At 66.6% G+C, this 57671-nt stretch carries 51 protein-coding genes and 1 tRNA gene; 17 read left to right on the forward strand and 35 right to left on the reverse strand.

From position 1 onward, the window contains the following. Positions 1 to 398: NUDIX hydrolase (locus tag VK92_RS07830; RefSeq protein ID WP_048028887.1), on the forward strand; the 398-nt coding region annotated here is incomplete at its 5' end. 76 nt (positions 399 to 474) lie between these two features. On the opposite strand, the gene VK92_RS07835 is transcribed toward VK92_RS07830, so the two are convergent. Beyond that, positions 475 to 687, reverse strand: a complete 213-nt coding sequence (locus VK92_RS07835; protein ID WP_021162876.1) for a hypothetical protein — start codon at positions 685 to 687, stop codon at positions 475 to 477. 387 nt (positions 688 to 1074) lie between these two features. On the opposite strand from VK92_RS07835, the gene VK92_RS07840 reads away from it, so the two are divergent. The 6 genes from VK92_RS07840 (at position 1075) to VK92_RS07865 (ending at position 6589) form a co-directional block, all read left to right on the forward strand. Then, positions 1075 to 2055 (forward strand): AraC family transcriptional regulator, encoded by a 981-nt coding sequence (locus tag VK92_RS07840; RefSeq protein WP_231600514.1) that lies wholly within the window; start codon positions 1075 to 1077, stop codon positions 2053 to 2055. Positions 2056 to 2146: 91 nt separating this feature from the next. Then, the gene (locus VK92_RS07845) at positions 2147 to 2713 is read left to right on the forward strand and encodes a carboxymuconolactone decarboxylase family protein (RefSeq protein ID WP_048022174.1); all 567 of its coding nucleotides are present in this window, start codon (positions 2147 to 2149) and stop codon (positions 2711 to 2713) included. After that, positions 2710 to 3789, forward strand: a complete 1080-nt coding sequence (locus VK92_RS07850; protein WP_048022030.1) for an acyl-CoA dehydrogenase family protein — start codon at positions 2710 to 2712, stop codon at positions 3787 to 3789. Before VK92_RS07845 ends, VK92_RS07850 begins: the two co-directional genes overlap by 4 nt. Beyond that, the gene (locus tag VK92_RS07855) at positions 3786 to 4550 is read left to right on the forward strand and encodes an ABC transporter ATP-binding protein (RefSeq protein ID WP_048022032.1); all 765 of its coding nucleotides are present in this window, start codon (positions 3786 to 3788) and stop codon (positions 4548 to 4550) included. Before VK92_RS07850 ends, VK92_RS07855 begins: the two co-directional genes overlap by 4 nt. Before the next feature lie 28 nt (positions 4551 to 4578). After that, positions 4579 to 5769, forward strand: coding sequence for an ABC transporter substrate-binding protein (locus tag VK92_RS07860; protein ID WP_048022035.1), 1191 nt, complete (start codon positions 4579 to 4581; stop codon positions 5767 to 5769). Further along, complete coding sequence (locus tag VK92_RS07865) at positions 5741 to 6589, forward strand: ABC transporter permease (protein ID WP_081082726.1); 849 nt, start codon at positions 5741 to 5743, stop codon at positions 6587 to 6589. Before VK92_RS07860 ends, VK92_RS07865 begins: the two co-directional genes overlap by 29 nt. A 27-nt stretch (positions 6590 to 6616) precedes the next feature. On the opposite strand, the gene VK92_RS07870 is transcribed toward VK92_RS07865, so the two are convergent. From VK92_RS07870 to fdnG, 7 genes are all read right to left on the reverse strand, one after another. Next, a tRNA-Sec gene (locus VK92_RS07870) sits at positions 6617 to 6712 on the reverse strand. A 30-nt stretch (positions 6713 to 6742) separates the two neighbouring features. After that, on the reverse strand, positions 6743 to 8668 hold the full coding sequence (selB, locus tag VK92_RS07875) for a selenocysteine-specific translation elongation factor (RefSeq protein WP_048022037.1): 1926 nt from the start codon (positions 8666 to 8668) through the stop codon (positions 6743 to 6745). Beyond that, positions 8665 to 10104 (reverse strand): L-seryl-tRNA(Sec) selenium transferase, encoded by a 1440-nt coding sequence (gene selA / locus VK92_RS07880; RefSeq protein WP_048022039.1) that lies wholly within the window; start codon positions 10102 to 10104, stop codon positions 8665 to 8667. The genes selB and selA overlap by 4 nt, the downstream gene beginning before the upstream one ends. 73 nt (positions 10105 to 10177) lie before the next feature. Next, complete coding sequence (gene fdhE / locus VK92_RS07885; protein WP_175851567.1) at positions 10178 to 11113, reverse strand: formate dehydrogenase accessory protein FdhE; 936 nt, start codon at positions 11111 to 11113, stop codon at positions 10178 to 10180. Between the two features lie 392 nt (positions 11114 to 11505). Next, positions 11506 to 12132 (reverse strand): formate dehydrogenase subunit gamma, encoded by a 627-nt coding sequence (locus tag VK92_RS07890; protein WP_021162866.1) that lies wholly within the window; start codon positions 12130 to 12132, stop codon positions 11506 to 11508. After that, positions 12129 to 13043 (reverse strand): formate dehydrogenase subunit beta, encoded by a 915-nt coding sequence (gene fdxH, locus VK92_RS07895; RefSeq protein WP_021162865.1) that lies wholly within the window; start codon positions 13041 to 13043, stop codon positions 12129 to 12131. Before fdxH ends, VK92_RS07890 begins: the two co-directional genes overlap by 4 nt. 10 nt (positions 13044 to 13053) lie before the next feature. Continuing rightward, positions 13054 to 16125 (reverse strand): formate dehydrogenase-N subunit alpha, encoded by a 3072-nt coding sequence (gene fdnG, locus VK92_RS07900; RefSeq protein ID WP_081056026.1) that lies wholly within the window; start codon positions 16123 to 16125, stop codon positions 13054 to 13056. A 142-nt stretch (positions 16126 to 16267) separates the two neighbouring features. On the opposite strand from fdnG, the gene VK92_RS07910 reads away from it, so the two are divergent. From VK92_RS07910 to VK92_RS07920, 3 genes are all read left to right on the forward strand, one after another. Next, positions 16268 to 17200, forward strand: a complete 933-nt coding sequence (locus VK92_RS07910) for a YihY/virulence factor BrkB family protein (protein ID WP_048022044.1) — start codon at positions 16268 to 16270, stop codon at positions 17198 to 17200. A gap of 403 nt (positions 17201 to 17603) precedes the next feature. Then, positions 17604 to 18764 (forward strand): porin, encoded by a 1161-nt coding sequence (locus VK92_RS07915; RefSeq protein WP_048022047.1) that lies wholly within the window; start codon positions 17604 to 17606, stop codon positions 18762 to 18764. Between the two features lie 386 nt (positions 18765 to 19150). Then, the gene (locus VK92_RS07920) at positions 19151 to 19624 is read left to right on the forward strand and encodes a VOC family protein (RefSeq protein ID WP_042977429.1); all 474 of its coding nucleotides are present in this window, start codon (positions 19151 to 19153) and stop codon (positions 19622 to 19624) included. Positions 19625 to 19752: 128 nt separating this feature from the next. Here the strand turns inward: VK92_RS07920 and VK92_RS07925 are convergent, their stop codons facing one another. Beyond that, complete coding sequence (locus tag VK92_RS07925) at positions 19753 to 20565, reverse strand: AadA family aminoglycoside 3''-O-nucleotidyltransferase (RefSeq protein ID WP_048022049.1); 813 nt, start codon at positions 20563 to 20565, stop codon at positions 19753 to 19755. A gap of 281 nt (positions 20566 to 20846) precedes the next feature. Continuing rightward, the gene (locus tag VK92_RS07930; RefSeq protein WP_011355701.1) at positions 20847 to 21296 is read right to left on the reverse strand and encodes an HU family DNA-binding protein; all 450 of its coding nucleotides are present in this window, start codon (positions 21294 to 21296) and stop codon (positions 20847 to 20849) included. A 257-nt stretch (positions 21297 to 21553) separates the two neighbouring features. On the opposite strand from VK92_RS07930, the gene VK92_RS07935 reads away from it, so the two are divergent. After that, a complete protein-coding gene (locus tag VK92_RS07935) occupies positions 21554 to 22672 on the forward strand; it encodes an acyltransferase family protein (RefSeq protein ID WP_048022052.1) in 1119 nt (372 codons plus the stop codon). Positions 22673 to 23071: 399 nt separating this feature from the next. Here VK92_RS07935 and galU read toward each other — a convergent pair whose 3' ends face one another. Both galU and VK92_RS42400 read right to left on the reverse strand, forming a co-directional pair. Next, positions 23072 to 23959, reverse strand: coding sequence for a UTP--glucose-1-phosphate uridylyltransferase GalU (gene galU, locus VK92_RS07940; RefSeq protein ID WP_021162860.1), 888 nt, complete (start codon positions 23957 to 23959; stop codon positions 23072 to 23074). 230 nt (positions 23960 to 24189) lie between these two features. After that, complete coding sequence (locus tag VK92_RS42400; protein ID WP_006479318.1) at positions 24190 to 24333, reverse strand: hypothetical protein; 144 nt, start codon at positions 24331 to 24333, stop codon at positions 24190 to 24192. 217 nt (positions 24334 to 24550) lie between these two features. Here VK92_RS42400 and VK92_RS07945 point away from each other — a divergent pair, with 217 nt between their 5' ends. After that, entirely contained in the window at positions 24551 to 25726 is a 1176-nt protein-coding gene (locus tag VK92_RS07945) for an acyltransferase family protein (protein ID WP_048022054.1), read from the forward strand. 432 nt (positions 25727 to 26158) lie between these two features. On the opposite strand, the gene VK92_RS07950 is transcribed toward VK92_RS07945, so the two are convergent. Further along, positions 26159 to 28624, reverse strand: a complete 2466-nt coding sequence (locus VK92_RS07950) for a glycosyltransferase family 4 protein (protein ID WP_048022056.1) — start codon at positions 28622 to 28624, stop codon at positions 26159 to 26161. Positions 28625 to 28710: 86 nt separating this feature from the next. Here VK92_RS07950 and VK92_RS07955 point away from each other — a divergent pair, with 86 nt between their 5' ends. Continuing rightward, complete coding sequence (locus VK92_RS07955; RefSeq protein WP_048022058.1) at positions 28711 to 29799, forward strand: RNA-guided endonuclease InsQ/TnpB family protein; 1089 nt, start codon at positions 28711 to 28713, stop codon at positions 29797 to 29799. On the opposite strand, the gene VK92_RS07960 is transcribed toward VK92_RS07955, so the two are convergent. Together VK92_RS07960 and VK92_RS07965 are read right to left on the reverse strand one after the other, a co-directional pair. Next, positions 29777 to 31243, reverse strand: coding sequence for a flippase (locus tag VK92_RS07960; RefSeq protein ID WP_048022060.1), 1467 nt, complete (start codon positions 31241 to 31243; stop codon positions 29777 to 29779). The two genes, VK92_RS07955 and VK92_RS07960, sit on opposite strands and share 23 nt — an antisense overlap. 26 nt (positions 31244 to 31269) lie before the next feature. Continuing rightward, positions 31270 to 33462 carry a hypothetical protein gene (locus VK92_RS07965; protein ID WP_048022062.1) on the reverse strand — a complete coding sequence of 731 codons (2193 nt, stop codon included), beginning with the start codon at positions 33460 to 33462 and terminating at the stop codon, positions 31270 to 31272. A gap of 488 nt (positions 33463 to 33950) precedes the next feature. Between VK92_RS07965 and VK92_RS07970 the strand changes: the two genes are divergently transcribed. The 3 genes from VK92_RS07970 to VK92_RS07980 are packed head-to-tail and all read left to right on the forward strand — an operon-like array spanning position 33951 to position 37054. After that, entirely contained in the window at positions 33951 to 35015 is a 1065-nt protein-coding gene (locus VK92_RS07970; RefSeq protein WP_048022064.1) for an acyltransferase family protein, read from the forward strand. A gap of 34 nt (positions 35016 to 35049) precedes the next feature. Beyond that, positions 35050 to 36096 carry a GDP-mannose 4,6-dehydratase gene (gene gmd, locus VK92_RS07975; RefSeq protein WP_021158735.1) on the forward strand — a complete coding sequence of 349 codons (1047 nt, stop codon included), beginning with the start codon at positions 35050 to 35052 and terminating at the stop codon, positions 36094 to 36096. Then, positions 36083 to 37054, forward strand: a complete 972-nt coding sequence (locus VK92_RS07980) for an NAD-dependent epimerase/dehydratase family protein (RefSeq protein WP_048022066.1) — start codon at positions 36083 to 36085, stop codon at positions 37052 to 37054. Before gmd ends, VK92_RS07980 begins: the two co-directional genes overlap by 14 nt. Positions 37055 to 37162: 108 nt before the next feature. On the opposite strand, the gene VK92_RS07985 is transcribed toward VK92_RS07980, so the two are convergent. From VK92_RS07985 to VK92_RS41560, 14 genes are all read right to left on the reverse strand, one after another. Continuing rightward, the gene (locus VK92_RS07985) at positions 37163 to 38353 is read right to left on the reverse strand and encodes an O-succinylhomoserine sulfhydrylase (RefSeq protein WP_048022068.1); all 1191 of its coding nucleotides are present in this window, start codon (positions 38351 to 38353) and stop codon (positions 37163 to 37165) included. A 247-nt stretch (positions 38354 to 38600) separates the two neighbouring features. Beyond that, positions 38601 to 40133 (reverse strand): amidophosphoribosyltransferase, encoded by a 1533-nt coding sequence (gene purF / locus VK92_RS07990; RefSeq protein ID WP_021158732.1) that lies wholly within the window; start codon positions 40131 to 40133, stop codon positions 38601 to 38603. 51 nt (positions 40134 to 40184) lie between these two features. Beyond that, positions 40185 to 40679, reverse strand: a complete 495-nt coding sequence (locus VK92_RS07995; RefSeq protein WP_006491262.1) for a CvpA family protein — start codon at positions 40677 to 40679, stop codon at positions 40185 to 40187. A gap of 6 nt (positions 40680 to 40685) precedes the next feature. Then, complete coding sequence (locus VK92_RS08000) at positions 40686 to 41525, reverse strand: SPOR domain-containing protein (protein WP_048022070.1); 840 nt, start codon at positions 41523 to 41525, stop codon at positions 40686 to 40688. 29 nt (positions 41526 to 41554) lie between these two features. Further along, positions 41555 to 42865 (reverse strand): bifunctional tetrahydrofolate synthase/dihydrofolate synthase, encoded by a 1311-nt coding sequence (gene folC, locus VK92_RS08005; protein ID WP_021158730.1) that lies wholly within the window; start codon positions 42863 to 42865, stop codon positions 41555 to 41557. Between the two features lie 100 nt (positions 42866 to 42965). Next, a complete protein-coding gene (gene accD, locus VK92_RS08010; protein WP_021158729.1) occupies positions 42966 to 43838 on the reverse strand; it encodes an acetyl-CoA carboxylase, carboxyltransferase subunit beta in 873 nt (290 codons plus the stop codon). A 64-nt stretch (positions 43839 to 43902) separates the two neighbouring features. Next, positions 43903 to 44718 (reverse strand): tryptophan synthase subunit alpha, encoded by an 816-nt coding sequence (trpA, locus tag VK92_RS08015; RefSeq protein ID WP_027791147.1) that lies wholly within the window; start codon positions 44716 to 44718, stop codon positions 43903 to 43905. A gap of 41 nt (positions 44719 to 44759) precedes the next feature. Further along, positions 44760 to 45614, reverse strand: a complete 855-nt coding sequence (locus tag VK92_RS08020) for a DNA-methyltransferase (RefSeq protein ID WP_021158728.1) — start codon at positions 45612 to 45614, stop codon at positions 44760 to 44762. A gap of 9 nt (positions 45615 to 45623) precedes the next feature. Then, on the reverse strand, positions 45624 to 46817 hold the full coding sequence (gene trpB / locus VK92_RS08025) for a tryptophan synthase subunit beta (protein ID WP_027791145.1): 1194 nt from the start codon (positions 46815 to 46817) through the stop codon (positions 45624 to 45626). A gap of 55 nt (positions 46818 to 46872) precedes the next feature. Further along, the gene (locus tag VK92_RS08030; RefSeq protein WP_042974244.1) at positions 46873 to 47574 is read right to left on the reverse strand and encodes a phosphoribosylanthranilate isomerase; all 702 of its coding nucleotides are present in this window, start codon (positions 47572 to 47574) and stop codon (positions 46873 to 46875) included. Then, complete coding sequence (truA, locus tag VK92_RS08035; RefSeq protein WP_048022073.1) at positions 47571 to 48383, reverse strand: tRNA pseudouridine(38-40) synthase TruA; 813 nt, start codon at positions 48381 to 48383, stop codon at positions 47571 to 47573. The genes VK92_RS08030 and truA overlap by 4 nt, the downstream gene beginning before the upstream one ends. Next, the gene (locus tag VK92_RS08040; protein ID WP_048022075.1) at positions 48383 to 50518 is read right to left on the reverse strand and encodes a FimV/HubP family polar landmark protein; all 2136 of its coding nucleotides are present in this window, start codon (positions 50516 to 50518) and stop codon (positions 48383 to 48385) included. The genes truA and VK92_RS08040 overlap by 1 nt, the downstream gene beginning before the upstream one ends. A 411-nt stretch (positions 50519 to 50929) precedes the next feature. After that, positions 50930 to 51130, reverse strand: coding sequence for a hypothetical protein (locus VK92_RS41555; RefSeq protein ID WP_131723337.1), 201 nt, complete (start codon positions 51128 to 51130; stop codon positions 50930 to 50932). A gap of 10 nt (positions 51131 to 51140) precedes the next feature. Continuing rightward, the gene (locus VK92_RS41560; protein WP_131723336.1) at positions 51141 to 51326 is read right to left on the reverse strand and encodes a hypothetical protein; all 186 of its coding nucleotides are present in this window, start codon (positions 51324 to 51326) and stop codon (positions 51141 to 51143) included. A gap of 38 nt (positions 51327 to 51364) precedes the next feature. Between VK92_RS41560 and flgE the strand changes: the two genes are divergently transcribed. Continuing rightward, entirely contained in the window at positions 51365 to 52609 is a 1245-nt protein-coding gene (gene flgE, locus VK92_RS08045) for a flagellar hook protein FlgE (protein ID WP_048022078.1), read from the forward strand. 105 nt (positions 52610 to 52714) lie between these two features. Here flgE and asd read toward each other — a convergent pair whose 3' ends face one another. From asd to leuC, 6 genes are all read right to left on the reverse strand, one after another. Beyond that, complete coding sequence (gene asd, locus VK92_RS08050; RefSeq protein ID WP_027791140.1) at positions 52715 to 53836, reverse strand: aspartate-semialdehyde dehydrogenase; 1122 nt, start codon at positions 53834 to 53836, stop codon at positions 52715 to 52717. Positions 53837 to 53917: 81 nt separating this feature from the next. Continuing rightward, positions 53918 to 54037 carry a hypothetical protein gene (locus VK92_RS08055; protein ID WP_021158720.1) on the reverse strand — a complete coding sequence of 40 codons (120 nt, stop codon included), beginning with the start codon at positions 54035 to 54037 and terminating at the stop codon, positions 53918 to 53920. 98 nt (positions 54038 to 54135) lie between these two features. Beyond that, positions 54136 to 55203 (reverse strand): 3-isopropylmalate dehydrogenase, encoded by a 1068-nt coding sequence (gene leuB / locus VK92_RS08060; protein WP_048022081.1) that lies wholly within the window; start codon positions 55201 to 55203, stop codon positions 54136 to 54138. A 76-nt stretch (positions 55204 to 55279) separates the two neighbouring features. Then, entirely contained in the window at positions 55280 to 55930 is a 651-nt protein-coding gene (gene leuD, locus VK92_RS08065; RefSeq protein WP_021158718.1) for a 3-isopropylmalate dehydratase small subunit, read from the reverse strand. A 68-nt stretch (positions 55931 to 55998) separates the two neighbouring features. Then, positions 55999 to 56145: an entericidin A/B family lipoprotein gene (locus VK92_RS08070; RefSeq protein ID WP_021158717.1), complete on the reverse strand. Its 147-nt coding sequence runs from the start codon at positions 56143 to 56145 to the stop codon at positions 55999 to 56001. A 3-nt stretch (positions 56146 to 56148) separates the two neighbouring features. Next, complete coding sequence (leuC, locus tag VK92_RS08075) at positions 56149 to 57558, reverse strand: 3-isopropylmalate dehydratase large subunit (RefSeq protein ID WP_021158716.1); 1410 nt, start codon at positions 57556 to 57558, stop codon at positions 56149 to 56151. Positions 57559 to 57671: the final 113 nt, after the last annotated feature.

Consider the following 57671-nt stretch of genomic DNA (forward strand, 5'->3'; position numbering starts at 1 on the left):
CCCCCGAGACGCCCGCCGTCCCCGTCAAGGAACGCGCGACTGTCGTCTGCTACCGCGGTGAACAAGTCCTGCTCGTCGCCCGCGCGGCGTCGCGCTGGGCCCTTCCCGGCGGCACGATCAAGCGCGGGGAATCGCCGCTCGAAGCCGCGCATCGCGAGTTGTCCGAAGAAACCGGCATCACCGGCCAGACGCTCGTCTATTCGATGCAGTTCACCGGGCTCGCAAAGATCCATCACGTGTTCTTCGCGGAAGTCAGCCCGGACCAGACGCCGCAAGCGAACAACGAGATCGAGAAATGCAAGTGGTTTCCGATCGACGGCGTCGACGGATTGCGCGCAAGCATTCCGACGAAGCGAATCGTCGAACTCGTCCATCAACACGAAATCCGCAAGACGTAGCGCGCGCCGGACGAGCGCATGCGCCGGCCGGCGGCCGGCTCGAGTCGCTGGTCGTGAACCCGCGACGCACGACCGCTCAGTGCATGCGTTTTCTGCGCAATTCGCGCGTGGAATAGACGACGAGGAAGATGCCCAGCATCGCGGCACCGGACGCCATGAAGTCGTTTGCGCTACCCGAACCGTGCAGGGACGCCGGGAATATGCCGAGACTCAATCCTGCGGCCGCGAGAAGCAATCCTGCAGCCACGCCCCAGATCGGTCCGGTGGTCTTGTCGATTTTATTTTGCATGCAGCACCCGTCTACAGTCATTACCTGAACGGTATCGGCCAAGCACGCCGCGTCTACCTTCAGTGATCCCACTATAGCCCGGACAAAATCATTGAAGCTTCAGTGCTTCTACCGATCAAGTTTTATCGATCGCGGCCGCCCGGGCGAGCTGTTGTCAAAGATGCCGCTCCGGATTGCAGTCTCGGTGTCCAGCAAACGTGCGCGGTATCGCCGACGTCGGTACACACGCATCCGCGAGTGTCCGGAACGGATCGGCAATCCGGCTCGGCCGAGCCGGCGCCGGCCACCGAAGAACGCATATGCCGCACGCCCATATGCATTCCACGATCGCTTGTTTTACCGCACAACGTCGCGGCGCTAAGCTCGGAACCCGCCGTCGACTTCCCAATGGCTTCCCCGCCTTCGCCCACCATGCCGAACTCCGCCGAACAGGCCGCCGACTGGCTGCTCTCCGGACTCGAACTGCGCAGCACGCTGTTCCACGTGGGCCGGTATTGCGGCGTCTATCGCGCATCGACGGCCGGCCATCAGCGCGCGAGCTTCCACCTCGTGCTCGAAGGCGCATGCTGGTTGCACCTGCCCGCCCGGAACGGCCGTGCCGCGCACAGCACGCGCCTCGTCGCCGGCGACGCGGTGTTCCTGATGCACGACATGACGCATTGCCTGACGCCCGACGCGATTGCGCCGTCCGACGACGAATACACGGTACGGATCGGCGCGATGACACCGCTTGCCGAGCCGGCGTCGTCATCGGGCGACGTCGCGCTGGCATGCGGTTTCTTCGAGTTTCGTTCCGATCTTGGCGACGCGATCGCCGGCCTGCTGCCCGACCACCTCCTGGCGCGCCACGACGACGCGAAGCTGGCGGGCGCGCGCACGCTGTTCGACCTGATCCGCATCGAAGCGGCGCGTGCCCAGGATGCACCGTCGCCGCTCGTCAATCGTCTGACGGATGCGCTGTTCTTCTATGCACTCCGTGCCGTCGCGAGCAGCGACGACTTTGCGCCGGGCCTGTGGTCGGTCATGCGGCGCGCCGAATTTACGCCGCTCGTCGGCGCGATCATCGAGAAACCCGGCGACGACTGGACCACGCACACGATGGCCGCGTTTTGCCACATGTCCCGCGCGCGCTTCTGCAAGCAGTTCGCGCAGGCATGCGGACAGCCGCCCGCGCAGTTCCTTGCGCTGCTGCGCATGAAGGTCGCGGCCGAGATGCTGCGGCAGGGGGCATCCACGCTCAGCACGGCCGAGCATGTCGGCTATCAGTCGGAATCCGCCTTTGCGCAGGCATTCAAGCGCGTCACCGGCCTGCCGCCCGGCACCTGCCGCCGCGCCCCGGAGCGCACCGGCGCGACACCCGTGCATTGACGCGAGACAAACGCGCATGAAACAGAGACGGCCGCGCATTGCCGGCTCGACCGGCGCCGCCAACAATGACGGCTTTCCGATCGAGGATGCCATGAGCCGCCTGCCCCTCCAAACCGTCGAAAGCGCGCCCGAAGCCAGCCGCCCGTTTCTCCAGAAGTCGCAAGCCGCCAACGGCTTCCTGCCGAATCTCGTAGCCGCACTCGCCAATGCACCGGTTGCGCTCGAAACCTACCTGACCGTCGGTGAAATCAATTCACGCAGCAGCCTCACGCTGGCCGAGCGCGAAATCGTGCAGATCACCGCCGCCGCCGTTCATGGCTGCGGTTTCTGCGTGGCCGGCCATACGGCCGTCGCGCTGAAGAAGGCGCAATTGCCCGCCGCGCTCGTCGACGAGGTCCGCGCGCAGCGCCCGCTGTCCGACGCGCGCCTCGATGCGGTCGCCACGTTCACGCGCGACGTGATCGCGACGCGCGGCGCCGTGTCCGACGAAGCGCTCGCCGCGTTCAAGGCGGCCGGCTACAGCGATGCCGGCGCGCTTGAAGTGGTACTCGGCGTGAGCCTCGCGACGCTTTGCAACTTCGCGAATAACCTGGCGCGCAACGAACTGAATCCGCAGCTCGAAGCGTATCGCTGGGAGCCGACGGCGCGCGCAGCATGACCGCGCCGCCGAGCTCCGATGCGTTCGACGCATGGCTCGAAGCAAATGCCGACGCGCTCGACGTCGACCCGTCGCGTGCGGCGGACATCCTGCCGCAGCTGGTGCGCTCGCGCACCGTCGCCGTTGGTGTGCCGGAGGCCATGGGCGGCACGGGCGGCACGATCGCGGACGCGATCGACACGGTGGCCGCCGTCGCGCAACGCTCATTGACGGCCGCATTCGTGCTGTGGGGACATCGCACCTTCATCGAATACGTACTGCAGAGCGACAACCACGCGCTGCGTGCGCGCTGGCTGACGCCGCTGCTCGACGGCGAAGTGGCGGGCGCCACCGGTCTTTCGAACGCGATGAAGTACCTGTCCGACATCGAGCCGTTGCAGATGCACGCGGCCCGCAGCGGCGACGCGTTCGTGCTGAACGGCAGCCTGCCGTGGATCACGAACCTGCGGCGCGAAGGCTTCATCGCCGCCGCCGCGTTCGATCATGACGACGGCACGCCGCCGTCCGTCTTCGCGATTCCGCATGACGCGCGGGGCGTCGAGCGCAGCGACGATCTCGACCTGATCGGCCTGCGCGCGAGCAATACGGCCGCGCTGCGCGTGAGCGATACCGTCCTCGACGAATCGTACCGCCTCGCGGCCGACGCACCGGCCTGGCTCGCGCGCGTGCGCCCGGCGTTTCTCGGCTTGCAATGCGGGATGTCGATCGGGCTGGCGCGGCGCGCGTTGCTGGCCACGCTGGATGCCAGCGCGCCGTCGCGCGCGTCGCTCGGCGCGGAAATTCGCGAACTCGAAACGACGCTCGCCGATCAGGCCGCGCAGTTGAAGCGCGGCGTGCTCGACGGCACCTTCTTCCGCTCGCCCGCGACGATGTTCGAACTGCGCATCGCGCTCGTCGAGACCGTCTCGCAGGCGGTCTCGCTCGAAGTGCAAGCGACCGGAGGCCGCGGCTATCTGCGCGGCCAGAGCGGCAGCGCGCGGCGCGTGCGCGAAGCGTCGTTCATCCCGATCGTGACGCCGAGCCTCGTGCAGTTGAAATCGCAGCTCGCGCGGCATCGACGGGCGGCGGCAGCATGACGCAAGGCGCGCATATCGTCGCGAACGGCGTCACGTTGCGGTACGGATCGCGCAGCGTGCTGAACGGCGTCGACCTGTCGGTTGCGCCCGGCGAACTCGTTGCGCTGCTCGGGCCGAGCGGGTGCGGGAAGTCGTCGCTGCTGCGGGCCATCGCCGGCCTGACGCGAACCGCATCCGGCACGATTCGCGTCGATGGCGAGCCCGTCGACGGCCCGCGCCCGGAGGTCGCCCTCGCGTTTCAGGACCCGTGCCTGCTGCCGTGGCTCACGGTCGAGCGGAACGTGGGGTTCGGGCTGACCTTCGCGCGTCAACCGCACCTGACACGTGCAGACCGCAAGGAACGCGTGACGAACGCATTGGCCGCCGTCGGGCTCGACCATGCACGGCACGCGCTGCCTTCGCAGTTGTCGGGCGGCATGGCCCAGCGCGCGGCGCTGGCGCGCTGCCTGGCGCGGGCGCCGCGTGCGCTGCTGCTCGACGAACCGTTCGGCGCGCTCGACGAAGTGACCCGCGCCGACATGCAGCAGCTCCTGATTGCCGCGGTGCGCAACACCGGCGCGTCCGCGCTTCTCGTCACGCACGATATCGACGAAGCGCTGCTCGTCGCCGATCGGATCGTGCTGCTCGGCAAGCGCGGCACGCTGGTCGGACGCTGGGCCGTCGAACTGCCGCAGCCGCGGCACACGCAAGTGCGCTCGCTCGGCGAGCTGCGCATCTCCATTCTCCAGGCGCTGCAGAACTCGATTTCAGCAGCCGCCTGAATCCGGCCGATACCAGCGGGGAATCCTCATGTGCAACGTACCGATGTCACGACGCGAATGGCTGAAGCTCGCGTCGCTCTTTACCGTCGCGGGCGCGGCGCCGCTGCTGAAGGCATCCGACGCGCGCGCGGCAGCCGATCCGAATGCGCCCGTTCGCATCGGCTACCTGCCGATCACCGATGCGGCGCCGCTGCTCGTCGCACACAACAACGGCTACTTCGACGCGACCGGCATCCAGGCGGAGAAGCCGACGCTGCTGCGAAGCTGGGCGCAGCTGGTCGAGGCGTTTCTGTCGGGACAGGTCAACGTCGTGCATCTGCTGTCGCCGATGACCGTGTGGGCGCGCTATGGCAGCAAGGCGCCCGCGAAGGTCGTCGCATGGAATCACGTGAACGGCTCTGCGCTGACGGTTGCGCCCGACGTGAACACCGTGGCGGACCTCGGTGGCAAGACGGTTGCGGTGCCGTTCTGGTATTCGGTGCATAACGTCGTGCTGCAGGACCTGCTGCGCGCGCAGGGTCTCGCGCCCGTGCTCAAGCAGTCGGGGCAGCCGGGGCCGAAGGAAGTCAACCTGGTCGTGATGGCGCCGTCCGACATGCCGCCCGCGCTGGCGTCGAAAAAGATCGCCGGATATATCGTCGCCGAGCCGTTCAACGCGGCCGCCGAGCAGCTGAACATCGGCAAGATTCTCCGCTTCACGGGCGACGTGTGGCGCAACCACGCGTGCTGCGTGATCTTCATGCACGAGCAGGACCTGACGCAACGCGCGGCGTGGTCGCAGAAGGTCGTCGATGCGATCGTCAACGCCCAGCTGTGGACGCGCGCCCATCCGCAAGAGGCGGCCAGGCTGCTGTCGAAGGAAGGCCCGAACCGCTACACGCCGCATCCTTCGCAACTGCTCGCACGCGTGCTCGCGCCGCAAGCAGCCGATCAGGGGCGCTATCTCGGCGATCGCGCGATCCAGCACGCGAACTGGGGCGTGAAGCGCATCGACTTCCAGCCGTATCCGTATCCGAGCTATACGGAAGAACTCGTGCGCCGGTTGAAAACGACCCAGGTGGAAGGCGCGAGCCAGTTCCTCGCGTCGCTCGATCCGAAACGGGTCGCCGGCGATCTGGTCGACGACCGGTTCGTGAAGAAGAGCATCGAAGCGCTGGGTGGCTTGTCCGCGTTCGGCCAGGAGGGCGGTTATGCACGCAAGGAGACGATCGTTGTCTAGCGTGCTCGTTCGGGAAACGTCGGCGGCGGCGCGGCGTCCGGTGCCCGGGTCCACGCATTGGCGCGGCATCGTGCTGGGCGGTGCGGGACTGGCAGCCGCCCTGGCGCTGTGGTGGCTCGCCGTCACGCTGCTCGCGGGCCACAATGCGATGGCCGCGCAGTTCGCGCCGCAGCGTGCGTTCGAAGCGCTGCCGTCGCTCGTCGCCGAGGACCAGCTGCTCGTGCATGTGGCGACCAGCCTCAGGCGCATCGCTGTCGGGCTGGCGTGGGCGCTCGTGGTCGGCGTGCCGTTGGGATTCGCGATCGGCCGTCTGCGCTGGCTCGAACGGACGCTGTCGCCGACGCTGCAGTTTCTTCGCATGATCTCGCCGCTTTCGTGGATGCCGCTTGCGGTGATGTCGCTCGGCGTCGGCGATCGCGCGGTGTATTTTCTGCTCGCTTTCGCGGCGGTGTGGCCGCTGGTGATGAGCACCGCATCGGGTGTCGCGCATCTCGACCGGCGCTGGGTTCAGCTTGGCGAAAGCCTTGCCGCGACGCGCGCGGAAATGCTCTGGCACATCTACGTGCCAGGTATCGCCGCGCATGTGCTCACCGGCGTGCGCCTCGCGATCGGCATCTTGTGGATCGTGCTGGTCCCGGCGGAAATGCTCGGCGTGAGCGCGGGGCTCGGCTACCTGATTCTCGACACGCGCGACCGGCTCGCGTATTCGGAGCTGACGGCCGTGATCCTCGTGATCGGCGTGCTCGGTTTCCTGCTCGATCTGGCCGCGCGCGCGGTCGCGGCCCGGCTGTCGAGCGATATGTCCGGGGGTGATCGGTAGATTCCGGAGAGTCGGGGATGCGTTGAGTGGCGGAAGGCAGCAGGAGTCGAACCTACCCGGGAGTGTCTGACACCCCCAACTGGATTTGAAGTCCAGCCGTACCACCGGATACGAATGCCTTCCGTCGTGGGAAAAAAAAAGAACAACGAGCGCCTACGCCTGAATACCCGCCCAACCGCTGTCAGGCCGCAGGAAGTGAAGATCGCGGTGGAAGCGAGTATACCCAACCCGGTCGAAGAACTCGAGAATCTGGATCGCACGCTTGCGGCCGAGCCCCGTCGCGTCGCGGAACGTCGCGGCATCGAGCCCGCCGTCGCGCGACGGCGCGAGATGCGCAACCAGTTCCGCGAGTTCGCGCACGACGTCCGCGTGATAGAACAGGTCGCGCACGACCTGGTGCACGTCGCCGCGCCGTGCGAGCTTGCGCAGCACGGTACGCACCGCGTCTTCGGCCGCCCCGGTGTCGCGGGCCAGGTCGCGCACCCACGGCGGATCGAAGCGCCCCGCATGAATCAGCGGCAGCAGTTGCTGCGCCAGCGCTTCCTCGCGCGGCTCGAGGCTCACCGAATGCGACGGCAGGTGCAGCCACGGCCCGCTTCGCGCCACTTCGCCGCCGGTCACCAGCACATCGACGAGCGCGCGCCACAGCGCATCGCCGGCGAGCGGCGCCGCCATCCGCCGCAGCCGCGCGGCGTCGAGCCCCTGCTCGTCGGGCATGCGCTCGTGATACACGCGCAGCGTATCGATCGCCCGCGTCTGCAGCGCACGCCAGTGCGCATGCGCAATCACCGTTCCGTCATTCGACGCGGCGTCGCGCTGCCCGATCGCCAGCGCGTCATCCGGCAAAACCAGTGCGTTCGGCGCAAAACCCGTCAGATGCGTGAGCATCGCGCGCGGGACGCCGAGCGGCGCCTGCGCGAGCAGCGCATCCAGACGCCCGGCGTCGAGCCATTCGGCCAGCGCGTCGAGCCACGCGCGGCGCTGCGGCGTGCGACGCTTGCGCGCCGGCCCGAACGGGTCGAGCACGCGGCCGCCGCCGACCGTGCGCGTCGCCTGCGGATTGCGGACGATGAACCGGTCGCCCGGCAACGCAAACACCGGCTCGTCGAATACCAGTTGCACGCGCATCCGCTGGCCGGCCGCAAGCGTATCGCCGTCGAGCAGCGCGACATGCGCGACGCGATGCAGCGTGCCGAGATGCACGTGCAACGGTGCCCAGTGCGTGAGCGTCAGCCCCGCATCCGCGAGCAGCGTCAGTTCGACGTCGAAACGCGGCGACGTCGCGACGAGCCGCGCATCGGCCACGGTATCGCCGCGCTCGACATCGGCCTTGTCGACCCCGGCCAGGTTCAGTGCGCAACGCTCGCCCGCGCGGCCGGCCTCGACCGGCCGGTTCTGCGCATGGATGCTGCGCACGCGCGCCGCGCCGCCTGTGCGCACGATCGCGAGCGTATCGCCGGTCGCGACGCGGCCCGCGAACGCGGTGCCCGTCACGACGGTGCCCTGCCCCGAGAGCGTAAACACACGATCGACCGCGAGCCGGAACAGCCCGTCGTCGCGGCGTGCGCGCCACGCGATCGCCGCGTCCGCCAGGTGACGCTTCAGCGCGGCGACACCCGGATCGTCCACGGCCGTCGCCCGCGTTTCGAAGATCGGCACGCCGGCCAGCGTCGAATCGTTCAGCCACGCGGCGATCTCGTCGCGCACCTCGACCACGCGCGCGGCGTCGACGCGATCGCACTTCGTCAGCGCGACGGCGCCATGCGCGACGCCGAGCAGTTGCAGGATCGCGAGATGCTCGCGCGTCTGCGGCATCACGCCGTCGTCGGCGGCGATCACGAGCAGCGCGAAGTCGATCCCGCATGCGCCGGCCGCCATCGTGTGAATCAGCTTCTCGTGGCCCGGCACGTCGATCAGGCCGAGCACGTCGCCGTTGTCGAGCGGCGTGTACGCATAACCGAGTTCGATCGAGATGCCGCGCGCCTTCTCTTCCTTCAGGCGGTCGGTATCGACGCCCGTCAGCGCGCGCACCAGCGTCGTCTTGCCGTGGTCGATGTGTCCGGCGGTACCGACGATCATGCAGCGGGCCCCGCGAGCGGCACGCATTGCGCGACGAACGCCGCCTCGTCGGCCGCTTCGAGGCAGCGCAGGTCGAGCCGCAGCGCGTTGTCGGCCACGCGGCCGATCACCGGGCGCGGCCATTCGCGCAGCCGCTTCTCGAGCTGCGCGAGCGCGCGGCCGCCGCGCTTGCCGTCCGCCGTGCGCACGACGAGCCCGGCGCTCGGCAGCTGGTCGACCGGCAGCGCACCGCTGCCGATCTGGCTGAACATCGGCTCGACCGCTACGTCGAAACCGCCGCCGAGCGCGGCCTGCAGCGCCGGACGCACGCGTTCGGCGGCCTCGGCGATCTCGCCGTGCGGGCGCGTCAGCAGGCGCAGTGTCGTGAGCCGGTCGCGCAGGAATTCAGGTGACTGGTAGAGGCGCAGCACGGGCTCGAGCGCCGCGAGCGTCAGCTTGCCGACGCGCAGCGCGCGCTTGAGCGGATGTTTCTTGATCTTCGCGATCAGCGCGCGATCGCCAACGATCAGGCCGGCCTGCGGCCCGCCGAGCAGCTTGTCGCCGCTGAACGTGACAACGTTTGCCCCGGCGGCGACGGTTTCCTGCACGGTCGTCTCGTGCGGCAGGCCCCATTGCGACAGGTCGGCGAGCGTGCCGCTGCCGAGATCGACGGCGACCGGCAGCCCGTGCTCGCGCGCGAGCGGCGCGAGTTCGGCGAGCGACGTCTCCTTCGTGAAGCCGCTGATCGCGTAGTTGCTGCAGTGCACCTTCATCAGCAGCGCGGTGCGCGGGCCGATTGCCTCCGCGTAGTCGCGCAGATGGGTGCGGTTGGTCGTGCCGACTTCGCGCAGCTTCGCACCAGCCCGGCTCATGATGTCGGGAATGCGGAATGCGCCGCCGATCTCGACCAGCTCGCCGCGCGACACGACGACTTCCCGCTTCGTCGCCAGCGCCGACAGCGCCAGCAGCACCGCCGCTGCATTGTTGTTGACGACGGTCGCGGCTTCCGCGCCCGTCAGTTCGCACAGCAGATCGTCGATCAGGTCGTCGCGATCGCCGCGGCGGCCGGTTGCGAGGTCGAATTCGAGGTTGACGGGGCGCGTGAGCGCGTCGACCACCGCGCGCACCGCGTCGTCGGGCAACAGCGCGCGCCCGAGGTTCGTGTGCAGCACGGTGCCCGTCAGGTTGAACACGGTGCGCACCGCGCCCGCGCTCTGCGCGGCCAGCGCGCGCGCGACGGCCGCGGCGATGCGCGGTTCGTCGAGCGGTTCGGCCCCCGCCGGATCGTGCTGCGCGGCGGTACGCCAGCGTTCGAGCTCCGCGCGCACGGCGTTCAGCACGCGCGTGCGGCCGTAGTCGGCGAGCAGCGGTTGCAGCGGTGCCGACGTCAGCACGCGCTCGACCGACGGCACACGCGCCAGCACGGCATTCAGTTCATTCAAACCGGGTTCGGTCACGTCGTGGTGGCTCCAGTCTCATGCTTCGCAGTCGGCCGGCGCCGGCGCTCGCGCGCCGCCCCGGCCGACGTCGTCAATCCGCTTCCTGCGCGACGTCCGGCCACAGCAGCGGGTTCGGCGAACTGCGCTGGTAACCGGCCTCGTTCATCAGCAGGTCGAGCGTGAGGCTTGCGAGATCGTCCGCCAGCGGCTCGAACTCGTAGTCCTTGTCCTGATAACCGATCTTGCGATAGGTCTTGCACTCGTCGCACGATTCGGCCTTGACGGCTTCGCTGCCGCCTTCGATCCCGTGATACGCGATGCCCTTCGTCGAATCGCAGTGCGAGCACTTCGTGCGCACCATGTGCCACTCGGTCGTGCACAGCCCGCATTGCAGGAACCGGTAGCCCTGGTACTGCCCGCCGACCCGCACGACGCTCGCGACCGGGTGCGTGCCGCACACGGGGCACAGCCCCGGCTGGTCGAGATACGGGACGTCGGCCGGCGCAACGCAGCTTGCGAGATCCGTCCAGACGACCTGCAGCGCGGCCATCAGGAACGGCGCGGTGGCCGGATCGACTTCGGCGAAGCGCAGCGCGAGGATCGCATCGGCCTGCGCGTCGAGTTCGGCGGGCGCCATCAGGCGCAGCCGGTCGAGCAGCTTCGCGAGCTGCGGGTTGACGAGCCCGGCGCCTTCGACGCGGTCGAGCAGTTCGTACAGCACGGCACGCCATTGCGGGTTGCGCTCGCCGTCGAGCGCCGGTATGAGCGGCATCGAATGCTGCTGTGCAAGCGCGATCGCTTCCTTCGACGGCAGCGGCAGTTCCAGCGCCTGCAGTGTCGCGTGCTGCGCATCGGCGACGGTGGCCATCAGCCGCAGGTAGCCGCTGATCGGGTTCAGGTCGGCCAGCTTGCGCAGCCGCGCGGCGCGCGCCGAGAACGCGGTGGCGCGCTCCGGCAGGCGAAAGCGCGGGATGGCCGAATGATCGAGTGTCGAGATCTCGGTCGGTTCGAGGATGCGTTGTGTCACAAAAATGTCTTCCAAGGGGTCTGTTTGCGCATGGAACGCGCATGCGTTGCCACGAGAACGGCCGCTCGCGAGGCGCGCGACGCCGCGAATACTGACGTATTCGCAAGGAGCGCAACGCGGCGAGCGGCCGTTCTCGTGGCAACCCCAAATTTAAAAAATACATGCCACGGGAATGCCCGAAATCGCCCGTATGGCGGCGTCGCTCGTCGCTTGTTTGGCTCGGCCAAACGGCGCTCCTCACTTCTTGCCCTACGAGCGATTTCGGGCATTCGCATGCGCGTTCCATGCGCAAACAGACCCCAAACAAGCGCCGACGCATCGGCGCTTTCGGGCAGTTCCGGCGGTTGGCGGAACGCCCCGCCGCAACTGGCGAGCCGCCCCGCTCCGGTGCGTTATTTCACGCTTTCACGGAACCACTTCGGGTGATGCTTGCGAGCCCAGCCCAGCGTGACGGTGCCGCGCACCATCGCGCCGATCGAGCCCTTCACCCACAATGCCGCGTAAATGTGCACGATGATGCTCGCGATCAGCACGAAGGCCGCCACGGCATGCACGACAGCGGCCGCGCGGATCACCCCGATCGGGAAGTAGAACGAGAAGTAACGCCGCCAGATCACGACTCCCGACAGCAGGAGCAGCAACAGGCACGCCACCAGCGTGAAGAATAGCAGCTTCTGCCCGGCGTTATAGCGCCCGACGGGCGGCAGCTTGTCTTCCTGGTTGGTCAGCACGTCGCCGATCTGCTTCAGCCATTGGCGATCGTCCGCATCGAGCGCATTGTGGTGCCAGAAGCGCACGACCAGGATCGCGAACGACACGAACATCACGAGGCCGACGAACGGATGCAGGATCCGCGTCCACTGGCCGCCGCCGAACAGCGCGGTCAGCCAGAACATCGACGGATGGAACAGCGCGAGCCCGGACAACGCGAGCAGCACGAACGTGATCGCGGTGATCCAGTGGTTCGTGCGCTCGTTCGGCGTGTAGCGGACGATCAGGTTGGGGTCGTCGTGGTTCATTTCGCGTCCTCCTTGATGCGTCGCGCCTCGTCGCGGGCGGCGGCTTCCTCGTCGTCGGTGACCTCGTTCGGACCGACCCGCGTGTAGTGGAAGAACCCGGCCAGCGCGGTCAGCGCGAGGCCCGCGACCGCGAGCGGTTTCGCAATGCCCTTCCACAGCTTCACCATCGGGCTGATCGACGGGTTGTCGGGCAGCCCGTGGTACAGCGACGGTTTATCGGCATGGTGCAGCACGTACATCACGTGCGTGCCGCCGACGCCCTGCGGGTCGTACAGCCCCGCATGCTCGAAGCCGCGCTCCTTCAGGTCCTCGATCCGTTCGGCCGCGTGCTGCTTCATGTCCTCCTTGGTGCCGAACACGATCGCGCCCGTCGGGCAGGTCTTCACGCAGGCCGGTTCCTGGCCGACCGCGACGCGGTCGGAACAGAGCGTGCACTTGTACGCGCGATGATCCTTCTTCGAGATCCGCGGAACGTTGAACGGGCAGCCGGTCACGCAATAGCCGCAACCGATGCAGTTCTCCTCGTGGAAATCGACGATCCCGTTGTTGTACTGCACGATCGCGCCCGGCGACGGGCACGCCTTCAGGCAGCCCGGATCCTCGCAGTGCATGCAGCCGTCCTTGCGGATCAGCCACTCGAGGTCGCCCGCCGGGTTCTCGTATTCGGCGAACCGCATCACCGTCCACGAGTGCTCGGAGAGGTCGGCCGGGTTGTCGTACACGCCGACGTTGGTGCCGACTTCGTCGCGCAGGTCGTTCCACTCCATGCATGCCGTCTGGCATGCCTTGCAGCCGATGCACTTCGATACGTCGATCAGCTTCGCGACGCTCCCGGTCACCGGTTCGCGCACCGTGGGCGGTGGCGTCGTGGTGGCCGAGACGCGCTTGATATCCAGCGATTGCAATGCCATCTCTTTCCCCTTACGCCTTTTCGACCTTCACCAGGAACGACTTGAATTCCGGTGTATAGGAGTTGCCGTCACCCACGGACGGAGTCAGGGTATTCGCGAGATAGCCGGGCTTCGTCACACCCTTGAAGCCCCAGTGCAACGGGACACCGACCGTCTGGACCTTCTTGCCGTCGACCATCAGCGGCTTGATCCGCTTCGTGACGAGGGCGACCGCGATGATGTAGCCGCGCTTGGACGACACCTTCACGCGATCGCCATGCACGACGCCGACTTCCTTCGCGAGGTCTTCGCCGATCTCGACGAATTGCTCGGGCTGGATGATCGCGTTCAGCCGCGCATGCTTGGTCCAGTAGTGGAAATGCTCGGTCAGCCGGTACGTGGTCGCCGCGTGCGGGAACTCCGGTGCCTGGCCGAACGACGCCCGGTCGTCCGGGAACACGCGGGCGGCCGGGTTGTTCAGCGCCAGCGGGTTGTTCGGGTGCAGCGGGTTCGTGCCGATCGGCGTTTCGAACGGCTCGTAGTGCTCGGGGAACGGGCCTTCGTTCATCCCCGCACGCGCGAAGAAGCGCGCGACACCTTCCGGATTCATGATGAACGGCCCCATCCCGTTTTCGGGTGGTTCGTCCGCCTTGAAATCGGGGATGTCGGCGCCCTTCCACGCGCTGCCGTTCCAGCCGATCAGCTTGCGGGTCGGGTCGAACGGCTTGCCGCTAACGTCGCACGATGCGCGGTTGTACAGGATCCGCCGGTTCGCCGGCCAGGCCCACGCCCAGTTCAGCGTCTGGCCGATGCCGGTCGGATCGGAGTTGTCGCGCCGCCCCATCTGGTTGCCGGCCTGCGTCCAGGCTCCGCAGAAGATCCAGCAGCCGCTCGCGGTCGTGCCGTCGTCCTTCAGCTGCGCGAACGCGGCCAGCTGCTCGCCTTTCTTCACGAGCGTCTTGGCCGGATCCTTCGGATCGGGCTGGTCGGCGAGCGCCTTCCCGTTGAATTCCATCGCGAGCTCTTCGGGCGTCGGGCTTTCCGGGTTCGCGTACGGCCAGGTCAGGTTGACGATCGGGTCCGGATACTTGCCGCCGTCCGTCTGGTACATCTTGCGCATGCGCAGGAACAGCCCCGACATGATCTCGAGGTCGCTGCGCGCTTCGCCCGGCGGCTCCGCGCCCTTCCAGTGCCATTGCAGCACGCGGCTCGAACTCACGAGCGAACCGTTTTCCTCCGCAAAACACGTGGTGGGCAGACGGAACACTTCGGTCTGGATCTTCGACGCGTCGACGTCGTTGTAGTCGCCGTGATGCTTCCAGAACTCGGACGTCTCGGTCGCGAGCGGATCCATGATCACGAGCCACTTGAGCTTCGCGAGCCCTGCCGCCGTCTTCACCTTCGACGGCGCCGCCGCGAGCGGGTTGAAGCCCTGGCAGATGTAGCCGTTCATCTTGCCGGCATTCATCAGCTCGATCGCCTGCAGCAGGTCGTACTGCTTGTCCAGCTTCGGCAGGTAGTCGTAGGCCCAGTTGTTCTCGGCGGTCGCCGCGTCGCCCCACCAGGACTTCATGAAGCTGACGTGGAAGGCCTTGTAGTTCTTCCAGTAGCTCAACTGGTTCGGCCGCAGCGGCTGCTGCACGCGCTTCTTGATGTAGCCGTCGAAATCCTGCTCGGCCTGCATCGGCAGCGTCATGTAGCCCGGCAGCAGGTTCGACATCAGCCCGAGGTCGGTCAACCCCTGGATGTTCGAGTGGCCGCGCAGCGCGTTCATCCCGCCGCCGGCGATGCCGATGTTGCCGAGCAGCAGCTGCACCATCGCGCCGGTGCGGATGATCTGCGCGCCGATCGAGTGGTGCGTCCAGCCGAGCGCGTACAGCACCGTGCCGGCGCGGCCGGGAACGGCGGTGGTCGCGAGCATCTCGCACACCTTCAGGAACTTCTCCTTCGGCGTGCCGCAGACCTGCTGGACCATGTCCTGCGTATAGCGCGCGTAATGCTGCTTCAGCAGGTTGTACACGCAACGCGGGTGCTGCAGCGTCGGGTCGACCTTCACGAAGCCGTCGTCGCCGCGCTCGTAGTCCCAGCTCGATTTGTCGGGGTACGCGTGTTTCTCCGCGTCGTAGCCGGAATAGATGCCGTCGTTGAACGCGAAATCCTCGCGCACGATGAACGAGAAGTCCGTGTAGTTCTTCACGTACTCATGCTGGATCTTGTCGTTCGTCAGCAGATAGTTGATCACACCGCCCAGGAAGACGATGTCGGTGCCGGTGCGGATCGGCGCGTAGTAGTCGGCCACCGAGGCCGTACGCGTAAAGCGCGGGTCGACGACGATCAGCCGCGCCTTGCGGTGCGCCTTCGCCTCCGTTACCCACTTGAAACCGCACGGATGGGCCTCGGCTGCATTGCCGCCCATCACGAGAATCACGTCCGCGTTCTTGATGTCGACCCAATGGTTCGTCATCGCTCCACGGCCAAACGTCGGGGCAAGACCTGCCACCGTCGGGCCATGTCAGACACGCGCCTGATTGTCGAATGCGAGCATCCCGAGACTGCGGACCGTCTTGTGCGTCAGGTAGCCGACCTCGTTGCTGCCCGCCGACGCGGCCAGCATGCCGGTCGTCAGCCAGCGGTTGACCTTCGCACCGTCCTCTGCCGTCTCGACGAAGTTCGCGTCGCGGTCGGCCTTCATCAGCTTCGCGATCCGGTCGAGCGCGTCGTTCCACGAGATCGGTTCCCACTTGTCCGAGCCGGGCGCGCGATACTCGGGGTGCGTCAGGCGGTTCGGGCTGTGGATGAAGTCGATCAGGCTCGCGCCCTTCGGGCACAGCGTGCCGCGATTGACGGGATGGTCGGGATCGCCTTCGATGTGGATGATGCTCGGCTGCGCGTTCTTCGCGCCGTCTCCGAGGCTGTACATCAGGATGCCGCAACCCACTGAACAGTATGGACAGGTGTTGCGCGTTTCGACGGTGCGCGCCAGCTTGTACTGTCGGACTTCGGCGAGCGCTTCGGACGGAGAGAAGCCCATCAGGGCTAGACTCGATCCGGCAAGCGACGTAGCCGTCACCTTCAGGAACTGGCGCCGGGACATTTGGAGCATGGCTGGTCTCGGCGTTATTGTGGGGGTGAGGAAACTGAAAGGAATTATAGACAGTTCGCGCAACTATGTTCGAATCTTCGGATCAATACTGAATTGTCTGATTACCAACGATGATCCGCGTTCCGCGCGCCCCCGAACCGTCATGAAACGACAGATCACCTCCGAAGCCACCCGTCTCGCGCAACAACAGGCCAACTGGGCCCTCACGGCGTTCAAGCGCTTCTCGGCCGACCGTTGCTCCGCGATGGCCGCGGGTATTGCATTCTTCTCCGCGTTCTCGCTCGCGCCGATGCTCGTGATGGTGATTGCCGTGGCCGGCTGGTTCTACGGCGACGATGCCGCGCGCGGCCAGGTGTTCGAACAGGCGCACCAGCTGATCGGCGACGACGCGGCGGCCAGCATCCAGACGATCGTGCAGAACGCGCACCGCGCGGGAGAGCGCGGCGGCCTCGCGACCCTGATCTCGTTCGCCGCGCTGGCCATCGGCGCGTCGGCCACCTTCGCGTCGCTCAGCGCCGCGCTCAGCGTGATCTGGCCGGCCACCGAGAACCGCTGGTCGAGCATGCTCGGGCTCGTGCGCGTGCGGCTGATCTCGTTCGGGCTCGTGCTCGGCGTCGCGTTCCTGCTGATCGTGTCGCTGGTGCTCGACACCGCGATCACGTTCGTCGGCACCTGGCTGCTGGGCAATTCGCCGTACGTGGTCGTCACGAACCTCGTGCAGTTCTTCGTCGGCATCGCCGTGCTCGCGGGCGCGTTCGCATCGCTGATGAAGTTCCTGCCCGATGCGCGCGTTGCGTGGCGCGACGCCGCGATCGGCGGCATCGTGTCCGCGATCCTGTTCTCGGGCGGCAAGAAACTGTTCGCGCTGTACCTCGCGCACGCGGGCACCGCCAGTGCATTCGGCGCGGCCGGATCGTTCGCGGTCCTGCTGATGTGGCTGTACTTCTCCGCGATCGTGCTGCTGCTCGGCGCGGAATTCGCGGCGGCCCGCGGCAACGCGCATCGTCTCGCCGGTACCGCACCGGCCGCGTCCGCTCAAGCCGACCGGCCCGTCGATCGCATGCGCGACGACTGATTCACGCGGTTAGCAACGTCGCGGCGCGACTCCGCACGCCCGTCTGCCTTCCTGCAATCACGCAGTCCGCCACGCGTTCGCGCGACGTTGATACGTTCTTTGCACGCCTCGGCTTCGTTGTCGCAACCGCAAACGTTTGCATGCCTCCATTTCTGCCCGCCAACGGGCCGAAACAGGCTGTCTGCCGCAATGCGCATCAACTTTTGAAACAATCGCGCCGCAGCAATTGTCAACTATTTCAAAAATGGGAACAGTCGTTGATGTGCTTGATATATATGGACTTTTTCGCGCTGTTACCTTTTCGAGACACTTTATTTTTTAGGCTTTCTTGCGTCTATGGCACTGAGCTATTCTCCAATCCGCAACAAATAACGATGAATCACTTGCGTGGAGAAACTCAACGATGAAGAAACTTGCTCTCTCGACCCTCTCGCTCGCCCTGCTGGGCGCCGCCGGCGCTGCTCAGGCACAGTCGAGCGTGACGCTGTACGGCGTGATCGACACGTCGATCACCTATGTTCACGGTAACGCAGGTCAAGGCAACAATTCGTGGTCGATGGGTAGCGGCAACCTGCAAGGCAGCCGTTTCGGCCTGAAGGGTTCCGAGGACCTCGGTGGCGGCCTGAAGGCGATCTTCCAGTTGGAAAACGGCTTCAACTCGGCATCGGGCGCACTGGGCCAGGGTGGCCGCATGTTCGGCCGCCAGGCATTCGTCGGCCTGCAGAGCGACCAGTACGGTACGCTGACGCTGGGTCGCCAGTACGACCCGCTCGTCGACCTGGTTCAGGCAGTCACGGCTGACAACTACTTCGGCAGCGTGTTCGCCACGCCGGGCGACGTCGACAACAACGACAACAGCCTGCGCGTCAGCAACGCGATCAAGTACACGTCGCCGGTGTTCGCTGGCCTGCAGTTCGAAGGCATGTACGCGCTCGGCGGCGTCGCCGGCTCGACCGGCAAGGGTCAGACGTGGGCGGCAGCTGCAGCCTACAACAACGGCCCGCTCGGCGTGGCGGCAGGTTACTTCCACGCGAACAACGCGGCTGCGCTCACGGCCGGCAAGCGCGGTACCTGGACCGGTACGTCCGACGCAATCTTCGACGGCGACTCGGGCACGACCTTCATCAACAACGCGTTCGTGTCGTCGACGTCGATCGGCATCGCGCAAGTGGCAGCCCAGTACGCATTCGGCCCGGTGACGGTCGGTGCCGGCTACAGCAACGCGCAGTACAAGGCTGACGGCGCGTCGACGTTCGGCACGAACCAGAAGTACAACACGGGTCGCGGCTTCGTCACGTACCAGGCATCGGCACCGCTGCTGCTGGGCCTCGGCTACATCTACACGAAGGGTAGCGGCGACAACAACGCCAAGTACCATCAGGTTTCGCTCGGCGCGGACTACTCGCTGTCGAAGCGCACCGACGTGTACCTGGTTGGCGCATATCAGCACGCAAGCGGCCACAACGCCGACGGCAGCGATGCGCAAGCGTCGGTCGGCTCGTACGGCATCGCCGGCAAGAGCTCGCAGGAAATCGTCGCACTCGGCCTGCGCCACAAGTTCTAAAAACGAAGTATCCGGCGTGCACGGCGTCTCCGACGCCTTGCCGCCGACCTGGAAAGCCAGCCCCGGTTTCGGCCGCGGCTGGTTTTTTTTCGTCCGTCTCCGATGCGCCGGCAGCCCGCGCACGGGCCGGCGGCCCGGACCCGAACCCACGCGCACGCCGACCGGCCCTCAGCGGCGCCTGGCGGCTGTAAAGCGCCGGGAACGCCGTTTGCGGATCGTCGCGCCGGTCGCCATCCGTCCGCCGAGCGGCTACCATCCGCATTGCCGGTGCCGCTCGTCCGGTGCGATCGCGATGTGCCGCAGCGTGTCGATTTCGGCAACCGTCGCCCGTCGTGTGGATGGCGGCACACGGTTTGCCGCTGCCCCATACAGACAGGAGACTCGTCATGACGATTCAGAAGATCACGCCTTTCCTCTGGTATTCGACGGAAGCCGAAGAAGCAGCGGCCTTCTATGCAGGCATCTTTCCGGATTCGCGCATCGTGCGCGTCACGGCGGTGCCCGGCACCGACGGCACACGCATGGTCGAGTTCGAGCTGTTCGGGCAGCCGTTCTTCGCGATGAGCCACCCGCGCACCGACACGTTCAACCACGCGATCTCGCTACTGGTCAGCTGCGCCGACCAGGCGGAACTCGACCGCTACTGGAACGCCCTGCTCGACAACGGCGGCACGGCCGACGCCTGCGGCTGGCTGCGAGACCGCTACGGCGTCTCGTGGCAGATCGTTCCGGAAGCGCTGATCCCGATGATGTCCGACCGCGACACCGTCAAGGCCACGCGCGTGGCCGCCGCGATGATGCAGATGGTCAAGCTCGACGACGCCGCGCTGAAAGCCGCCTTTGCCGGTACGGCCGGCTGACGATGCCTGTCGCATAAGCGCGTGCGAGTGATGCGCCGGGTCGCCGGACAGGCGTCCGGCTCGACGTCATGCGCGTGCGACAGCGTCGCAAACGCCCATGCTCCTCGTCGGCCTCGCCCGCAAGCCGGCTACGTTCGCGGCATCTGCGGCGACGTCGACAGCATCGATTCGACCGTTCGCCGCGCGTAGCCGATGAATGCGGCGAGGGGTTCGCCCGACAGGATCGCCGTGTCCTCCTCTTCGCCGAGATAGGCGGCGCGCGCCGCCGCCACAACCGGACGGTACGTTTCCGGCAGAGGCGCCAGCGCCCATGTCGCCGCGACGTCCTTGGGCGCGATCCTGCCGGTCGCGGCGCTGTACCAGATGCGCGCGAGCGCGAGCACCACGTTGCACTCGTCGCCGCACCAGCCCGGTTCGGCATGCCACTGCGCGACGGTCGCCAGCAACGCGGCGACAAAATCCCCCGCGGGCACCGGCTCGAGCAACGCAGCAGCCGGCGGACCAACCAGCGCGACACTGTGCTGCCGCACCTTCGTCAACAGGATCGCCAGATCGTGATCGACGAGCGCCGGCTCGACGATGCCGGCTTCGAGATCGTGCCGCAGCCACTCGCCAAACTGCAGTTCGCGCCGCGCCGGATGACGCCACGGCACGATTTCGTCGTGCGCGACGACGGTCACTTCCAGCGCGCGCATGCCGCCTGTGCAGCCGGGCGGCGCCGACACGACGAGCAAGCCGAGCATCAGCGCACGCCGCGTCGGCTCGTCGGGCCGGGCCGACACCATCGCCAGCAGGTCGATGTCGCTGCGCGGTTTCAGTCCGCCGTCGAGCGCCGAGCCGAACAGGTGGATCGCGTTCAGCGTCGCGCCGAGATGCCGCTCGATCGCGTCGCATGCAGCGGCGACCTGCGCCGCGATTTCGTCGGGAATGGTTTCAGTCACGATGCGTGTGTCTCGCGAAGCGTACGCAACAGGCGCAACCGGCGCGGCGAGCGCGAGCCCCTGTGAGTGGATTGCCGTTCGTCATCGCGCATGCACGACACGTCGTCGAGCGGGCATCACGCGTCGAACCGGACTTTCCGCCATTTTGCTTCCGCACGTCCGCACGTCTTCGCGGCCGCGCGCTTTGCGCAGCGCAATAAAAATCCCCGCACGCTTTCGCGTACGGGGATCGTCGGACTTCGCAACGGCTGCCGAATGCATTCGGCAGCCGCCGCGCGGCATTACGCTGCCGCGTCCTTCAGCTTCTTCAGCGCACGTGCCTTCACGCGCACGCTGGCCGGCTTCGCCGGGAACCAACGCTCTTCGCCCGTGAACGGATCCTTGCCGAAGCGCTTCTTCTTCGCCGGCACGACTTGTGCCGTGATCTTCAGCAGACCCGGCAGCGTGAACTCGCCCGCGCCCTTCTTGTGGACCGAGCCGAGCACGACGTTCTCGAGTGCGACGAGCACTGCCTTGACCGCCTTCACTTCGACAGCCGCGCGCTCAGCGATGTGCGTTGCGAGCGATGCCTTCGTGAACTTGTCCTTCAGCGGCGTCGGAGCGGCCGGTGCCGCCTTCGCGACAACCTTCTTTGCCACTACTTTCTTCGCGGGCGCAGCCTTTTTGGCAGCCACTTTCTTGGTGGCGGGTGCGGCAGCCTTCTTGGCCACCTTTTTTGCGGAAGTCGCCATGTTTCTCCTACCAGGTGTGGTCGTTGGATACACGAAGCGTGCAACGCGCGCGCTTCAACGCCGGATTCTACAAGCGCCGTGACGCTTCGTGCAGTACTTTTGTGCGTTTTCGCGGGGTTTCCCGCAGGTTTTTTTGCATGCGGGCGATTTCATCGACGCTCCAGCATCAAAAAACGCCTTCACGTATGCATCCGAACGCGAATTACGTTCGATATTTGCGCACCTATACTGGGCTCGCTCAATGCCCGGATGCCTCCATGCGCGAAGCCCGATACGTCAAAGGACTCGACGGCCTGCGAGCCCTCGCCGTCATCCTCGTTTTCCTGTCCCACAAGGGCCACGTCCTTGCCGTCGACGTCGGCAAGCTTGGCGTGTGGACGTTTTTCCTCATCAGCGGATTCCTGATCGTCGGCGAGCTGCATCGCAATCGCCAGGCGGTCGAGTGCGGCGCCATGACGCGCCGCCATGCGTTCGCGCTGTTCCTCGCGAAGCGCGCGCTGCGGATCTTTCCCGTCTATTACCTGCTGCTCGCCGCGCTCGCGATCGCGCACGCGCTGTTCTACCAGCGCGGCGTCAATCTCGGGCTCGCGTGGCACGCGGTGTTCCTGTCGAATTACTGGATCGGCGTCGTGAAGGACGGCTGGCCGGGCTCCACGTCGCACTTCTGGAGCCTCGCGGTTGAACAGCAGTTCTATCTGATCGCGCCGCTCGCGCTGCTCGCGGTGCCGGCCGCGCGACACGTCGCGCTCGGCATCGCGGCCGTCGTGCTGTGCGCGCTCGCGCATCTCGCGCTCTACCTGTGCGACGCGTCGCCGGTGCTGATCTACGCATTTTCCCCGTGGAATTTCGCGCTGATCGCACTCGGCGGCGTCGGCGCGATGGCGCTTGCCGGACGCAGCGCGGCCGCCGTGCGCCGCGTGCCGCCCGGCTGGCTCGGCGCGGCAGGCGTCGTGTTCTTCCTCGTGCTGCCCGCATGCACGGCACTCCCCGACGCGATCGCGGGGCTCGCGGATCTCGGCCTGTCCGCGTCGCTCGGCGCGCTGCTGCTGTGGATCGTCAGCGAACCCGAGCATCCGGTCGTGGCGCTGCTCGACTGGGCGCCGCTCGTGTATCTCGGCACGATCAGCTACGGCTTCTACCTGTTCCACAACCTGATTCCGACGCGCTTCGGCGTGCTGCCCGCGCACTTCGCGCCCGGGACAATACCGGAAATCGTCCGCGAAACGCTGCCCGAGATGCTGCAGTTCGCGCTCGCCGTGCTGCTCGCGCACCTGTCCTGGCGCTACCTCGAAAAGCGGCTGCTCGACTTCAAGAAGCCGGTCGCCGCGATGCTGGCCCGGCGGTTCGTCGCACAGCCGGGCACGTCGGCACGTTGAACGACGCACCGATACGGATACGATCGAACGGGAAAACCGCGATTCGGGCCACACCCTGAAGCCGACACCCGGCCAGCGTGGCGTGGCGCCCCGTCATCGACCGGCACCGGCAGAACCGCTGCGGCCCCGAACATCGACGTGCTGCGCGCAATCGAATCGCGACAGAGACCGCCCGGTCGCCCGCCGCGGCACCGGTTTCAGGCGTGACGCCCATGCTTGCCCGAGCGCCCGGCTCCGCACGCGGCAACGCTCGCACGGCAAACCCGCCACCGCACTCACCTCGACGGTGCGCACCGGAATCACGCATCCGCTCGCCCGTATACGCAAAAAAGCCCCGGCGCGCGAGCGGCCGGGGCCAACGGAACAACCACCACCTGAAACAACGGAGCGCGAGACTGCTTAGGCGACAGCAGCCAGCGCGGGCAAGCAGGTACGCAGGTAGGCCTCGAATTCGCGGCTCACTTCCGGATGCTGGAGCGCGAGCTCGACGGTGGCCTTGAGATAGCCGATCTTGCTGCCGCAGTCGAAGCGCGTACCGTAGTAGCGATACGCGAGCACCTGCTCGTTCGCGAGCAGCGACTGGACCGCGTCGGTCAGCTGCAGCTCGCCGCCGGCGCCCGGCTTGAGCTTGCGCAGGTGATCGAAAATCGTCGGCATGAACACGTAGCGTCCGACCACGCCGAGATTCGACGGCGCATCCTCGGGCGCGGGCTTCTCGATGATGCCCGACAGCTTGATGATGTCTTCTTCCCATTCGCGGCCTTCGACGACGCCGTACGAACGGCTGTCGTCGCGCGCGATCGTCTCGACCCCGATCACCGAGCTGTGATAGTGGTCGAACACGTCGACGAGCTGCTTCAGCACCGGCTGCTCGCCGTGCAGCAGGTCGTCGGCGAGAATCACCGCGAACGGCTCGCCGTGCACCAGCTTCTCCGCGCACAGCACCGCGTGGCCGAGGCCGAGCGCTTCCGGCTGGCGCACGTAGAAGCAGTTGACGTGGCTCGGCTTGATGCCGCGCACGAGCTCGAGCAGCTTTTCCTTGCCGCGCGCCTCGAGCTCGGCCTCGATCTCGTACGACTTGTCGAAGTGATCCTCGATCGCGCGCTTGCTGCGCCCGGTAACGAAGATCATCTCGGTGATACCGGCGTTGATCGCTTCCTCGACCGCGTACTGGATCAGCGGCTTGTCGACGACGGGCAGCATTTCCTTCGGGCTCGCCTTCGTTGCCGGGAGGAACCGCGTGCCGAGACCGGCAACGGGGAACACGGCCTTGGTGACTTTCAACATGTTCGCATCCTGATTGCGTTGACTGCGCCGCGTCGACCAGCGACCCGGCGCGATTGTGTTCCGAACGGCATATCGAGAATCGACGGTACTGCCAATTCGACTCCGCTCATTATCGATATGGACTGATTGCCCAATGATTCCGGAAAAAATATAATCCTTTCAACCCGGTCGATATTGCCGAACCGAGTGCCGAGGCAGAAACAAATTACCGATTTTCCAGATACAAATTCTTACGATTCGAATTCCTCGATATAGGGCACGCCGCCCCGTTCGAGCCCCGGGCGAATCGGTTCGTTCTTCAGCGCCTCACGATACGCCGACAGCACGGCCATGACCAGCAGTACTGCAGCGCTCGCGATCCAATGCATGTCCATCTTGCCGCTCCTTGCATCAATCAACTGGAGCTTCAAACTATCAGAAAAAAATCGGTAAATAATTGACCCGCCTCGCGGAATCGCTTTCCGAACGCGATAAAACCATGATGTGGAATACCGATATTTCCCGGTGAGATTTTTTTATTCATTGATCGAATTCTTGCGCATTACGATTGGATGAAACTTCCCGTCCATCCGTCGCAAGGAATCGAATCGCATGCAAGCTTTCAGCGGATCGTCTCTGACCGCGCCGCCCGTCGCCGACCACAAGGAACACGTGATCGACGCGATGCGCGGCTTCGCGGCGCTGCTCGTCGCCTATTTCCACTGCCGGCAGGTCGTCTGGGTCGGCATGCAGAGCTTCCATCACGCTTACGGCCATGCGCTCAACCCGGGCGCGATCGCCGGCTACCTCACCTTTCCGTTCGCGTGGGGCTCCGCCGGCGTGCCGATCTTCTTCGTGATCAGCGGCTACTGCATCCACCGCAACGCGGCGCTCAAGCTCGCGGCCGATCCCGCGTACCGGCTCGACGCGCCGAACTTCTGGATGCGCCGGTTCGCGCGCATCTACCCGGTGCTGCTCGCCGCGCTGCTGTTCACGCTCGCGCTCGACTCGGTCAGCCTGCAGATCGAGCCCGTCAGCCACAAGATCCGCGACGTCGGCCTCGTCGCGTTCCTCGTGAACCTGTTCTCGCTGCAGGGCGTCGCCGGCTACACGTACGGGTCGAACGGCGCGCTGTGGACGCTGTCGCTCGAAGTGCAGTTCTACGCGATCTACCCGCTGCTGTTCGCGGTACGCCGGCGCATCGGCATGCCGGCGGTCGTGGCCGCGGTTGCGCTCGTCAACGTCGCGTCGGCGTGGCTGCTCGAACGGCACGACCTGCAGTTCTTCACGTCGTACTGGCTGTCCTGGACGATCGGCGCGTGGATCGCCGACCTGCGCGCACAGTCGCCGCGCGACGCGGTCGCCGTGCCGTCACGCGCCTGGTACGGCGCGGCCGCCGTGCTGCTGGCCGCCGGCTGCGGCGCATTCCATTTCGGCCAGTACGGCGCATTCCAGCTCTGGTCGGCCGGCTTCGCGTGCTTCCTGTACCGCGCGCTCGCCCGGCCGCCGCGCACGACGCCGCCGCTGCGCGTGCTGAGCTGGTTCGGCGACTTCAGCTATTCGCTGTATCTGATTCACCTGCCGCTGTTCGTCTGCCTCGGCTCGGTGCTGTTCCATTCCGAACTGCAGTTGTCGATCTGGCCGTCGTTCGCGTTCATGGCCGTCGCGATCCCGGTCGCGTACCTGTTCTACCGGATGTTCGAACGGCCCGCGATGACGTGGTCGGCCAGCTTCAAGCCGACCCGCCCCGCCCGCGTCGTTACGTCGGCGCCCGAACGGGCCGCCTGATCCGGCCGGCCCGGGTTCCCGAGCCCCCGCGCGGCACCCCGCCGCGCGGGGGCTTTATCGTGGCCTGAGCGCGTCGGCACGCCGGGTTGAACGGGATGGGCAGGCTTCCGGCGTCGGGCCGCGCCACGACCCGCCTGGGCCGTCCTCGGCCGGCTTTCGCTGGGCGGGGTGCCCTGGGCATCGTCTTCTCGCGTTGTCTTCTCGCGCCGCCCTCTCACGTCGCCCTCTCACGTCGCCCTCTCACGTCGCCCTATCCCGCCGCCCTCTCACATCGCCCGCCGCTCCCCCAACGGCGATCGTGCAAACACGCGCCCGCCACACGACGCAACGACCTGCCCGCCACTCGCCCGACCAGCCCCCCGCGCGGAAAAGCAAAGCCCCCACGCAGCGTATTGCCGCATGAGGGCTCGTTCCCGGGGCGGCTCGCGCCGATTACTGCTTTTTCGCCTTCGCGGCCTTCGCCGTATCCGCGAGAATCTTCTCGACCCGCTCCACGTAGGTTTCGGTACCGAACCGGCGCACCGCCGTCGCACGCCCGCTCGCGACGAGCCGCTCGCGCAGCGCACCGTCGCGCTTCAGCGTATCCAGCGCCCCGGCCAGCGCGGCCGCATCGCCCGGCGTGCAGAGCAGCCCGTTGTCGCCGTCCTCGATGATCTCGACGACGCCGCCCGCGCGGGCCGCGACAACCGGCCGGCGCGCGAGCATCCCCTCGACGATCACGCGCCCGAACGGCTCGGGCGTGATCGACGTATGCGCGACGACGTCGACCGCCGTCATGCACGCGGCCACGTCGCGCTGGAACCCGAGGAAATGCACGCGCTCGTCCATCCCGTGCCGGGCGACGAATTCGTGCAGCTGCGCCGCGTATTCGTCCTCGCCGAACAGCGGCGCGCCAACCAGCACCACGTGCATGTCGGGATGCCGCGCGGCGGCCTCCAGCAGCACGTGCTGCCCCTTCCAGTGCGCGAGGCGGCTGAACGAACCGACGAGCCATGCGTGCTCGGGCAATCCCAGCCGCGCGCGCAGCGCGGCCTGGCTGACGCCTTCCAGCGCATCGAACGGCTCGGCCGAAATGCCGTTGAACACGACGTCGACGTGCTGCGGCGTGAAGCCCGTCAGCGCGCGGAACGCCTGCGCGGACGCGTCGGAGTTCGCGATCACGCGCGTGACGCCGAGCCGCGCGCAGTACTTGATCGCCAGCAACTGCTTGCTGCCGAAATGGTCGGTGCTCACGATGTCGCGCAGATGCCACACCACCGGCTTGCGCGCGAGCCGCCCGGCCAGCGCGGCGACCACCATCGCGCGCTGCGTGTTCGCGTAGATCACCTCGGCGCGGCGCGCCCGCCGCGCCACATCGCGCACGAGCCGCACGAGCTGCTTCACCGCGCCGACCGACACGCCGCCCTGCTTGCGCACGCCCGCGAGCGCCCCCTGGTCGACCACGTCGACGCGCGCGCCGATCTCGTCGAGCGCCGCACGGAACGGGCCGTCGTCGAACAGCAGCACGTCGGCGTTCGCGCGCATGTGTTTCATGATCTCGAGCAGCGACAGCTCGGCGCCGCCAAGCACGCCGCTCTGGTCGAGCACGAGCGTCGCCGGGCCGCGCGCGGCCGGCAGCGGCGCGACGGCCGTACCGCGCTGCGCGGTCGAGCCGGGCAGCGCGGCTTCCACGTAGTCGAGAAAGCGCCGCCGGAACGTATCGGCGGAAAACCGCTCCGCGTTCGCGCGGCATGCGTCCGGCGTGAAGCGCTGCGGCGCGCGCTCGAAATCGTCGACCGCCGCGACGATCGCGTGCGGCGTCTGTTCGTCGAAGAAGAGCCCGGTCGGATTCCGGTTCGATTGCGGGTCGAGCACGGTTTCGAGCGCGCCGCCCTTGCCGTAGGCGATCACGGGCGTGCCGCACGCCTGCGCCTCGACGACCGAGATCCCGAAATCCTCCTCGGCCGCGAACACGAACGCCTTCGCGCGCCGCATCCGGTCGTGCAGTACCGCGAACGGCTGGTAGCCCATGATCTCGACGTTCGGGCCGGCTTTCGCGCGGATTTTCTGCATCTCGGGGCCGTCGCCGATCACGACGAGCTTGCGCTCGGGCGTCTTCGAGAACGCCTCGACGATCAGGTCGATCTTCTTGTAAGGCACCATCCGCGACGCGGTCAGGTAGAAATCGTCCTTCTCCGCGTTCAGCGAAAACGCGTCGACGTCGACCGGCGGGAAGATCACCGCCGCGTCGCGGTGGTAGACCTTCCTGATGCGCCGCGCGATGAACGCGGAGTTCGCGACGAAACCGTCCACCGCGTTCGCGGTGCGCGTATCCCAGTTGCGGATGTAGTGCAGGATCATCCGCGCGAGCAGCGATTTCGGCCCGCGCGTGAGGTTCGACTGTTCCAGGTACTGGTGCTGCAGGTCCCACGCATAGCGGATCGGCGAATGCACGTAGCTGATGTGCATCTGGTCCGGCCCCGTCAGCACGCCCTTCGCGACCGCGTGGCTGCTCGATATCACCAGGTCGTACTCCGACACGTCGAGCTGCTCGATCGCAAGCGGCATCAGCGGCAGGTAGCTGCGGTACTTGGTGCGCGCGAACGGCAGCTTCTGGATGAACGACGTCGTCACCGGCTTGCCGCGCACGAACGCGCGGTCGTCGAGGAAGTCGACGAGGCTGAACAGGTCGGCGTCGGGAAAACACGCGACGATCTGTTCGAGCACGCGCTCGGCGCCCGCGTAGGTCACGAGCCAGTCGTGGACGATCGCCACGCGCAGCGCGCGCGACGGTTGCCGCGCGCTGGCGCGCTCGGCCGGCACGGGCCGGCGCAGTGCGGCGACATCGCCGGCTTCGGCCGCGGCGGCATCGGCCGAGGCGAGATTCAACAAGGCGTGTTCCGCCAGATCGCGATTCATCAGTCGCTCCAAGAAGCCCTGCCATTGTTGGCGGGGAAGAAAGGAGCGCCGTCGACAAACGGCATTCCCAGGTTAGAGTGACCGGCATGATTCTTGTCTATCGCTACCGGGTGAAATCGCTCAGCGGTCTGCTTAATAAGCAGAGCCGAGCGGTGAACTACGTCTGGAACTTCTGCAACGACACGCAGAAGCACGCGCTCAAGTGGAGCAAGAGGTGGCCGACCGGCTTCGACCTGAACGTACTGACAACCGGCAGCAGCAAGGAGCTCGGCATTCACTCCGGCACGGTCAACGCAACGTGTGAGCAATACGCGAAGTCGCGCGACCAGCACCGACGCCCGTACCTGCGCTATCGCGGCAGGAAATCGCTCGGCTGGGTGCCGCTGAAGGGGCGTGACCTGAAGCGTGAAGGAGATGCATTTCGCTTCGCCGGCAACACGTTCCGTGTGTTCAACAGTCGCCCGCTTCCCGAAGGCAAGATCAAGGATGGAACCAATTTCGCGCAGGATGCGCGCGGCAACTGGTTCCTGAACGTCGCGATCGAAGTACCCGAAGTTCCCGCGCGCCCGATCCGTTCCGGTGTCGGCATCGATCTCGGTCTGAAAGAATTCGCCACACTTTCGACCGGTGAGAAGCTTCCCAACGACCGGTTCGGTCGACGCGCGGCGGAAAAGCTGGCGAAAGCGCAACGAGCACGCAAGCACAAGCGCCATATCGCGAAGCTGCACGGCAAGGTGGCAAATGCCCGCGCCGATTTCCAGTACAAGCTCGCGCTCGATCTGGTGCGGCGCTTCGACTACATCGCGGTCGGCAACGTGTCCGCCACCAAACTCGCCAGGACCAGAATGGCAAAGAGCGTCTATGACGCATCCTGGTCGTCCTTCCGCAACAAGCTCCGTTACAAGGCGATGGCGCACGGGGTCACGTTCGAGGAAGTCGACGAAAGCGGTTCTACCCAGTCCTGTTCGTCGTGCGGATCGAAAGACAGCACGACGCGGCCGAAAGGTATCGCGGGACTGCGAATAAGAGAGTGGGCCTGCAGTGGTTGCGGTGTCGTGCATGATCGGGATACCAACGCTGCTCTGAACACTCTCCGATGCGGACGTGCATCGCCAGTTGTGGGAATCCGCTGCTTTCAGGCAACGGAAGACGTCAAGCGGTTCTCCTCGCATTGAGACGGACAAACAGGTCGCGCACGAGCGCACGCAGCCCCGGCGTCATCGTGAGCGACCACGCGACGTTCAGCAGCAGCACGACCGCGCACATGCCGATCGACTCGACGAGCCCCGGCCATGCCTGCGCCAGAAACAGGCTCGCCAGCAGGAACGCGAGGTGCGCGAGCATGTCGAGCACGATCGCGCGCATCCGGATCGCCGACAGGTACAGCAGCACGCCGTAGTCGACGAACGCGCGCGCCGCGACGACCACCGCCGCGCCGATCAGCCCGAAGTGATGGATACCGAACCACAGGCCGCCGACGAAGAACGGCATCTGGACGAGCCCGGCAAAGGCCGCGCGGGACGGATTGACCTGCGACTGGATCAGGATGCGCGTGACGCTCGCCTGGCCGACGAGCCACACGCTGATCACCAGCACGCGGCCGACCGGCGCCGAATGCGCGGCGAGATCCGCGCCGACCCACAGCGTGAGGAACGGCGCGAGCGCGAAGATCGCGACGATGCCGACCGGCGTGAACACCCCGTTCAGGAATTCGAGCGACTGGCGCGCGAGCGTGTCCGCATGGTCGCGGCCGACGGCCGACAGGCGCGGGAACAGCGTGCGCACGAGCGCGTTCGGCAGCATGTTCAGGCGCGTGACGAGGTTCTGCGGCACCGTGTAGTAAGTGACGAACTTCGCGCCCATGCCGGCGCCGAGCATCACGCGGTCGAGCGTGTCGGCGATCATGCTCGTCGTGCTCGCGATCAGCATCCAGCCGCCGAAATTGAACAGCCCTTTCGCGGTGCCCCATTGCGGCGGATCGATGCGCCGGATCCCGAGCACCTTGATGCTGGCGTGGCCGAGCATCACCGCCGCGATCAGGCGCGCGACGACCGCCGCGGCGAGCACCGTCTGCAGGTTCGGCGCGATCCACCACGCGGCGCCGAGCGGCAGCAGCTGGAACAGGAACGTGCCGATCGTCTGGTTCGTGTTGAACACGCCGAAGCGTTCGGCGCCGTTGATCGCGCCGGCGAACACCCACGACACGTTCGCCAGCGGAATCGCGAGCGCGAGCCACGGCAGCGCGAGATACACCTCGTGCTGCATCGCCGCCGACACCTTCGTGAAGTAAGCGGTGTAGATGAACGCGCCGAAATAGATCAGCAGCCCGCCCACGATGCCGGTGCCGAGGTTCAGCCAGAACGCGCTCCAGAACACGCGCGCGCTTTCGTCGTCGTTGCCGCTCGCGAGCGCCTTCGAGATGTGGTTCTGCGCGGCCATGCTCATCCCGAGATCGAGGATCCCGAAATAGCCGATCAGCGTCCACACGAGGCTGACGACGCCATAACGTTCGACGCCGAGCGCGTGGATATACGCGGGCACCGTCACCAGCGACACGAAGGTCGGCAGGATCAGCCCGATGAAGTTGATCGAAACGTTCTTGAGTATGCCTTTGTCCATGCTTCTGCCTTGTGTGACGTCGTCCGTCACGGTTTCCAGCGATACATCAGCACCTTGCCGCGCGCGTCTTCCTCGACGAACACGAGGTACTCGCCGTTATCGCGCCGGAACGCGCTGATGCCGAACGGCACGTCGACCCAGCCGGATGCCTTGCCGACCTCGGCGCCCGGGCTCATCACGCCCACTTCCTTGCCGGTTTCCTTGTCGTACACGTGGATCTTGCCGACCGGCTCCACCCCGAACAGGTAGCGGCCCTCGGCCGTGATCCCGATCAGGTCGAAGATCGGCTTCGCGTCGAGCTGCCACGGCAGCGCGACCTGGTAGCGCACGACCGGCGAGCCCGTCGACCACTTGTCGAAGCGGACCAGCACACGGCCCACTTCCTTGTTGATGCCCGGCTGCGGCGGCGCGTCGGCCGTGTAACCGGTCACGTACAGCGTGTCCGTCTGCGCGTCGTAGATCGAGCGGCGCAGCTGCGTGAACGGCTGCGGCATCGGATAGGTCGTGACCTTGTCGTACGAGTAGATCGGGTTGCCGGCCTTGTCGACGCCGCCGTACTGGAAGCGGTGGATGCCGCGCACGTCGCTCGTGCGCCAGATGTCGCCCTTCGTGTCGACCCACCAGCCCCAGCCGCCCGCCTTCGCCTTGCCGGTGGTATTGATCTCGAACTCGTCGGCATCCAGCCGGCCGTTGCCGTTCGCGTCGCGCCACAGCCAGTCGCCGCCCGGCGGCTTGTTCGGCACGTTGTCGACCGGCCGCGCGCGGCCCGCGATCAGACCGGACGGAATCGCGACTTCGCCGTCGCGCTTCGCGTCGAAGCGGTAGATCTTCAGGTGATCGGCGTACATGTCCGTCAGGTACAGGAACGTGCGGCCGTCGACGCGGCGTGCGATCGGCATGCCGGGCCACTGGTCCGTATGGAACACGGGGTCGTCCGGATACTTGAAGCGGTTCGACAGGAAGCCGGCGTATTTCCAGTCCTGGCCCGGCGGCTTCGACAGGTCGAGCTCGAAGCGCTTGTTGCCCGTGTACACGCTGTTCGGCCGCGCCGGGTCGAGCCATGCGCCGTCGACGAACAGCAGCCCCTGCACCTGCCAGCGCAGCTTGCCGTCCGGCGTGTAGCTTTCGAGCACGGCGCCGAGCCCCGCACCGATCGTGTCGTGACGCGGCCCGATGCCGTTCATCGACACGTAGATGTTGCCCGCCCGGTCGACACCGACCCCCGTCAGCCCGTTGAAACGCTGCGGCCCGGGCCGGCCCGGCACCGGGCCCGCGAAGATGCCGCCGCGCTCGCCGAGCGTGCCCGACTGCGCATAACCCTTGCCGCCTTTCGAGAAGATCAGGATCTGCTGGCGCGGCCCGTTGTCCGCGACGAGCACGCGCCCTTTCGCGTCGACGGCCACATCCACCGCGTCGGTGCCTTCCGGCAGCGCGGGGGCGTCGTCGAGCTTGCGGCCGTCGGCGCGCACGTGCGCGAGGTGCGCGGGCCCCTTGATCGTGTCCGTGAGCAGCCACAACGTGCCGTCGCCCGCGAGCGCGATGCGGCCCGGCTCGTGCGCGTTCCACGTGCCCTTCTGCTGCATCGTCTCCGCGTCGTACACGTCCACCGCGTCGCGCGTCGGATTCGTCGCGAACAGCGTCTTGTCGTCGGCCGCGAGGCCGCCGACTTCCGCCTTCTGCTCGCCCGTTTCCGAGCGCGCGGGCGCCGCCACCTCGTTCATCACCATGAAGCTCGCGGCCATCCGCGCGCGGCCGGCATCGGCACGCCCGCCCGGGGCCACCTGCGGCGCCGCGCGGAACGGCGCCGGCTGCTTCATGTCGCCGATCGTGCGGCGCGAGATGCCGAACCACTGCTTGCCCTTGTCCGGCCAGATGCCGGGCGACTGCAGGTGGCCGCGCTCGTTGCCGACACCGATCGCGACGTACGCATATTTGCTGTTCACGGCGATCGCGCTGCCGCCGAGGTTGCCCCAGCCGTGCGTGCCGCCGGCGAAGCCGAGCATCTTCCCGTCCTGGTAGACGCTCGCTTCGGCGCCGCTCTCGTCCCATGGCGCATTCGTATACACCTTGCCTTCAGGCGTCACCGCGATCGCGCGGATGTCGATCTGCGTCCAGCTGCCGTCGCCATAGCCGAACGTATTGCCGATCCACGACGTCGTCGCGGGCAACACCGTTTCGGCCGGTACGGCGCTCGTCAGCAGCGTCGCGCATACCGTCATGCCTACCAGAATCAGACGTCGCAATGCGCTTCTCCAGACTTGATGCAACAGCGACCGGCACCGCTGCCGGCGCACCCTGTCGCTAAATGGGTTTCAAACGTCGCGATGCAGGTTACAAGCAAAAATAATCACAAGAAATTTGGAAATATTTGAGGATGTTTCCGCCTGAAATATCGAACCGGAACAGACACGCAAAGACACCCGAAAACGGCAATTACGACCGCCTTTCGCTTTCCAGTCTGTAGAAAGTGCCGCTTTTCTCCGCCTGGCGGGGCCTCCCGGGCGGCGACCATTCAACCCTCTACCGAATTAACCGGCATTTGAATGTTTGTCGCCGGATAAATGACGCGCGTTTTTTTGCCGATTTCTTTTCCCTAGAATCGATTTCGATTCGATATTTCATTTAATGGCATGCATTACGTTCACGTTTACGCATCGGATGTGCGACTCGCCCCGGCTCAGGCCGCGCGTCGCGAAGGAGCGGCGCGATGACGGGCCTCTCGCGACCCGCGGCCCCCACGCCGCCGCAACACGGCCGCATCGTGCAGCTCGACGGGCTGCGCGCGATCGCGGTGGGCGCCGTGTTCCTGCAGCACGCGCTGAAGGCGCCGCTGTGGATGGGCGTCGACCTGTTCTTCGTGCTGAGCGGCCTGCTGATCACCGGCATCCTGCTCGATCGCAAGGCGCGCGGGCAGTCGTACTTCAGCCACTTCTACGCACGCCGCGTGCGCCGCATCCTGCCGCCGTACGTGTTGCTGCTGGCGGTGTCGACGATCCTGTTCGGTGCGGGCTGGCTGCCGCACTGGCCGTGGTTCGCGTTCTTCTCGACCAACATCGGGCTGTCGCTCGGCAGCATCGGCCACGACAGCCTGAACGTGCTGTGGTCGCTCGCGGTCGAGGAGCAGTTCTACATCTTCTGGCCGTTCGTCGTGCTGTGGTGCTCGGAGCGCGCGCTGCTGTGGGTCGCCGCCGCGCTGATCGTCGCGGCCCCCGTGCTGCGCGCGATCGCGACGCCGTGGTTCGACTCGTTCTGGCCGATCTACTACCTGACGCCGTTCCGGATGGACCTGCTCGCCGCCGGCGCGCTGCTCGCGATCGTGCTGCGCCGCGACCGGCGCGCGCTGGAACCGTTCTATCCGCTCGCGATCGTCGGCGCGCTCGTGTCGCTCGCGATCCTCGGCTGGCTGCACCTGTCGTTCCCGCGTTTTCGCGCCGCGAACACGCCGCTGTCGAACGCCGCGCTCTACAGCATCTCGCTGCTGCTGTGCACGTCGATCGTCGTGATCGCGCTGCGCGGACGCGGCCTCGTGCAGCGCGTGCTGACGAACCCGATGCTCGTCTACGTGGGCACCGTCAGCTACACCGTGTACCTGATCCACCTCAGCGTGCTGTACGCGCTGTGGCCGCTGCACCTGAACCGCTTCGTCACGGCCGCGCTGGCGCTCGCGATCACGCTCGCGTACGCGACCCTGAGCTGGTACGGCTTCGAACGGCGCCTGACGCGCGGCCCCGCACGCCGTGCGCTGCCGGCCGCCGCCGGCACGACCGCCTGACTTTCACCCTCCATCGTTCTACCAGGACAACGTCATGAGCCAAACTCGCAAGAAGGCCATCATTACCGGGATCTCGGGGCAAGACGGCGCCTACCTGACCAAGCTGCTGCTCGACAAGGGCTACGAGGTCACGGGCACCTACCGCCGCACCAGCTCGGTGAATTTCTGGCGCATCGCCGAGCTCGGCGTCGACGCGCACCCGAACCTCACGCTCGTCGAACACGACCTGACCGACGCCGGCTCGAGCCTGCGCCTGCTCGAACGCACGCAGCCCGACGAGCTGTACAACCTCGCCGCGCAAAGCTTCGTCGGCGTGTCGTTCGACCAGCCGGCGACGACCGCCGAAGTGACCGGCCTGGGTCCGTTGAACCTGCTCGAGGCGATTCGCGTCGTGAGCCCGAAGACGCGCTTCTACCAGGCGTCGACGTCGGAGATGTTCGGCAAGGTGCAGTCGATCCCGCAGACGGAAGCGACTTCGTTCTATCCGCGCAGCCCGTACGGCGTCGCGAAGCTGTACGCGCACTGGATGACGGTGAACTACCGCGAATCGTATGGCCTGTTCGGCAGCAGCGGCATCCTGTTCAACCACGAATCGCCGCTGCGCGGCCGCGAGTTCGTCACGCGCAAGATCACCGACACCATCGCGAAGATCAAGCTCGGCAAGGCGACCCGCCTCGAGCTCGGCAACCTCGACGCGAAGCGCGACTGGGGTTTTGCACTTGAATATGTCGAAGGCATGTGGCGCATGCTGCAGGCCGACGAACCCGACACCTACGTGCTCGCGACCAACCGCACCGAGACCGTGCGCGATTTCGTGCGGATGGCGTTCGCGGCGGCCGGCTACCAGATCGAATGGACCGGCAAGGGCGAACAGGAACGCGGCCTCGACGCGTCGAACGGCAACGTGCTCGTGGAAGTGAACCCGAAGTTCTATCGCCCTGCCGAGGTCGACCTGCTGATCGGCTGCGCCGACAAGGCCAGGTCCAAACTCGGCTGGGAACCGAAGACGACGCTCGAACAACTTTGCCAGATGATGGTCGAAGCCGATTTGACGCGGAATCAACACCATGACACGTTCTGAAGCCGGACGCCCGTCGCGCCGTGCATTCGTCACCGGCCTGACGGGCTTCACGGGCCGCTACATGGCCGAGCGCCTGCAGGCGGCCGGCTATGAGGTCTGGGGCACGGTCGCGCCCGGCGCGGCGCGACCCGACGATCCGGCCTTCGCGCACTGCACGCTGCTGCCCGTCGACCTGCTCGACGCGCAGGCGCTGCGCGCGGCGGCCGCCGACGCCCGGCCCGATGCGGTCGTGCATCTCGCCGCGCGCGCGCATGTCGCGCAGGACGAGCCGTCGGAAACCTACGCGGTCAACATCGTCGGCACCCGCAACCTGCTGGCCGCGCTTGCGGGCCTCGACCGCCGCCCGTCGGCCGTGCTGCTCGCCAGCAGCGCGAACATCTACGGCAATTCGACGGCCGGCGTGCTCGACGAAACCGTCGCCCCCGCCCCGGCGAACGACTACGCGGTCAGCAAGCTCGCGATGGAATACGCGGCGAAACTGTGGGCCGACCGTCTGCCGATCGTGATCGCGCGGCCGTTCAACTACACGGGTGTCGGCCAGAGCGATGCGTACCTGCTGCCGAAGCTCGTCGCGCACTACGCGCGCAACGCCCCGCGGATCTCGCTCGGCAACCTCGACGTGAGCCGCGATTTCTCCGACGTGCGCGACGTGACGGCCGCGTACCTGAAGCTGGTCGAAGCCGCGCCGGCCGGCGAGACGTTCAACGTGTGTTCGGAGCGCGCGTATTCGCTGAAGGAAGTGCTGGCGATGCTGTCGCGTATCGCCGGGTACGTGATCGACGTGACGATCGATCCGCGTTTCGTGCGGCACAACGAGGTGAAGAGCCTGTCCGGGTCGCGCGACAAGCTGCGGCGCGCGGTGGGCGAGCTGCCCGTCACGCCGCTCGACGACACGCTGCGGTGGATGGTGGAGGCGATGCGCAACGACACGCACGCCAGCGACGATCGCACCGGGTAAGCCGCGCGATTTCATCGGCACACAAAACGAAGGGCCGCTCGCTTGCGCGAACGGCCCTTCGTCCATCGTCACGTCAGATCACGTCACGACATGCGTGACGTGCCCCGCTCAGCCTTCCAGCCCGCGCGCGAGATCCTTGCGCAGGTCGCCCGCATCCTCGAGGCCCACCGAAAGGCGGATCAGCCCTTCGCTGATCCCCGCTGCCGCGCGCGCCTCCGGCGTGATGCGGCCGTGCGTGGTGGTCGCCGGATGCGTAATGGTCGTACGCGTGTCGCCGAGGTTGCCGGTGATCGAGATCAGCTTCGTGTTGTCAATCACGCGCCAGGCATTCGCGCGCTGCTGTTCGGGGGTGTCGCCCTTCAGCTCGAACGAGAGGATCGCCCCGCCCGCCTTCTGCTGACGCTTCGCGAGCTCGTGCTGCGGGTGCGATTCGAGGCCCGGATGAAACACGCGCGCGACCGCCGGATGCGAATCGAGCCAGCGCGCGATCTCCAGCGCGTTCGCCGATTGCTTCTCGACACGCAGCGACAGCGTCTCCATCCCCTTCAGCAGCACCCACGCGTTGAACGCCGACAGCGTCGGGCCCGCGCTGCGCACGAACGGGAACACCTTGCCCATGATGAATTCCTTCGAGCCGACCAGCGCGCCGCCGAGCACGCGGCCCTGGCCGTCGAGGAATTTCGTCGCCGAGTGCATCACGACATCCGCGCCGAGCTTCAGCGGCTGCTGCAGCACCGGGCTGCAGAAACAGTTGTCGACGACGAACAGCGCGTTCGATGCCTTCGCGATCTTGCCGATCGCCTCGATGTCGGCGAGTTCGGTCAGCGGGTTCGACGGCGTCTCGAGGAAGAACATCTTCGTTTCCGGACGCACGGCTTCCTTCCACGCGTTCAGGTCGGTCGGGTCGACGAAGGTCGTCGTGATCCCGAACTTGTTGAAGATCTGCGAGAACATCCCGAGCGTCGAGCCGAACAGGCTGCGCGAGCTGACGAGGTGGTCGCCGGCCTGCAGCGCGGCCATCACGACCGACATGATCGCGGCCATCCCGGATGCCGTCGCAATGCACGCCTCGCCGCCTTCGAGCGCCGCGAGACGATCCTGGAACATCGTGACGGTCGGGTTCGTGAAGCGCGAATAGGTGAAGTAGTCTTCCGAATTCGCGAAGCGCTCGGCCGCGTCGGCCGCGCTCTGGAAGCAGAAGCTCGACGTGAGGAACAGCGCTTCCGAGTGCTCGTTGAAGTCGCTGCGCAGCGTGCCCGCGCGCACGGCAAGCGTGTCGAAGTTGAGGGAGTCGTCCATGTTCCGTTTTCCGTATCCGATGGCCACGCGCGTCGCGCAGGCCAGATCAAAACCAGGCCCAAAAACAAAAAGCCCGCTATGCGTCGGCATCAGCGGGCTTCGGTGCGGTACGACAGCGATCGACTCGGGCCGGTTGCCACCGGCCTTCGCTTTAGCTGTTTTGGGAAGTCGCCCCGCGTCCGCAAGCTGATATCAAATCGACGCAAGGCCACATCCTATCACGCCTCGATCAAAGCGTGCGCCGGTGTCACTCGACCGACAGCTGCAGGTTCATCTGCGAACGTTCGGTGTCGCCGGCCGTATCGCGATCGGCCTGCGACGCCGGCGTGAGGCGCGCGCGCTCGATCGCATCGAGATACTCGGGCGTCACGTCGCCGGTGATGTAGTTGCCGTCGAAGCACGACGCCTCGAAGCGCTCGAGCTTCGGGTTGATGTCGCGCACCGCGCGGCGCAGGTCGTCGACGTCCTGGTAGATCAGGTGGTCGGCGCCGATGATCTTCGCGACGTCTTCGTCGGTGCGGCCGTGTGCGACGAGCTCGCCGCGCGTCGGCATGTCGATGCCGTACACGTTCGGGAACTTCACGGGCGGCGCGGCCGACGCGAAGATCACCGACTTCGCGCCCGCGTCACGCGCCATCTGCACGATCTCGTGCGAGGTCGTGCCGCGCACGATCGAATCGTCGACGATCAGCACGTTCTTGTCCTTGAACTCGATGCTCATCGCATTGAGCTTCTGGCGCACCGACTTCTTGCGCACGGCCTGCCCCGGCATGATGAAGGTGCGGCCGACGTAGCGGTTCTTGAAGAAGCCTTCGCGGTACTCAACGCCGAGCTTCGCGGCGACCTGCATCGCGGCCGGGCGCGACGAATCGGGAATCGGCATCACGACGTCGATCGGCACGTTCGGCAGTTCGCGCTTGATCTTCTCGGCGAGATAGTCGCCCATGCGCAGGCGCACGTTGTAGACCGGCACGCCGTCGAGGCACGAATCCGGACGCGCGAGGTACACGTATTCGAACATGCACGGGTTCAGCGTCGGGTTCTCCGCGCACTGCTGGCTGTGGAAGTTGCCGGCCTTGTCGATGAAGATCGCTTCGCCCGGCTCAAGGTCGCGCACGAATTCGAAACCGATGCCTTCGACCGCGACCGACTCCGACGCGACCATCCATTCGGTGCCGTGCTCGGTCTCGAGCTTGCCGATGCAGAGCGGGCGGATGCCGAACGGGTCGCGGAACGCGAGCAGGCCGTAGCCGGCGATCAGCGACACGATCGCATACGAACCCTGCAGGCGGCGATGCACGCCCGAGACGGCCTTGAACACCGAGGCCGGATCGAGCTCGAGGCCCGTGGTCGACAGTTGCAGCTCGTGCGCGAACACGTTGAGCAGCACTTCGCTGTCGGAATTGGTGTTGATGTGCCGGCGGTCGATCCGGAACATCTCGTCCTTCAGTTGCTGCCAGTTCGTCAGGTTGCCGTTGTGCGCGAGGATGATCCCGAACGGCGCGTTCACGTAGAACGGCTGCGCCTCGGCTTCGCTCGACGCCGAGCCGGCCGTCGGGTAGCGCACCTGGCCGATGCCGTAGGTGCCGGGCAGGCTGCGCATGTTGCGCGTGCGGAACACGTCGCGCACCATGCCGTTCGCCTTGTACATGTGGAAATTGCTGCCGTCCGCCGTCGCGATGCCCGCCGCGTCCTGACCGCGATGCTGCAGCAGCAGCAGGCTGTCATAGATCAGCTGGTTGACCGGGGATTGGGAGATAACGCCTACGATGCCGCACATGGCATGTCCTTCAGAATGACAAAATCGGTTCCGTCCTGCCCAGCCGCGTCGTCACACGCGTACGTACTGGGCCATGCCGTCGGGCAGGAGCTGCTTCAGCTCGTGCACGCCCTGTTCGGCGAAAGGACGCAATAGCGCATTGCGCCAGAAATCCTGTTTGGGCAGTTCGGTCAGCCCGGCCGCCGCGACCAGCAGCACCACCAGCACGCAGCCGCGGACGAGCCCGAACATCATGCCCAGCGAGCGGTCGACGCCGCCCAGGCCACTGGCCTGCGCGATCCGCGACAGCAGCGCGTTCGCGACGCCGGCGACCAGCACCACGCCGATCACGACCAACGCGAAGGCGATCACCCACTGCGTCAGCGCACCGCCCGGCCAGTTCGCCGGTATATACGGTACGACCAATCCGACGTAGCGGCCCGCGATCACGATCGCCGCGATCCAGCCGATCAGCCCGAAAATCTCGGACACGAAGCCGCGCCACGCACCGCGCAGCGCCGACAACACGATCACCGCCAATACAGCGTAGTCGAAAGCCGTCAGCATCGTGCGTTACTGCGTCAGACCGGCTTCGCGCACCTTCGCGATCGCGGCGGAAGCCGCCGCGCGATCCGCGAACGGGCCTGCACGCAACAGTGTAGCCGTGCTGCCATCCGACTGCTTGCGATGCTCGACATATGCGGGCACGCCCGCCGATTTCAACTTGGTGGCCCACGAACGGGCCGTCGCGTCGTCCTTGAACGACCCGAGCTGCACCGCGAAGCGCGCACCGGCCGGCGACGACGGCGACGACGCGTCGCCGGTGTCCGGGCTCGCGGCGTCGGCATTCGCGACGGCCGCCGGTGCGGGCTTCGGCGCAGCCGGCTTCGCCGCGGGCGCAGCCGGTTTCGGCGCAGGCTTCGGCGGAGTCACGCTCGCCGTGGTCGTGGTATCGGGTTTCGCGGCCGGCTTGGCGGCATCCTTCGGCGCGGGCGCCGGTGCGGCCGCAACGGCCGTGTCGGATGCCGGCGGTTCGTCATGCGCGACGCCGGCCTGCACGTCGGACACATCGTCGTCGCGCGGCGCAACTGCCTGGTGCGCGGGCCGGTTCGGGATGTCGATCGCGATGTCGTCGGTGACCGGCTTCGGGTGCGAATCGAGCACCATCGGCAGCACGATTACCGCAGCGACGACGAGCGCGATCGCGCCGACGAGGCGACGGCGTGCGCGTTGCTTTTCTGGAAGGGTCGGATCGAGGAGCAGCGCGTCCGATTCCGGACGTTCGGTGCGGCGCGAGCGGCGCTCGACGCGTTCAGAGGTGCGCTCCGTGCGCACGTTCCGGGAGGCCCCGGTGCGACCGCCGCGCCGCGGGGGCGCGTCGTCGTCTTTCTTGCCGAACGAGAAAATTCCCATGAATGGCTGAGTCCGAAACTGCCCGTCAGTCAGTGTTGCTGCGATTTACGGTAGGCCAGCACGCCGGCAACCGTATGGAAACTGCCGAAAACCACGATTCTATCATTCTCGGATGCTCTTTTTAGTGCATCGCGAAACGCTTCGGCGGGCGACGTGTAACGCGTGACGCTCGAATCGGGCCCCTCCTCCACGCCGGCCTTGCGCAGCGCGGCTTCGAGCTGCTCGGCGGTGGCCGCACGCGGCAGCGGCAGGTCGGTCACGCACCAGTGGTCGATCTCGCCCTTCAGGTGCTGCAGCACGCCGTCGATGTCCTTGTCGTGCATCGCGCCGAACACCGCGTACGTGTACGGGAAGAAACCCATGTTGCCGAGGTTCTGCTCGAGCACGGCCGATGCATGCGGGTTGTGCGCGACGTCGAGCACGATCGCCGGCTTGCCGGGCAGCACCTGGAAGCGCCCCGGCAGTTCGACGTTCGCGAGGCCGAGCCGGATGTCCTGCGCCGACACCGGCAGCACCGGGCGCAACGCCTCGAGCGCGGCAAGCGCGGCCGATGCATTGATCAGCTGATTCGCGCCGCGCAGCGCCGGATACGCCAGCGCCGGATAGCGCTTCTCGCGGCCGAGGTAGCTCCACTGCTGGCGCTCCGCGCCTGCCTGCGCCTCGTAGCGGAAATCGCGGCCGACGAGCCACAGGTCGGCGCCGATCGCTTCCGCGTGGTCGATCAGCGTTTGCGGCGCGGCCGGATCGCCGCAGATCGCCGGCTTGCCGGCACGGAAGATCCCGGCCTTCTCGAACGCGATCTTCTCGCGCGTGTCGCCGAGGTATTCGGTGTGGTCGATGTCGATGCTCGTGACGATCGCGCAATCGGTATCGATGATGTTGACCGCGTCGAGCCGGCCGCCGAGGCCGACTTCGAGGATCACCGCGTCCAGCCCGCGCGACGCGAACAGGTGCAGGATCGCGAGCGTCGTGAATTCGAAGTACGTGAGCGACACGGGCTCGGGTAACGACGTGCGCGCGGCTTCGACGGCCTCGAAGTGCGGCAGCAGTTCGTCATCGGTGACGTTCTGCCCGTTCACGCGCGCGCGCTCGTTGAATTCGAGCAGGTGCGGCGACGTGTGGCAGCCGACCTTGTAGCCCGCGCGCACGAGGATCGTCTCGAGGAACGCGCAGGTCGAGCCCTTGCCGTTCGTGCCGCCGACGGTAATGACGGGGCACGCGAATTCGAGCTGCAGCGCCGCCTTGACCTGCCCGATGCGGGTCAGGCCCATGTCGATGCCGACCGGGTGCGCGCGTTCGAGATGCGAAAGCCACGCGTCGAGAGTGGGAAAAGTGCTCATCGGTTCAAATCTGGATCGGTACCGCCACTACGCCAAAAAACGAAGCGCGTCGCCTGACGCGGAAGCCAGGCGACGCGCAGAGTTCACAACCTTGCGCCGGTCAAGCCAGCGCGTCGGCCGGCTGTCGCTGCAGCAGCGCGAGCAGTTGCGCGATCTCGTCGCGCATCTTGCGACGGTCGACGATCATGTCGATCGCGCCCGTCTTGATCAGGAATTCGGCGCGCTGGAAGCCTTCCGGCAGCTTCTCGCGGACCGTCTGCTCGATCACGCGCGGGCCGGCGAAGCCGATCAGCGCCTTCGGTTCGGCGATCACGACGTCACCGAGGAATGCAAAGCTCGCCGACACGCCGCCCATCGTCGGGTCGGTCAGCACCGAAATGAACGGCAGCTTCGCTTCGGCCAGCTTGGTCAGCATCGCGGTGGTTTTCGCCATCTGCATCAGCGACAGCAGGCTTTCCTGCATCCGTGCACCGCCCGACGCGGTGAAGCAGATGAACGGCACCTGCTGTTCGAGCGCGTTCTGCGCGCCGCGTGCGAAGCGCTCGCCGACCACCGAGCCCATCGAGCCGCCCATGAACGAGAACTCGAAGCAGGCCGCGACCACCGGCAGCGTGTGGATCGCACCGCCCATCACGACCATCGCGTCGGTCTCGCCCGTGTCGTCCATCGCTTCCTTCAGACGATCGGGGTACTTGCGGCTGTCCTTGAACTTGAGCGTGTCGACCGGCACGACTTCCTGACCGATTTCATAACGGCCTTCCGGATCGAGCAGCCCGTCGAGGCGCTCACGCGCGCCGATGCGCATGTGGTGATCGCACTTCGGGCACACGTGCAGGTTCGCGTCCACGTCGTTACGGTACAGCACGGCCTCGCAGGACGGGCACTTGACCCACAGGCCTTCCGGAATGCCCTTGCGGCTTTTCGGGTCGGTCTGCTTGATCTTCGGCGGCAACAGTTTGTCGAGCCAGCTCATCGTATGGTTTCCTGTTCCGTGGCGGGCCGGGCCGACCGGCCCGTTCCCGCTTCCTGTGTTGTGTTTATCGCGCCGTCTTGCCCGCGCCGTCCAGGGCGGCGCGCAGCTCGGCAATGAAAGTCTTCAGCGCGGCGGCGGCACCCTCCGGCGCAGCGCTTTCGAGCAGTTGCACGAGGCGGCTACCGATCACGACCGCGTCCGACACCTCGGCCACCGCGCGCGCCGTTTCGGCGTCGCGGATACCGAAGCCGACGCCGACCGGAACCGGCACGCGCGACTTGATGGCCGGGATTTTACCCGCAATGCTCGAAACATCCAGATTTCCTGCGCCGGTCACGCCCTTGAGCGACACGTAGTACACGTAGCCGCTCGCGATCTTGCCGACGTCGGCGATACGTTCGTCGGTCGACGTGGGCGCGAGCAGGAAGATCGGATCGATCTGCGCGGCGCGCATTTTCTCGGCGAACACGCCCGCCTCTTCCGGCGGATAGTCGACCACAAGCACGCCGTCGACACCGGCCGCCTGCGCTTCGGCCGCGAACGCGTCGACGCCCATCCGCTCGATCGGGTTCGCATAACCCATCAGCACGACGGGCGTTTTGGGGTCGGTTTCGCGAAAGCGCTTCACGTCGGCGAGCACGCTCTTCAGCGTGACGCCGCGCGCGAGCGCGCGCTCCGACGAGCGCTGGATCACCGGGCCGTCGGCCATCGGGTCCGAGAACGGCACGCCGAGTTCGATCACGTCCGCGCCGCCTTCGGCGAGCGCGTGCATGAATTCGACGGTTTTCGCGGGATCGGGATCGCCGGCCGTGATGAACGGGATCAGGCCCTTACGGCCTTGTTCGGCGAGCGCGGCGAAGGTTTGCTGAATACGGGACATGGCAATTTTTCCTCAATGCTTCGGCGACGCGGCGGCGCGATTCACGCGCACGCCGGCGCAGCGAGCGCGTTCACACGCTCGTGCGCGATCGCACAATAGCTTTCGTTGATCTCGTAGCCGACGAAGTCGCGCCCCTGCCGTGCGCAGGCCACCGCGGTCGTGCCGCTGCCCATGAACGGATCGAGCACGCGGCCGCCCGGCGGGCAGCTTGCGAGCACCATCCGCTCGATGATTTCCAGCGGCTTCTGGGTCGGATGATCGACGCGCTCCGCGTGCTGCCGGTGCAGGCGCGAAACCGACCAGACGTCCTTCGGGTTGTAGCCCATCTCCAGCCACTTGCTGCCTTCGAACAGCTTGCGCGAGCGGGCCTTCTTCGTGTCGGCGTCGTACGGGATGCGGACCGGATCGAGATCGAAGTAATACGCCCTGGAAACCGCGAAAAAGCCGATGTTGTCGTGCACCGACGTGAAACGGCGCGTCGTGCCGCCCATGCTCGGCACGCGCCGGTCCCAGATGATCTCGTTGACCATCGTGAGCTGCGTCTTCAGGAAACTGAAGATTTCCGGCGCGTACTGCCACGTGCAGAAGATGTACATCGACCCGCTCGGCTTCAGCTTCGGAATCGCGAGCTCGAGCCACTCGCGCGTCCACGCGAGAAAGTCGTCGCCCGAACGCTTGTCCGAGTCGTTGCCGTAGTCCTTGCCGAGCCCGTACGGCGGATCGGCGACGATCAGGTCGATCGACGCGTCCGGCAGGTGCGCGGCATCGGTCAGGAAATCGCGGTTGTGCAGTTCGATCCCGGACGGCAGCGCGCGCGGCACGGCGGCGGCGGGTTGAACCGCCGCCCCCGCCTCGCTCGCGGCACCGCCGCCCGGTTCTTCGATCAGGTCACGCATCGGTCGGGGTCAGAGCTCGATGCCCGATCGCTCGGCGACCGTGTGCATGTCCTTGTCGCCGCGGCCCGACAGGTTGACGAGCAGGATCTTGTCCTTCGGCAACGTCGGCGCGAGCTTCACGCCGTACGCGATCGCGTGGCTCGACTCGAGCGCGGGAATGATCCCCTCGATCCGGCAGCAGTCGTGGAACGCCTTCAGCGCCTCCTCGTCGGTAATGCCGACGTACTGTGCGCGGCCGCTGTCCTTCAGCCATGCGTGCTCGGGGCCGACGCCCGGATAGTCGAGGCCCGCCGACACCGAATGCGTCTCGATGATCTGGCCGTTGTCGTCCTGCAGCAGGTAGGTACGGTTGCCGTGCAGCACGCCCGGGCTGCCGGCGATCAGCGACGCCGCGTGATGGCCCGTGTCGAGGCCGTCGCCGGCCGCTTCGACGCCGATCAGCTGCACCGACGTGTCGTCGATGTACGGATAGAAGATGCCCATCGCGTTCGAGCCGCCGCCGACGCAGGCGATCACCGCGTCCGGCTGCCGGCCCGCGAGCTCGGGCATCTGCACCTTGCACTCGTCGCCGATCACGCGCTGGAAGTCGCGCACCATCATCGGGTACGGGTGCGGGCCCGCGACCGTGCCGATGATGTAGAACGTGCTTTCGATGTTCGTGACCCAGTCGCGCATCGCTTCGTTCAGCGCGTCCTTCAGCGTGCGCGAACCCGATTCGACCGGCACGACCGTCGCTCCAAGCAGCTTCATCCGGTAGACGTTCGCGGCCTGGCGGCGCACGTCTTCCGAGCCCATGTAGACGACGCACTCCATCCCGAAGCGGGCGCAGATCGTCGCGGTCGCGACGCCGTGCTGGCCGGCGCCCGTCTCGGCGATCACGCGCTTCTTGCCCATGCGCTTCGCGAGCAGCGCCTGGCCGATCACGTTGTTGATCTTGTGCGCGCCCGTGTGGTTCAGGTCCTCGCGCTTCAGGTAGATCTGCGCGCCGCCGAGCGTCTCGCTCCAGCGCTGCGCGTGATAGATCGGCGACGGGCGGCCGACGAAATGCTTCAGCTCGCGCTCGAATTCGGCGACGAAATCGGGATCGTTCTGGAATTTTTCATACGCCGCGCGCAGTTCGTCCAGCGCGTGAATCAGCGTCTCGGCGACGAACACGCCGCCATACGGGCCGAAGTGGCCGCGGTCATCAGGAAGGTTGTACATGGTGTCTCTCTCGATCGGTCGGGGCGCCCCGCTTTCGGGGCCGCGCCGGCTTGCATCACCCGGCATCCGCTTCGCGCACCGCGCGTACGAACGCCGCCATCCGGGCGTGATCCTTCACGCCCTTCGCGCCCTCCACTTCGATGCCACTCGAGACATCGACAGCAAACGGGCGCAACTGGCGAATCGCATCACCGACGTTTTGCGCGCTCAAGCCACCACTCAAAACGGCCCGATGCGCGAGCTCTGCGGGAATAAGAGACCAATCGAAGACCTTGCCGCTACCGCCGTAATCCGGCACCAGGGTGTCGAACAGGAGGCCGCGCGCTTTCGAATAATGAAGTGCCGATTCTACCAAATCGGCACGCTGCGTCGAGGGGCCGACGCGCACCGCGCGCAACCACGGCAGGCGGGCCGCGCGGCCGAGCGCGTCGCACTGTTCCGGCGTCTCGTCGCCGTGGAACTGCAGCAGCGTGAGCGGCACGTCGCGCACGACGGCTTCGATCTCGGCTTCGGTCGCGTTCACGAACAGCCCGACCACCGACACGAACGGCGGCGCGAGGCGCGCCAGCTCGGCCGCCTGCGCGATCGTCACCGCGCGCGGGCTCTTCGGGTAGAACACGAGGCCGATCGCGTCGGCGCCGAGCGCCGCCGCGTGCAGCACGTCCTCGGGGCGCGACAGCCCGCACAGCTTGATGCGCGTGCGCGGCGGCAGGCCGGCCGCTGCGGGAGTCGAAGGAGACACGGCGTGATCCGTCATGGTTGAGGGTCCAGGTCGGCCCAGACGCTGCTCCACGGCACGCTGCCGAGCTGCGCGGGCGGGACGGCGAATTCCGCCGGGTAGCCGACGTGGGCGAGGTACAGCCCGTCGGCCATGAACGTGGGCGCCGCGAGAGTGCGATCGCGCCCGGCCAGCACGTCGGCAAGCCAGTCGGCCGGATAACGACCGCGGCCGACCGCGACGAGGCAACCCATCAGGTTGCGCACCATGTGGTGCAGGAACGCGTTGGCGCGGAACCGGAAATGAATGAAATGGCCCACGCGCCGCACGTCGATCTGGTACAGGTGTTTGACCGGCGTCTTCGACTGGCATTCCGACGACCGGAACGACGAGAAGTCGTGCTCGCCGATCAGGTGCGCGGCGGCGGCGCGCATCGCGTCGTCGTCGAGCGGCGTGTGGATCCAGCCCGCGCGCCCCGCCAGCATCGGCGAGCGCACGGGATGCACGTACAGCGCGTAGTAATAGGTGCGCTCGAACGCCGAGAAACGCGCGTGAAACGTCTCCGGCATCGGCTTCGCCCATTGCACCGCCACGGTCGGCGGCAGGAACGCGTTGGTCCCGCGCACCCACGAGAACACCTCGCGATCCAGGTCGGTATCGAAATGCACGACCTGCCCGAGCCCGTGCACGCCCGTGTCGGTCCGCCCGGCCACCGTCGTATGCAGCGGCACGCGCGCGAACTCGGCCAGCGCGTGCTCGAGCCGGTCCTGCACCGTCTTGCCGTGCGGCTGCGCCTGCCAGCCGCAGAACGCCGCGCCGTCGTACTGAATGCCGAGCGCGATCCGCATCACGCCTCGTCCGCCAGTTTCGCGAGCAGCGCACGCGCATCGTCGCGCGTCGCGGTGTCGTTTGCGTCGACCACTTCCTGCAGCAGCGTCCGTGCGCCGGACAGGTCGCCCAGCTCGACGTATTCGGTCGCGAGGTCGAGCTTGTTGCGCGCGATGCGGGCAAGTTCGTCCGGCGTCAGCGCCGGCAACGCGGCGCCCGGCGTAGACGGCAGGTCCAGATCGAAGTCGAGCTTCAGCGCGCCGAACTGCGCGCCGCCGAGCGGCGGCAGCGACGACGTCGCGAACGGGCTGCCCGCCTGGCCGGCAGGCGTCGCCGCGTCCGGATCCCAATCGAACTCGTCGTCCTGGTCGGCCGGATGTTCAGGGGCCGGATCGATCGCGCCAATCGGGAGGCGCTGGCTGGCTTGACCGTTAGTTGCAACTTGATCGGTGTCGGACTGCGTTGCCTGCGCGGCAGACTCGTCCGTCGCCGGCGACGGCTCGTCCTGCGTGCGCGGCGGCAGCGGCATGTCGAGGCTGTTGAGCGCGCTGATCGCGTTCTGCATCAGCGCCGCGTGCTGCGTTTCGGTGGCCGCGGGTGCGATCGGCGTCTCGGCAGGCTGATCCGCGGGCTTTTCGGCAGCGATCTTCTCTACCGGCTCGGCATCGTGCGGAGCCGGAGCCGCCTCGCTCGCGGTCGGCACTACGGCGTGCGCGGCCGGTAATTCGGGCTGCTCGTCATGCGGCGGCACCACTTCCGGCGCCGGCGGCACATCCGTATCAGGCGTCTCGACCGTCTCCGCCGCTGCGGCAGTGGCCGCGGCAAGGCTCAAGTCGGAAGCCGCGTCGCGTGCGACCGGCATCTCGGGCCGGATCGGCAGTTCCGGCTCGACGGACGGCGCGGCGTCGGTTTCTGCCGCAGCAGCCGCGGCCCCGCCCGCGACGACCGCAGCAGCCGTCGCGCTCGTACCCGCATCACCCGTTTCTTCCGCGCGCCGGCCCTTCCGGCGCTTGCGCCAAGCAAAACCCGCGGCGAGGACGATCACGGCCGCACCGGCCACCGCGGCCGGACGCCAGTCCATCTGCCCGGTACTGCGCGCAGGTGCCGCGACCGGCGCGGCCGGTTGCGCGGGCGCCGATACCGATGCCGGCTGGACTGCGCTGGCAGCAACGCCGGACGTGGCTTCACCTGCCGTCGGCGCGGCAGCGGACGCGCCCGTTTCGTTCGCGGCCGGACGCGGCGCAACAGGTGCCGGCACGGGCGCCGGCGTGACCTCGTTCGTCGTGGCCGGCTTGCCGATGCCGTGCTTCTGCAGCTCCATCAGCACGCGGTTCTTCAGCGCCAGCAGTTGCTGCAGGCTCGACGGCCGCGGCTGCGACGCGCCCGTGGCGGGCGCCGCGCCGGCCGGTTCGTTCATGCCCGAAACCTGGCTGCCCGCAACAGGCGGAAGCGCGGCACCGCTCGCGGACGACGGCACCGACTGGATCGCGCCGCTCCACACATGCGGACCGCTTGCGCCGGCAACGGGCGCCGCCGGCTGCATGCTTTCGACGGCCGATGCGCCGTGTGCCGCCGAAGCGCCGAGCGATGCCGCCGCACCGGCGGCCGTCGCGACGCTCGCGCCGCTCACCGGAGCCGCATGCACGGCCGGCGCCACCGGCGCGGATGGCACGGTCGCCGCCGGGGTCGACCCCGGATGCGGCGCCGACGCACCATGCTGCGCGACCGCCGTGCCGCCGGATGCCGCGACGGGCGCGGACGCTGCCGTCGTACCCGATGCACCGGATGCAGCTGCCGGCACGAGTGCCGCGCCTGTCGCATCGAGCGCCGGCACGGTCAGCGTCGCGCCGACTTTCAGGCGGCTCGCGTCGTGCTTCATGAACGCCTGCGGATTGGCGTCGAACAGCGCGCGGCCGGCGCGCGCGAGCACACCGGGATCGCGCGACTGCGTGGCCGCTTTCGCAATGTCGTTCAGCGACTGGCCGGGCTGGACCGTCACGGTAAGCGGCACTGCACCGCCGGCAGCGGACGCCGGCAGTTCGCCGGTGCCGGCCGCCCAGGCCGATGCGGTTGCGCCGAGCGCCAGGATCGCCAGCGCGCCACGCACGGCGCGCGACAGACGGGACTGACGCGGAAACAAGGAAATTCGGGACATCGTTGGCTCTATCGCCGCGCGCGGGCGCGGCTCGGATTCGCGGTTGAAAGCGTCAATAAAGTTGCCGCAGAAATGCAAAAGCGTCGCGTTGAACGCGACGCTTTCGGCGGGTCTGTGCGTCGTAACCGCGTAGTTTACTTCACGTGATCGGGTTCGGGCCGAATTCGTCGCCGATGGGTGCAACCGGCCGCGTTCGCGCGTCCGCGCACCCGCCGGCCGGGCCGCTCCGATGCCCGGGTTCACACGGTGCGACCAGCGTTCCCGATCGATCGGAAGCACACCTCCCTCGACTGAAAAACGCCCGGCCGCATCCCGTCCCGAACGAATGGCGCGCCCCTTGCCGCTCACCCGGCGGCCTGCCCACTCCGGGGCTCGATGCCGCGCCACGACCGCGAAATCGGGCACGTTTGCTCAATAAATCGCGCCACCTGCCGTTAATGAATTAGCAATATCCAATAAAAACAAATCCCGCCGATCCTCCAATCCATTGAAATAAATTTCAATTGATCGATAAGAGGCCAATTCCCCTCTCTTATCGTCGGATTGGACATTTCCACCCCCAAACCCCCGCCGCACAAGGCTTCCAAGCCTTACCCCCGTTTCATTGCTCATACGAAATCGATCATTTCGACAGCAATTCAATTACATTACACAAAATTACACAGATCGAATAATTGCCGTCGTTACGATCGTCTTCAAACAAGAATCGGCGCAGTTCGACCATCGCGCACGCACCTGCCGGAAAGGCGGGCACGCGCGCGGCCGGGCTGACGTCGTGAGGTGCCAGGGAGGCATCGCGCAGTCGCACGACTGCATCTACTCACCAGCTCGTTACGGGGATCGAACATGGGCTATCAGCAGGGTTTGAGCGGGTTGGCCGGCGCGGCGAACCATCTCGACGTGATCGGCAACAACATTGCGAACGCAAACACGGTCGGCTTCAAGCAGGGGCGCGCGAACTTCGCCGACATGTACGCGAATTCGGTTGCGACGTCGACCAACACGCAGATCGGCATCGGCACGCGGCTCGCGTCGGTGCAGCAGCAATTCGGCCAGGGGACGATCAACACGACGAAGTCGTCGCTCGACATCGCGATCAACGGCAACGGCTTCTTCCAGATGTCGAACAACGGCGTGACGACGTACTCGCGTGACGGCGTATTCCACCGCGACAAGAGCGGCGCCATCGTCGATTCGCAAAACCGCAACCTGATGGGCTATGCGGCAGGCCCGGGCGGCGCGATCAATACCGCGGCGACCGTGCCGCTGCAGGCGCCGACCAACAACATCGCCCCGCAGGCGACGACGAAGATCACCGGCCAGTTCAACCTGAATTCGCAGGACAAGGTGCCGGCCAAGACGCCGTTCAACCCGGGCGACAACACCACGTACAACTACAATTCGTCGATCCAGGTGTACGACACGCTCGGCGGCTCGCAGCAGGTGTCGATGTACTTCACGAAGAACGCGGCCGGCACCTGGCAGGCCTACGCGGGCGTGCAGGGCCAGACGCCGACGAATCTCGGCACCGTCACGTTCGACACATCGGGCCGGATCACCTCGACGACATCGGCCGCCACCGGCCAGCCGACGCCGAGCCTCGGTCAGTTCGCGTTTTCGATCCCCAACGCGTCGGGCGGCGCCAATCCGCAGAACCTGACGCTCGACCTGGGCGGCACGACGCAGTTCGGCGGAAAGAGCGGCGTGACCAACCTCGCACAAGACGGCTTCGCGAGCGGCACGCTGACGACGTTCTCGATCGGCACCGACGGCAAGCTGACCGGCAACTACTCGAACGGCCAGAGCGCGGTGCTCGGCCTGATCGCGCTCGCGAACTTCAACAACCCGAACGGGCTCGAGAACATCGGCGGCAATCAGTATGTGGAAACCGCCGCGTCGGGCGTGCCGCAGATCTCCGCGCCGGGCAGCACGAACCACGGCACGCTGCAGGGAAGTGCGCTGGAAAACTCGAACGTCGACCTGACGACCGAGCTCGTGAACCTGATCAAGGCGCAGCGCGATTATCAGGCCAATGCGCAGACGATCAAGACCCAGCAGACCGTCGACCAGACGCTGCTGAACATGCGCTGACGCGCACATGAAAAACGCGCCGCGCCAGCCCTGATATCGTCAAGGCCGGCGCGGCGCGCCATCTTGTGCAACGCGGCCCGCGCATCGCGGGCCGGACACACGAGCTTACTTGTCGAGCAGGATGCGCAGCATGCGGCGCAGCGGCTCGGCCGCACCCCACAGCAGCTGGTCGCCGACCGTGAACGCCGACAGGTATTCGCCGCCCATCGCGAGCTTGCGCAGGCGGCCGACCGGCACCGTCAGCGTGCCCGTGACGTTCGCCGGCGACAGGTCGCGCATCGACGCTTCACGCTCGTTCGGCACGACCTTCACCCAGTCGTTCGCCGACGCGAGGATGCCGTTGATCTCGTCGAGCGGCACGTCCTTGTTCAGCTTGATCGTCAGTGCCTGCGAGTGGCAGCGCATTGCGCCGATCCGCACGCACAGGCCGTCGACCGGAATCGAACCCGGCTCGCCCATTGCCGGCTTGCCGAGGATCTTGTTGGTTTCCGCGCCGCCCTTCCACTCTTCCTTCGACATCCCGTTGCCGAGATCCTTGTCGATCCACGGGATCAGCGAGCCGGCGAGCGGCACGCCGAAGTTGCTGGTCGGCATCGCGTCGCTGTTCATCGCGGCCAGCACGCGGCGGTCGATGTCGAGGATCGCGGATGCCGGATCGGCGAGTTGCTCCTTCACCGCGCCGTTCAGCGTGCCCATCTGCGACAGCAGTTCGCGCATGTTCTGCGCGCCCGCGCCCGATGCGGCCTGGTAGGTCATCGCCGTCATCCAGTCGACGAGGTTCTCGCGGAACAGGCCGCCGAGCGCCATCAGCATCAGGCTGACCGTGCAGTTGCCGCCGATGAAGTTCTTCGTGCCCTTGACGAGCGCGTCCTTGATCACGTCGAGGTTGACCGGATCGAGGATGATGACCGCGTCGTCCTTCATCCGCAGCGACGATGCCGCATCGATCCAGTAGCCGTTCCAGCCCGCCGCGCGCAGCTTCGGGAACACGTCGTTCGTGTAGTCGCCGCCCTGGCACGTGATGATCACGTCGCACTTCTTCAGCTCGTCGACGTTGGTCGCGTCCTTGAGCGTAGTCTCGTTTTTCGCGAACGACGGCGCTTTGCCGCCCGTGTTGCTGGTGCTGAAAAACACCGGTTCGATCAGGTCGAAATCGCCCTCTTCCTGCATGCGCTGCATCAGGACGCTGCCGACCATGCCGCGCCAACCTACGAGACCTACGTTCATGACTAACCCTTTGATGGAGCTTCCCCGCCATTTCCGTCCCCGGTGTGACCGCGCGGGGAAATAGGCGGGCACGACGGACGATCAGCGTTTAATGATCGTTTTCGTGGTAATGGTTTTCGTGATGACGATGGCGCGCGCACCCGCACGGGCAATGTTGCCGTGGAGTTTCAAGACCGGGGAGATCAGGGAAATTTGCGCCATCGTTCGAGTCTACACAAAGCCGGTTGCCCGCACAACGGCCAACCGCGCGCGAACCGGCCGATTTCGCGGCCCGTTCGCGCCCTTTCTACTTGCCTGCGTTACAGCGCCGCGACCACCGCGTCGCCCATCGCCGTCGTGCCGACCTGCTTGCCACCCGGCGTCGCGATATCGCCCGTGCGGTAGCCCTGTTCGAGCACCGTTTTCACCGCGCGCTCGATACGGTCGGCCTGCTCCGCACGATTCAGCGAGTAACGCAGCATCATCGCGGCCGACAGGATCGTCGCGAGCGGGTTCGCGATGCCCTTGCCCGCGATGTCCGGCGCCGAACCGTGCGACGGTTCGTACAGGCCCTTGTTGTTCTTGTCGAGCGACGCCGACGGCAGCATGCCGATCGAGCCCGTCAGCATCGACGCTTCATCCGACAGGATGTCGCCGAACATGTTGCCGGTGACGATCACGTCGAACTGCTTCGGCGCCTTCGCGAGCTGCATCGCCGCGTTGTCGACGTACATGTGCGACAGCTCGACGTCCGCGTACTCCTTCGACACGTCGATCATGATGTCGCGCCAGAACTGCGACGTTTCGAGCACGTTCGCCTTGTCGACCGACAGCAGCTTCTTCGCGCGCTTGCGGGCCGCCTGGAACGCGACGTGCGCGATACGGCGCACTTCCGGTTCCGAATAACGCATCGTGTCGAAGCCTTCGCGTTCGCCCGCGAACAGGCCGTCCGGTGCGGCACGCACGCCGCGCGGCTGGCCGAAGTAGATGTCGCCGTTCAGTTCGCGCACGATCAGGATGTCGAGGCCCGCGACCAGCTCCGGCTTCAGCGGCGACGCATCGACGAGCTGCGGGTAGCAGATCGCCGGGCGGAAGTTCGCGAACAGCTCGAGATGCTTGCGCAGCCCGAGGATCGCCTGCTCGGGGCGCAGCGCGCGCTCGAGCGAGTCGTACTTCCAGTCGCCCACGGCGCCGAACAGGATCGCGTCGGCTTCCTTCGCGAGCGCCAGCGTCGCGTCCGGCAGCGGATGACCGCTTGCCTCGTAGCCCGCGCCGCCGACCGGCGCCTGTTCGAGTTCGAACTTCTCGTCGAGTGCGTTCAGCACCTTCACCGTTTCATTGACGATTTCCGGACCGATGCCGTCGCCGGGCAGCACTGCAATCTTCATGCGAAATTCCTGACTGGATAGGTTTTATGAGGCAGGCCGGCGGGCGCGCCGCCGGCGCGCCCGCCCGAAAGGCACGTCAGCCGACCAGCTTGGTATTGAGCCACGGCTGCTTCACGAGGCGCTCGGCCTCGAACTGGCGAATCTTGTCCGCGTGGCGCAGCGTGAGGCCGATGTCGTCGAAGCCGTTCAGCAGGCAATACTTGCGGAACGCGGCGATCTCGAACGGATATTCGCGGCCGTCGCCCGCACGCACGACCTGTGCGTCGAGGTCGATCGTCAGCTGAAAACCGTTGAACGCAGCCGTCTCGTTGAACAGGTGATCGACCTGCTGCTCGGTCAGCACGATCGGCAGCAGCCCGTTCTTGTAGCAGTTGTTGAAGAAGATGTCCGCGAAGCTCGGCGCGATGATCGCGCGGAAGCCGTACTGCTGCAGCGCCCACGGCGCGTGCTCGCGCGAGCTGCCGCAGCCGAAGTTCTTGCGCGCGAGCAGCACGGATGCACCCTGGTAGCGCGGCTGGTTCAGCACGAAGTCGGGATTCAGCGGACGCTTCGAGTTGTCCTGGCCCGGCTCGCCGTGATCGAGGTAACGCCATTCGTCGAACGCGTTCGGACCGAAGCCCGTGCGCTTGATCGACTTCAGGAACTGCTTCGGGATGATCGCGTCGGTGTCGACGTTCTCGCGATCGAGCGGCGCCACGACGCCGGTATGCACAATGAATTTTTCCATGATCCGTCTATCCGGTTGAAGGGCCGGCGTTCAGCCGGCGCACATCGACAAATTCTCGGCGGGACTCGTCACTCCGCGGCGCGCTTCAGCGCATTGCCGGCGGCGTTGACGTCCTGCCCGAAGCCCTGGACGGTATTGCAGCCCGCAAGGCCGAAACCCAGCCCCGCCAGCGCCAGCGCGGCAACCAGCCGCGCGATGACCTTCGATGCCGTCACGCGTCACCCCAGCTTGCGAATGTCGACGAAGTGACCTTCGATGGCCGCGGCCGCCGCCATCGCGGGGCTCACGAGGTGCGTGCGACCGCCCGCGCCCTGCCGCCCTTCGAAGTTGCGGTTCGACGTCGACGCGCAGCGCTCGCCCGGATCCAGCCGGTCGGCATTCATCGCGAGGCACATCGAGCAGCCCGGCTCGCGCCATTCGAAACCGGCATCCGTGAACACCTTGTCGAGCCCTTCGCGCTCGGCCTGCGCCTTCACGAGGCCCGAGCCCGGCACGACCATCGCGAGCCGCACGTTCGACGCGACGCGACGGTTCAGCTTCTTCACGACGTACGCGGCTGCGCGGATGTCCTCGATGCGCGCGTTCGTGCACGAACCGATGAAGATCTTGTCGACCTTGATCGACTCGATCGGCGTGTTCGGCTCGAGCGCCATGTAGGCCAGCGCACGCTCCATCGCGTCGCGCTTGACCGGATCCTTCTCGCGTTCGGGATCGGGCACGCGACCGTCGATCGACGTGACCATTTCCGGCGACGTGCCCCACGTGACCTGCGGCACGATCTCGGCCGCGTTCAGCTCGACCACGCGATCGAACTGCGCGCCTTCGTCCGACTTGAACTGACGCCAGTATTCGACGGCCTGATCCCATTCCGCGCCGGTCGGCACGAACGGACGGCCCTTCAGGTAATCGATGGTCGTGTCGTCCACCGCGACCATGCCCGCGCGCGCGCCCGCTTCGATCGCCATGTTGCAGACGGTCATGCGGCCTTCCATCGTCAGCGCGCGGATCGTCGAGCCGCCGAATTCGATCGCGTAGCCCGTGCCGCCGGCCGTGCCGATCTTGCCGATGATCGCGAGCACGATGTCCTTCGCGGTACAGCCGCGCGGCAGCGCACCCTCGACCTTCACGAGCATGTTCTTGCTCTTCTTCTGCAGCAGGGTTTGCGTGGCGAGCACGTGCTCGACTTCCGACGTGCCGATGCCGTGTGCGAGCGCGCCGAACGCGCCGTGCGTCGACGTATGCGAATCGCCGCACACGATCGTCATGCCCGGCAGCGTCGCGCCCTGCTCCGGCCCGATGATGTGGACGATGCCCTGGCGCACGTCGTTCATCTTGAACTGCGTGATGCCGAACGCATCGCAGTTCGCGTCGAGCGTGTCGACCTGCAGCTTCGAGACGGGATCGGCGATGCCGTGGCTGCGATCGGTGGTCGGCACGTTGTGGTCCGACACGGCCAGGTTCGCGCTGATGCGCCACACCGGACGCTGCGCGATCTTCAGCCCTTCGAATGCCTGCGGGCTCGTGACTTCATGCAGCAGCTGACGGTCGATGTAGAGCAAAGTCGTGCCGTCTTCCTCGGTGTGGACCACGTGGGTGTTCCACAGTTTGTCGTAGAGAGTCTGTGCCATGGGTATGCGGGGTCGTTGTGACTACAAGCCTTGCGGATGCGGTCGATTATGCCACGCAGAACGCGTCACGGCGCGGGCCGCACGCGAAAAAACCCATTAAAAACAGTGGTTTG

Origin of the sequence: Burkholderia sp. LK4 (genome assembly GCF_001043615.1) — a bacterium.
In the GTDB taxonomy this organism is placed as follows: domain Bacteria; phylum Pseudomonadota; class Gammaproteobacteria; order Burkholderiales; family Burkholderiaceae; genus Burkholderia; species Burkholderia cepacia.

Coding starts and splice junctions, on each gene's coding strand:
- VK92_RS07835 (WP_021162876.1), bottom strand. CDS start 687: ATGCAAAATAAAATCGACAAGACCACCGGACCGATCTGGGGCGTGGCT.
- VK92_RS07840 (WP_231600514.1), top strand. CDS start 1,075: ATGGCTTCCCCGCCTTCGCCCACCATGCCGAACTCCGCCGAACAGGCC.
- VK92_RS07845 (WP_048022174.1), top strand. CDS start 2,147: ATGAGCCGCCTGCCCCTCCAAACCGTCGAAAGCGCGCCCGAAGCCAGC.
- VK92_RS07850 (WP_048022030.1), top strand. CDS start 2,710: ATGACCGCGCCGCCGAGCTCCGATGCGTTCGACGCATGGCTCGAAGCA.
- VK92_RS07855 (WP_048022032.1), top strand. CDS start 3,786: ATGACGCAAGGCGCGCATATCGTCGCGAACGGCGTCACGTTGCGGTAC.
- VK92_RS07860 (WP_048022035.1), top strand. CDS start 4,579: ATGTGCAACGTACCGATGTCACGACGCGAATGGCTGAAGCTCGCGTCG.
- VK92_RS07865 (WP_081082726.1), top strand. CDS start 5,741: ATGCACGCAAGGAGACGATCGTTGTCTAGCGTGCTCGTTCGGGAAACG.
- selB (WP_048022037.1), bottom strand. CDS start 8,668: ATGATCGTCGGTACCGCCGGACACATCGACCACGGCAAGACGACGCTG.
- VK92_RS07890 (WP_021162866.1), bottom strand. CDS start 12,132: ATGAACCACGACGACCCCAACCTGATCGTCCGCTACACGCCGAACGAG.
- fdxH (WP_021162865.1), bottom strand. CDS start 13,043: ATGGCATTGCAATCGCTGGATATCAAGCGCGTCTCGGCCACCACGACG.
- VK92_RS07910 (WP_048022044.1), top strand. CDS start 16,268: ATGAAACGACAGATCACCTCCGAAGCCACCCGTCTCGCGCAACAACAG.
- VK92_RS07915 (WP_048022047.1), top strand. CDS start 17,604: ATGAAGAAACTTGCTCTCTCGACCCTCTCGCTCGCCCTGCTGGGCGCC.
- VK92_RS07920 (WP_042977429.1), top strand. CDS start 19,151: ATGACGATTCAGAAGATCACGCCTTTCCTCTGGTATTCGACGGAAGCC.
- VK92_RS07930 (WP_011355701.1), bottom strand. CDS start 21,296: ATGGCGACTTCCGCAAAAAAGGTGGCCAAGAAGGCTGCCGCACCCGCC.
- VK92_RS07935 (WP_048022052.1), top strand. CDS start 21,554: ATGCGCGAAGCCCGATACGTCAAAGGACTCGACGGCCTGCGAGCCCTC.
- galU (WP_021162860.1), bottom strand. CDS start 23,959: ATGTTGAAAGTCACCAAGGCCGTGTTCCCCGTTGCCGGTCTCGGCACG.
- VK92_RS42400 (WP_006479318.1), bottom strand. CDS start 24,333: ATGGACATGCATTGGATCGCGAGCGCTGCAGTACTGCTGGTCATGGCC.
- VK92_RS07945 (WP_048022054.1), top strand. CDS start 24,551: ATGCAAGCTTTCAGCGGATCGTCTCTGACCGCGCCGCCCGTCGCCGAC.
- VK92_RS07950 (WP_048022056.1), bottom strand. CDS start 28,624: ATGAATCGCGATCTGGCGGAACACGCCTTGTTGAATCTCGCCTCGGCC.
- VK92_RS07955 (WP_048022058.1), top strand. CDS start 28,711: ATGATTCTTGTCTATCGCTACCGGGTGAAATCGCTCAGCGGTCTGCTT.
- VK92_RS07960 (WP_048022060.1), bottom strand. CDS start 31,243: ATGGACAAAGGCATACTCAAGAACGTTTCGATCAACTTCATCGGGCTG.
- VK92_RS07965 (WP_048022062.1), bottom strand. CDS start 33,462: ATGACGGTATGCGCGACGCTGCTGACGAGCGCCGTACCGGCCGAAACG.
- VK92_RS07970 (WP_048022064.1), top strand. CDS start 33,951: ATGACGGGCCTCTCGCGACCCGCGGCCCCCACGCCGCCGCAACACGGC.
- gmd (WP_021158735.1), top strand. CDS start 35,050: ATGAGCCAAACTCGCAAGAAGGCCATCATTACCGGGATCTCGGGGCAA.
- VK92_RS07980 (WP_048022066.1), top strand. CDS start 36,083: ATGACACGTTCTGAAGCCGGACGCCCGTCGCGCCGTGCATTCGTCACC.
- VK92_RS07985 (WP_048022068.1), bottom strand. CDS start 38,353: ATGGACGACTCCCTCAACTTCGACACGCTTGCCGTGCGCGCGGGCACG.
- purF (WP_021158732.1), bottom strand. CDS start 40,133: ATGTGCGGCATCGTAGGCGTTATCTCCCAATCCCCGGTCAACCAGCTG.
- VK92_RS07995 (WP_006491262.1), bottom strand. CDS start 40,679: ATGCTGACGGCTTTCGACTACGCTGTATTGGCGGTGATCGTGTTGTCG.
- VK92_RS08000 (WP_048022070.1), bottom strand. CDS start 41,525: ATGGGAATTTTCTCGTTCGGCAAGAAAGACGACGACGCGCCCCCGCGG.
- folC (WP_021158730.1), bottom strand. CDS start 42,865: ATGAGCACTTTTCCCACTCTCGACGCGTGGCTTTCGCATCTCGAACGC.
- accD (WP_021158729.1), bottom strand. CDS start 43,838: ATGAGCTGGCTCGACAAACTGTTGCCGCCGAAGATCAAGCAGACCGAC.
- trpA (WP_027791147.1), bottom strand. CDS start 44,718: ATGTCCCGTATTCAGCAAACCTTCGCCGCGCTCGCCGAACAAGGCCGT.
- VK92_RS08020 (WP_021158728.1), bottom strand. CDS start 45,614: ATGCGTGACCTGATCGAAGAACCGGGCGGCGGTGCCGCGAGCGAGGCG.
- trpB (WP_027791145.1), bottom strand. CDS start 46,817: ATGTACAACCTTCCTGATGACCGCGGCCACTTCGGCCCGTATGGCGGC.
- VK92_RS08030 (WP_042974244.1), bottom strand. CDS start 47,574: ATGACGGATCACGCCGTGTCTCCTTCGACTCCCGCAGCGGCCGGCCTG.
- truA (WP_048022073.1), bottom strand. CDS start 48,383: ATGCGGATCGCGCTCGGCATTCAGTACGACGGCGCGGCGTTCTGCGGC.
- VK92_RS08040 (WP_048022075.1), bottom strand. CDS start 50,518: ATGTCCCGAATTTCCTTGTTTCCGCGTCAGTCCCGTCTGTCGCGCGCC.
- VK92_RS41555 (WP_131723337.1), bottom strand. CDS start 51,130: ATGAGCAATGAAACGGGGGTAAGGCTTGGAAGCCTTGTGCGGCGGGGG.
- flgE (WP_048022078.1), top strand. CDS start 51,365: ATGGGCTATCAGCAGGGTTTGAGCGGGTTGGCCGGCGCGGCGAACCAT.
- asd (WP_027791140.1), bottom strand. CDS start 53,836: ATGAACGTAGGTCTCGTAGGTTGGCGCGGCATGGTCGGCAGCGTCCTG.
- VK92_RS08055 (WP_021158720.1), bottom strand. CDS start 54,037: ATGGCGCAAATTTCCCTGATCTCCCCGGTCTTGAAACTCCACGGCAAC.
- leuB (WP_048022081.1), bottom strand. CDS start 55,203: ATGAAGATTGCAGTGCTGCCCGGCGACGGCATCGGTCCGGAAATCGTC.
- leuD (WP_021158718.1), bottom strand. CDS start 55,930: ATGGAAAAATTCATTGTGCATACCGGCGTCGTGGCGCCGCTCGATCGC.
- leuC (WP_021158716.1), bottom strand. CDS start 57,558: ATGGCACAGACTCTCTACGACAAACTGTGGAACACCCACGTGGTCCAC.